The sequence below is a fragment of the Pseudomonas sp. F01002 genome, from assembly GCF_004402115.1.
Lineage (GTDB): Bacteria > Pseudomonadota > Gammaproteobacteria > Pseudomonadales > Pseudomonadaceae > Aquipseudomonas > Aquipseudomonas frigoris.
In genome coordinates, this window is sequence record NZ_SOPU01000079.1 from 1 (window position 1) to 57671 (window position 57671).

The 57671-nt window shown below is 59.8% G+C and carries 50 protein-coding genes (1 of these 50 running past the window's edge); 15 read left to right on the forward strand and 35 right to left on the reverse strand.

Annotated features, from left to right (window positions below; genetic code table 11):
• The 3 genes from tssI to E3W21_RS29390 form a co-directional block, all read left to right on the forward strand.
• The coding region (tssI, locus tag E3W21_RS29380; RefSeq protein WP_134423182.1) for a type VI secretion system tip protein TssI/VgrG at nt 1-1502 on the forward strand (1502 nt) is incomplete at its 5' end.
• Nucleotides 1499-2332 (forward strand): DUF4123 domain-containing protein, encoded by an 834-nt coding sequence (locus E3W21_RS29385; protein ID WP_134423184.1) that lies wholly within the window; start codon nt 1499-1501, stop codon nt 2330-2332. The genes tssI and E3W21_RS29385, both read left to right, overlap by 4 nt.
• A gap of 19 nt (nt 2333-2351) precedes the next feature.
• Nucleotides 2352-4859 carry a LysM domain-containing protein gene (locus E3W21_RS29390; RefSeq protein ID WP_134423186.1) on the forward strand — a complete coding sequence of 836 codons (2508 nt, stop codon included), beginning with the start codon at nt 2352-2354 and terminating at the stop codon, nt 4857-4859.
• A 49-nt stretch (nt 4860-4908) separates the two neighbouring features.
• On the opposite strand, the gene E3W21_RS29395 is transcribed toward E3W21_RS29390, so the two are convergent.
• The 8 genes from E3W21_RS29395 to E3W21_RS29425 all read right to left on the reverse strand — a co-directional run bounded on the left by E3W21_RS29395 (nt 4909) and on the right by E3W21_RS29425 (nt 13183).
• Nucleotides 4909-5901 (reverse strand): SUMF1/EgtB/PvdO family nonheme iron enzyme, encoded by a 993-nt coding sequence (locus tag E3W21_RS29395; protein ID WP_256661698.1) that lies wholly within the window; start codon nt 5899-5901, stop codon nt 4909-4911.
• Nucleotides 5902-6015: 114 nt separating this feature from the next.
• Nucleotides 6016-7008: an SUMF1/EgtB/PvdO family nonheme iron enzyme gene (locus E3W21_RS29400; protein ID WP_134423188.1), complete on the reverse strand. Its 993-nt coding sequence runs from the start codon at nt 7006-7008 to the stop codon at nt 6016-6018.
• A 755-nt stretch (nt 7009-7763) separates the two neighbouring features.
• A complete protein-coding gene (locus E3W21_RS29405) occupies nt 7764-8348 on the reverse strand; it encodes a hypothetical protein (RefSeq protein ID WP_129443280.1) in 585 nt (194 codons plus the stop codon).
• A gap of 87 nt (nt 8349-8435) precedes the next feature.
• On the reverse strand, nt 8436-8609 hold the full coding sequence (locus E3W21_RS31325; protein ID WP_165353279.1) for a hypothetical protein: 174 nt from the start codon (nt 8607-8609) through the stop codon (nt 8436-8438).
• A gap of 11 nt (nt 8610-8620) precedes the next feature.
• Nucleotides 8621-8863: a hypothetical protein gene (locus E3W21_RS29410; RefSeq protein WP_129443278.1), complete on the reverse strand. Its 243-nt coding sequence runs from the start codon at nt 8861-8863 to the stop codon at nt 8621-8623.
• Nucleotides 8864-8987: 124 nt separating this feature from the next.
• Nucleotides 8988-10052 carry a lipocalin-like domain-containing protein gene (locus E3W21_RS29415; protein WP_134423190.1) on the reverse strand — a complete coding sequence of 355 codons (1065 nt, stop codon included), beginning with the start codon at nt 10050-10052 and terminating at the stop codon, nt 8988-8990.
• Complete coding sequence (locus tag E3W21_RS29420) at nt 10042-12513, reverse strand: FtsX-like permease family protein (protein ID WP_134423272.1); 2472 nt, start codon at nt 12511-12513, stop codon at nt 10042-10044. The genes E3W21_RS29415 and E3W21_RS29420 overlap by 11 nt, the downstream gene beginning before the upstream one ends.
• 1 nt (nt 12514) lies before the next feature.
• Nucleotides 12515-13183: an ABC transporter ATP-binding protein gene (locus E3W21_RS29425; RefSeq protein WP_134423192.1), complete on the reverse strand. Its 669-nt coding sequence runs from the start codon at nt 13181-13183 to the stop codon at nt 12515-12517.
• A 164-nt stretch (nt 13184-13347) separates the two neighbouring features.
• On the opposite strand from E3W21_RS29425, the gene E3W21_RS29430 reads away from it, so the two are divergent.
• Complete coding sequence (locus E3W21_RS29430; RefSeq protein ID WP_134423194.1) at nt 13348-13641, forward strand: type II toxin-antitoxin system RelE/ParE family toxin; 294 nt, start codon at nt 13348-13350, stop codon at nt 13639-13641.
• 2 nt (nt 13642-13643) lie between these two features.
• Entirely contained in the window at nt 13644-13952 is a 309-nt protein-coding gene (locus E3W21_RS29435; RefSeq protein WP_008153842.1) for an addiction module antidote protein, read from the forward strand.
• Nucleotides 13953-13965: 13 nt separating this feature from the next.
• Here the strand turns inward: E3W21_RS29435 and E3W21_RS29440 are convergent, their stop codons facing one another.
• A complete protein-coding gene (locus E3W21_RS29440) occupies nt 13966-14778 on the reverse strand; it encodes a bifunctional 2-polyprenyl-6-hydroxyphenol methylase/3-demethylubiquinol 3-O-methyltransferase UbiG (RefSeq protein ID WP_134423196.1) in 813 nt (270 codons plus the stop codon).
• Nucleotides 14779-14957: 179 nt separating this feature from the next.
• On the opposite strand from E3W21_RS29440, the gene E3W21_RS29445 reads away from it, so the two are divergent.
• Nucleotides 14958-15344, forward strand: coding sequence for a hypothetical protein (locus E3W21_RS29445; RefSeq protein WP_134423198.1), 387 nt, complete (start codon nt 14958-14960; stop codon nt 15342-15344).
• Between the two features lie 3 nt (nt 15345-15347).
• Here E3W21_RS29445 and E3W21_RS29450 read toward each other — a convergent pair whose 3' ends face one another.
• From E3W21_RS29450 to E3W21_RS29470, 5 genes are all read right to left on the reverse strand, one after another.
• Complete coding sequence (locus E3W21_RS29450) at nt 15348-16778, reverse strand: sigma-54 dependent transcriptional regulator (RefSeq protein WP_134423200.1); 1431 nt, start codon at nt 16776-16778, stop codon at nt 15348-15350.
• Entirely contained in the window at nt 16747-18240 is a 1494-nt protein-coding gene (locus tag E3W21_RS29455) for an ATP-binding protein (RefSeq protein ID WP_134423202.1), read from the reverse strand. The genes E3W21_RS29450 and E3W21_RS29455 overlap by 32 nt, the downstream gene beginning before the upstream one ends.
• A 101-nt stretch (nt 18241-18341) precedes the next feature.
• The gene (locus E3W21_RS29460; RefSeq protein ID WP_371927174.1) at nt 18342-19352 is read right to left on the reverse strand and encodes an SCO family protein; all 1011 of its coding nucleotides are present in this window, start codon (nt 19350-19352) and stop codon (nt 18342-18344) included.
• Nucleotides 19353-19369: 17 nt separating this feature from the next.
• Nucleotides 19370-22183 carry a multicopper oxidase domain-containing protein gene (locus E3W21_RS29465; protein WP_134423206.1) on the reverse strand — a complete coding sequence of 938 codons (2814 nt, stop codon included), beginning with the start codon at nt 22181-22183 and terminating at the stop codon, nt 19370-19372.
• A gap of 186 nt (nt 22184-22369) precedes the next feature.
• Nucleotides 22370-23818: an ATP-binding protein gene (locus E3W21_RS29470; RefSeq protein WP_134423208.1), complete on the reverse strand. Its 1449-nt coding sequence runs from the start codon at nt 23816-23818 to the stop codon at nt 22370-22372.
• Between the two features lie 283 nt (nt 23819-24101).
• On the opposite strand from E3W21_RS29470, the gene E3W21_RS29475 reads away from it, so the two are divergent.
• Genes E3W21_RS29475 through E3W21_RS29490 form a run of 4 tightly spaced genes read left to right on the forward strand, consistent with a single transcriptional unit; the run spans nt 24102 to nt 29662 of the window.
• Nucleotides 24102-25448, forward strand: coding sequence for a hypothetical protein (locus E3W21_RS29475; RefSeq protein WP_134423210.1), 1347 nt, complete (start codon nt 24102-24104; stop codon nt 25446-25448).
• Nucleotides 25449-25483: 35 nt separating this feature from the next.
• Nucleotides 25484-27727, forward strand: coding sequence for an Ig-like domain-containing protein (locus E3W21_RS29480; RefSeq protein ID WP_134423212.1), 2244 nt, complete (start codon nt 25484-25486; stop codon nt 27725-27727).
• Nucleotides 27728-27787: 60 nt separating this feature from the next.
• Nucleotides 27788-28255 (forward strand): curlin, encoded by a 468-nt coding sequence (locus E3W21_RS29485; RefSeq protein WP_134423214.1) that lies wholly within the window; start codon nt 27788-27790, stop codon nt 28253-28255.
• Nucleotides 28256-28282: 27 nt separating this feature from the next.
• The gene (locus E3W21_RS29490; protein WP_134423216.1) at nt 28283-29662 is read left to right on the forward strand and encodes a curlin; all 1380 of its coding nucleotides are present in this window, start codon (nt 28283-28285) and stop codon (nt 29660-29662) included.
• Between the two features lie 66 nt (nt 29663-29728).
• Here E3W21_RS29490 and E3W21_RS29495 read toward each other — a convergent pair whose 3' ends face one another.
• Entirely contained in the window at nt 29729-30094 is a 366-nt protein-coding gene (locus tag E3W21_RS29495; RefSeq protein WP_129443248.1) for a DUF6124 family protein, read from the reverse strand.
• 559 nt (nt 30095-30653) lie between these two features.
• Here E3W21_RS29495 and E3W21_RS29500 point away from each other — a divergent pair.
• Nucleotides 30654-31979, forward strand: a complete 1326-nt coding sequence (locus tag E3W21_RS29500) for a hypothetical protein (RefSeq protein ID WP_129443246.1) — start codon at nt 30654-30656, stop codon at nt 31977-31979.
• Nucleotides 31979-32362: a hypothetical protein gene (locus E3W21_RS29505; protein ID WP_129443244.1), complete on the forward strand. Its 384-nt coding sequence runs from the start codon at nt 31979-31981 to the stop codon at nt 32360-32362. Before E3W21_RS29500 ends, E3W21_RS29505 begins: the two co-directional genes overlap by 1 nt.
• Nucleotides 32363-32691: 329 nt before the next feature.
• Here the strand turns inward: E3W21_RS29505 and E3W21_RS29510 are convergent, their stop codons facing one another.
• From E3W21_RS29510 to E3W21_RS29610, 20 genes are all read right to left on the reverse strand, one after another.
• Nucleotides 32692-33558: a CsgG/HfaB family protein gene (locus tag E3W21_RS29510; RefSeq protein WP_134423218.1), complete on the reverse strand. Its 867-nt coding sequence runs from the start codon at nt 33556-33558 to the stop codon at nt 32692-32694.
• A gap of 31 nt (nt 33559-33589) precedes the next feature.
• Nucleotides 33590-34009 (reverse strand): curli assembly protein CsgF, encoded by a 420-nt coding sequence (locus E3W21_RS29515; RefSeq protein ID WP_134423220.1) that lies wholly within the window; start codon nt 34007-34009, stop codon nt 33590-33592.
• Entirely contained in the window at nt 34006-34398 is a 393-nt protein-coding gene (gene csgE / locus E3W21_RS29520) for a curli production assembly/transport protein CsgE (RefSeq protein WP_134423222.1), read from the reverse strand. Before csgE ends, E3W21_RS29515 begins: the two co-directional genes overlap by 4 nt.
• A 4-nt stretch (nt 34399-34402) precedes the next feature.
• Entirely contained in the window at nt 34403-34939 is a 537-nt protein-coding gene (locus E3W21_RS29525) for a type II secretion system protein (protein ID WP_129443238.1), read from the reverse strand.
• A complete protein-coding gene (locus E3W21_RS29530) occupies nt 34914-35288 on the reverse strand; it encodes a type II secretion system protein (protein WP_129443236.1) in 375 nt (124 codons plus the stop codon). Before E3W21_RS29530 ends, E3W21_RS29525 begins: the two co-directional genes overlap by 26 nt.
• A gap of 4 nt (nt 35289-35292) precedes the next feature.
• Nucleotides 35293-35766 (reverse strand): type II secretion system protein, encoded by a 474-nt coding sequence (locus E3W21_RS29535; protein WP_056746580.1) that lies wholly within the window; start codon nt 35764-35766, stop codon nt 35293-35295.
• A gap of 2 nt (nt 35767-35768) precedes the next feature.
• Nucleotides 35769-37598: a secretin N-terminal domain-containing protein gene (locus E3W21_RS29540; protein WP_134423224.1), complete on the reverse strand. Its 1830-nt coding sequence runs from the start codon at nt 37596-37598 to the stop codon at nt 35769-35771.
• Complete coding sequence (locus tag E3W21_RS29545; RefSeq protein ID WP_134423226.1) at nt 37595-38116, reverse strand: hypothetical protein; 522 nt, start codon at nt 38114-38116, stop codon at nt 37595-37597. Before E3W21_RS29545 ends, E3W21_RS29540 begins: the two co-directional genes overlap by 4 nt.
• Nucleotides 38116-38664 carry a GspMb/PilO family protein gene (locus E3W21_RS29550; protein ID WP_134423228.1) on the reverse strand — a complete coding sequence of 183 codons (549 nt, stop codon included), beginning with the start codon at nt 38662-38664 and terminating at the stop codon, nt 38116-38118. The genes E3W21_RS29545 and E3W21_RS29550 overlap by 1 nt, the downstream gene beginning before the upstream one ends.
• A complete protein-coding gene (locus tag E3W21_RS29555) occupies nt 38651-39196 on the reverse strand; it encodes a PilN domain-containing protein (RefSeq protein ID WP_134423230.1) in 546 nt (181 codons plus the stop codon). The genes E3W21_RS29550 and E3W21_RS29555 overlap by 14 nt, the downstream gene beginning before the upstream one ends.
• 1 nt (nt 39197) lies before the next feature.
• A complete protein-coding gene (locus E3W21_RS29560; protein ID WP_134423232.1) occupies nt 39198-40001 on the reverse strand; it encodes a hypothetical protein in 804 nt (267 codons plus the stop codon).
• Nucleotides 39982-41688, reverse strand: a complete 1707-nt coding sequence (locus E3W21_RS29565) for a GspE/PulE family protein (RefSeq protein ID WP_134423234.1) — start codon at nt 41686-41688, stop codon at nt 39982-39984. The genes E3W21_RS29560 and E3W21_RS29565 overlap by 20 nt, the downstream gene beginning before the upstream one ends.
• An 84-nt stretch (nt 41689-41772) precedes the next feature.
• Nucleotides 41773-42306, reverse strand: coding sequence for a response regulator (locus E3W21_RS29570; protein ID WP_134423236.1), 534 nt, complete (start codon nt 42304-42306; stop codon nt 41773-41775).
• A gap of 223 nt (nt 42307-42529) precedes the next feature.
• Nucleotides 42530-43483: a peptidylprolyl isomerase gene (locus tag E3W21_RS29575; RefSeq protein ID WP_134423238.1), complete on the reverse strand. Its 954-nt coding sequence runs from the start codon at nt 43481-43483 to the stop codon at nt 42530-42532.
• Between the two features lie 15 nt (nt 43484-43498).
• On the reverse strand, nt 43499-45049 hold the full coding sequence (locus E3W21_RS29580; protein WP_134423240.1) for an ABC transporter substrate-binding protein: 1551 nt from the start codon (nt 45047-45049) through the stop codon (nt 43499-43501).
• A gap of 9 nt (nt 45050-45058) precedes the next feature.
• Complete coding sequence (locus tag E3W21_RS29585; protein WP_134423242.1) at nt 45059-45697, reverse strand: SCO family protein; 639 nt, start codon at nt 45695-45697, stop codon at nt 45059-45061.
• Nucleotides 45694-46350 (reverse strand): SCO family protein, encoded by a 657-nt coding sequence (locus E3W21_RS29590; RefSeq protein WP_134423244.1) that lies wholly within the window; start codon nt 46348-46350, stop codon nt 45694-45696. Before E3W21_RS29590 ends, E3W21_RS29585 begins: the two co-directional genes overlap by 4 nt.
• Nucleotides 46351-46362: 12 nt before the next feature.
• Complete coding sequence (locus E3W21_RS29595; protein ID WP_134423246.1) at nt 46363-48315, reverse strand: YncE family protein; 1953 nt, start codon at nt 48313-48315, stop codon at nt 46363-46365.
• Nucleotides 48316-48471: 156 nt separating this feature from the next.
• Nucleotides 48472-54288 (reverse strand): manganese-oxidizing multicopper oxidase MnxG, encoded by a 5817-nt coding sequence (gene mnxG / locus E3W21_RS29605; protein WP_134423248.1) that lies wholly within the window; start codon nt 54286-54288, stop codon nt 48472-48474.
• A gap of 296 nt (nt 54289-54584) precedes the next feature.
• Nucleotides 54585-55193, reverse strand: coding sequence for a lytic transglycosylase domain-containing protein (locus tag E3W21_RS29610; protein WP_134423250.1), 609 nt, complete (start codon nt 55191-55193; stop codon nt 54585-54587).
• Nucleotides 55194-55388: 195 nt separating this feature from the next.
• Here E3W21_RS29610 and gspG point away from each other — a divergent pair, with 195 nt between their 5' ends.
• The 3 genes from gspG to E3W21_RS31330 all read left to right on the forward strand — a co-directional run.
• Nucleotides 55389-55823: a type II secretion system major pseudopilin GspG gene (gspG, locus tag E3W21_RS29615; protein WP_129443206.1), complete on the forward strand. Its 435-nt coding sequence runs from the start codon at nt 55389-55391 to the stop codon at nt 55821-55823.
• 12 nt (nt 55824-55835) lie between these two features.
• On the forward strand, nt 55836-57023 hold the full coding sequence (locus E3W21_RS29620) for a type II secretion system F family protein (protein WP_129443204.1): 1188 nt from the start codon (nt 55836-55838) through the stop codon (nt 57021-57023).
• A gap of 146 nt (nt 57024-57169) precedes the next feature.
• Nucleotides 57170-57671, forward strand: partial view of a hypothetical protein gene (locus tag E3W21_RS31330; protein WP_256661699.1) — the 5' portion only. The gene runs 89 nt beyond the window's last position; the window shows 502 of its 591 coding nt (coding positions 1-502); it begins with the start codon at nt 57170-57172; its stop codon lies beyond the right edge, outside the window.

A 57671-nucleotide genomic window follows, 5' to 3' on the forward strand; every position in this document is an offset into this window, starting at 1 on the left:
CGCCCGTGGCCTACCAGCAAGACTCCGGCATGGTTGCCAACGACCCGGTGATCAAGCGCTTCGACCTGCGCCTGGAAACCCGCACCAGCCGCACCACCCGCCGCGACTACGACTTCGAAAAACCGCGCCTGACCCTGGAAAGCGAAAACCGTGGCGACGCCCTGCCCGACCTCGAAGACTACGACTACCCCGGTCGCTTCATCGACCGCGAACGCGGCAAGCACCTGGCCAAGCGCGCCCTCGAGCGTCACCGCAGTGACTTCCAGCTCGCCGAAGGCAAAAGCGATCAGCCGTTGCTGGTCAGCGGCCACTTCCTGGCCCTGACCCAACACCCAAAAGCCAAATGGAACGACCTGTGGCTGCTGACCGAAATCCTCCACGAAGGCAAACAGCCGCAAGTGCTGGAAGAGTCGGTCACCAGCAGCACCACCAACCTGAAAGACGATTTCCACCAGGGCTACCGCAACCGCTTCCAGGCCACCCCGTGGGACGTGCCGAACCGCCCACCGCTGACCCAGAAAAAACCGCGCATCCTCGGCAGCCAGAGCGCCGTGGTCACCGGGCCAAAAGGTGAAGAGATCCACTGCGACCAATACGGCCGCGTCAAAGTGCAATTTCACTGGGATCGCGAAGGCCAGGCCGACGACAAAACCAGCTGCTGGCTGCGCGTCTCCTCCGCCTGGGCTGGCGCCCACTACGGCGGCATCGCCATCCCGCGCATCGGCATGGAAGTGCTCGTCAGCTTCCTCGAAGGCGACCCCGACCAACCGCTGATCAGCGGCTGCCTGTACCACAAGGAAAACGTCGTCCCCTACGACCTGCCGGCGAACAAAACCCGCAGCACCTTCAAAACCCTCAGCTCCAAGGGTGGCGGCGGCTACAACGAACTGCGCATCGAAGACAAAAAAGGCCAGGAACAAATCTTCCTGCACGCCCAACGCGACTGGGACGAAAACGTCGAGCACGACCAGAAAATCCGCGTCGGCAACGAACGCCACGACACCGTCGAACAAAACAGCTACAGCGAATTCAAGGCCGAAGAACACCATACCGTCTACGCCGACCGCAAAGTCGAAACCCGCGCCAACGACCACCTCACCGTGGGTGTTAATCAGCACATCAAGGTCGGTACTGGGCAGTTCATTGAAGCGGGTCAGGAAATTCACCTGAGCAGCGGCATGAAAGTCGTGCTCGAAGCTGGTAGTGAACTGACGCTGATTGGTGGTGGGAGCTTCATCAAGATCGACGGCAGTGGCGTGACGCTGAGTGGGCCGGTGATCAACATGAATTCCGGCGGGAGTCCGGGAAATGGGACAGGTGCTGCGCCATTGATGCCGGGGGTATTGAAACAGGCGGATGCGGATAAGGCTGGCCAGGTTGTTGCGCCCTCCCTTGCATCGTATAAAGCGCAAGCAAAGACAGGGGTGCTACTGCCGACTCCTTCGTGCCACCTCGATGCCTCCGGCCATTGCCCCATTCACCAGCCGGGTAAAACAGCATGATGGACTCGATTCCTTCGCCGTTCGAGCAAGCTGCGTCACCGGGCACCATGTGCCTGATTCTGGATGGCAGCTTTGATGCGGATTTGCTGACGCGTCTGTTTCAAGGTGACGAACAATCTCGCCCTCGGTGTATTCCACTATTCCTCAACACGCCATATGCCGAACTTCAACCTGCTGGACCTTACGTTGTCGTGTGCCCTGCAAAAGGCGACTCGACGGCCTATGCCAGTGCCTTGCTGGAGCAGTCCGACGCCGGCTGCGTGGCCTGGCTGAGCAATGAGCAAGCCTTGGATAACGGGGTTGAACACTGGCAAAGCCTGCTCACTGTGCGCACCGACGACGCGCCGCAACAAATGATGCGGTTTTTCGATCCACGTTGGTTGGAGCCCCTGCTGCGCAGCCTCAATGAAACTGAGCGCGCCCAGTTTATCGGGCCATTCACCGGCATGGCCTGGCGTAACGAAATGGGCTGGCGGTATTACGCCAGGGCGCCCCAGAGTCCAGCGGCCGAACTGCAACCGCCCGCTTGGCTGTACCTGAGTCCGGAGCGCGAAGAATCGATTGAGCAAGGTCGATTGAAGGTCATTGCAGCACGCTTTGCCGAAGACTATCGCGAAGTGTTGCCCGCCGAAGACACCGTCGAGTTTGTACATCGTCAGTTGCTGGCCGGACAACAAGCAGGCTACCAACAGATGGCAGATCAGGAGCGCTGGCTACGCCTCGCCATAAGCCGTGGAGACTCCTTTTGGGCAAACACCCCGGATGCAGAACTTCTGGCTCGTAACGACGTGGCGCTGGGTGAAAAATTGACTCAGCTGGAAAGCCTCTGAATCACAAGGACGATGAGCAATGAGCAACACCTATACCGTCAAAAGCGGCGATACCCTCGGCAATATCGCCAGCGCCAACAAATGCTCCGTGGCGGAGCTGCGGGCACTTAACCCCAATATCACCGACCCCAACCACATCAAAGCCGGTTGGGTGTTGCAGTTACCAGCCGCTAAAGTGTTGCCGCCGCCCAAGCATGCGGACAACCAGAGCACCACCAGCGTCAAGGGCGAAGCCCAATGCAAGGACGAACTGGTGGACGTGGTGCATATCACCGGTGAAGACACTTTTTACGTTCTGACGGAAAAAGAGTCAAAAGCACTCAAAACGCAGACTGACCTTGTCAAGAAACTCATGGACGAGCTGCACCAGAACCTGGCCAAAGCCACCGAAACGAGCAAATGCACCAAAGCGTCAAATCCTCAGACCAGTTGCGCCTGCTCGCGCTGTGTCAAAGACGCCTGGAACGCCAAGGCCGAAGGTGCCGGCCTGGTGCAGCGATCAGAGCCACCGCCGGAAAAAGCGACCGCAAAGGCGGTTACGCGCAAAGAAGACTTGCAAGGTCAGTTGGCAACCGTGCAACAGGCACGTGACTGGTATCAGCGTTATACGCCGAAGGTATCGCTTGGGGGCAACTACCTGGAGAGCAACTGGAAACAGCTCCAAGCTAAAAAAGTACTCGAATTGAACGCCGAGATTGAATCCCTGCGAACCAAAATCGCAGCGCAAGGAAAGGCCGAAGCCGGCGACAGTTCCACCAGCGCCAACAGCGCTGCGCCTGACATCAAGCATGGCAAGGGAAAAACCTCCGAAAGCCAAAAGGGTCGGCAAGTAAAAACGGGCATTACCGTCATCGAAGTCATCTCGTTCAGCGACCCAAGCCGCCGGCATTACATACCGATGAGTTACCGGGAACAGCTTGACTGGAAAGTGAAGGTCAGCACGAAGGTAATGCAGGGCAAGCCGCTCGATAAAAACCTGGCTAAAGAACTGTTCAAGGACATTAAGTCCGCCGTCAATGAAAGCCGTAAAACCAGTCCCCTAGGCGGTCTGGAAGCCAAATTTACGACCTGGACGAGCAAGGACGACAATTTGCTTAATGCGCTGCATAAAGAATGCTCCTGGACTTCCAACCAGGCAGACTCGGCTAAATACGCCGTCTCCGCCGAAGCCCACGCCTTCCGTTTCGCCGCCACAGCCAGCGCCGGTATCAATAGCTGGGAACCCGGCAAGGGCAACATCGAAGTGGGCGTTAAGGCCAGCGCTGCAATCTCGCTGGCGGAAGGTTCGGTCGCACTCAAGAGCTTCTTCCCCGACCAGGGCGGGTATGTGGTGCGGATGCCTTACCGCAACGCCGAAGGCAAGGAAGTGGTCAGCGATATCGGCATCTTCCGTCTTGACGGCAAGGTAGAGCTGTCGTGTTTCGCCGGGGCGACGGCACAAGGTCAGGCAGGCGCCAAAGCGCAGTACAAACCCAAGGAAGTTGAAGCCTCTGGTGCGACGGCGTTGCTCAGTACGCCAAGCATGGCAGTGGATAAAAAACGCGGGGGTAGCCTTGGTGTGAAGGGCAACGCGTTTGCTGGCGTACAAAGCGGCGGCACAGTGACCGGGACATTGAAATGGCTTGATCCGGCCAAGCAAGGTGGCGGCAAAATTGTCGCGGGCCAGGCGAATGATAGTGGGAGCACCGACTGGGCGAGTCTGGTTGAGATTAAGGCTGAGGGGAATGTGGCGCTTGGTGTGGGGGCTGGGTTTGATTTTAGTATCGAAATTAACGCGGATCGCTTGGCAGTTAATTGCAAAGCGAGCTTGGTATTCGGTCCTGGCGCTGGCGGGGGTTTTGGCACAGCAGTGGATTTGGAACAGGTAGGTAATCTGGCGTTTGTGTTTTGCAGTGCGCTGTCTAAAGCTGACTTTCACTATCAACTGGCGGTAACTCAGGATGCCTTCAACTACATGGCCAGGGGGTTATACCAAATTGCAACCCATCCTGGAGAAGTAGCGGGAAAAGCATTTGCGGATGGATTTCGGAACATGGGGCTTTGGTGGAAACAGCGCGAGGCTACAAAACAGGAAGCTGAAAATCTTGCAAAGTATCTACTCAGCCACCAAGCCATCAACGTGAATGGAAAGAAAATCCCCCTCAAAATACTGCCACCAGAAACTATTGGCCCCATGCTGTATTTATTAACTGAAAGTTTTGTCGAAAGCTGGGCCGAAGACCAGGAAAAAGCCGTCGTCTTGCTGCTGTCACATTTACGCAGTTGGCGGCATTTTTTCGAAGTATTGGAACATTGTTCGAAGAGCGGTAGTAAAGTCAAAGCCATGGACAGTTTGGATCGTATCAACGCAATGCTAGACGGGAGCGAGCAACGAGAGTTCAACCGATTTATCGGCACCTTAGCAATCAATGGAGAGTCATCAGTGCAGTCTGAGGGTATGCTGGCTTGGACTCCAGGCTTGCCGTGGCGCAAAGAAGGTGTGTTAGTCGCAGCGCGGCGCAGCAATCTATTTGATGGCTTGACTTAAATATACAATTAATTATAAGGGCGCCATCGGCGCCCTAACATCTAATACGCTATAGATTTTTATCTGACTGAATAGCACAGCGAAAGCTCGTACCAGGATAATAAGCATCCTGTATTGGCTTATCGGGCCATCGCCTTACAATTGAAGCAGCTAGCAATGGACCCTCGGGATAATACGAGCCGCGTTTAACTTTATCTGTCCCTGTTTTCGGACCTTGCGGATTTTCCAACGGCGAGTGCTGATAATAATCTTTAGAATACCAATCGTTAACCCAATCCGTAGCATTACCGGACATATTGTAAATACCCAAGGGATTAGGGGTGAATCGGCCAACTGCAAAAGTCTCACCTTCACCTTCTACCGGAAAGTTCTTCCCAAAACTCAGGCTTCCGGTATCGGTAGGAAATAGCACATGTTGCCCGCGGCTACGGGCGGCATATTCCCACTGAGCTTCTGTAGGCAAATCTACCGGATAGCCACTCAGCAGCCCAATCCATTGACAGTAATCTTTCGCCTCCTGCCAGCTCTTTGTGGGCGCCGGTAAATTCGGGGCATACATACTTTTCAAATCTGCTCTGTCGCGGAATTTAGTATCAAACAATGGCTTATTTTGCACGGTAAAAAACAGATCGAAATCACCCAAAATAGTTTGAAACTTCGACAGGTAGTAGCTGCTCAGTTTTACCGGATGCACGAAATCGTCATTACCGTCCATACTGATATTACAAAGCTGCTCAGGATCCTGCCCACAAGGCCAGGTACACACATCCTTTTCGTCGTACTCACAAATCCAGCCGAAATCACCCATATCAAACTGACCACCCTCGACAAACACCATATTTTCGATGGACTGCAGGACGGTGTTGAGCACCTTGCCACGCAGTTCGCTGGGAAGATCAGGGTACTTCTTCGCGATAGTGGTTGCGATGGACGCGACTTTCTCTGGGGTAAGGCTCTTGCTGTTTGGCAAAGGGCCGGATTCCGCCTCGCAGCCGACCAAAAACATCATGGCTGGCAAGGCAAGTACGAGCTGACGTAGCACTGGCAATATCCTTATAAAATGCGACAAAGACCGAACATTAACATCCCACGCCTGCACAACAAAGCCAGACTACTGATTTTCCCCGCTGTACCTCGGAGTTTTCGGATCAGTGAGCTATAGCGGCCTATCCGACTGAATCGCACAACGGAAGCTGTTACCTTGATAGTGACCACCTTGATCTGGCTCTTCAGCCCAACGTCGGACTATAGGAGCGGCGAACAAAGACGCCTCAGAATAATTTGATCCCCTTTTTATTCTCTTAGTACCAGTGTCTGGTCCTTGCGGATTTTCTAAGGGTGAGTGCTGATAATAATCTTTGCCATACCAATCGTTGACCCAGTCAGTAGCATTGCCTGACATACCGTAAAGACCCAAAGGGTTAGGAGGGAAACGTTTCACAGGAAACGTGGCTGTTTCAGACTCCATTGGAAAATTTTCCCCGTAACTGAGACTCCCAGTATCGGTTGGAAACAACACATGCTCGCCTCGACTGCGGGCGGCATACTCCCACTGCGCCTCAGAGGGTAGGTCCACGGGATAACCACTTAGTTGGCCAATCCATTGACAGTAATCTTTGGCCTCCTGCCAGCTTTGTGTGGGAGCAGGTAATACTGGATTAAAAAGTATATCTTTTAGATCTTCTCTATCTCGATATTTAGCATCAAACAGAGGCTTTCCGTTCGCAACAAAAAACAAATCGAAATCACCCAACGCAACCTGAAATTTCGACAGGTAATAACTGCTCAGCTTTACCGGATGCACAAAATCATCATCACCACCCGAACTGATATTACAAAGCTCCTCCGGATCCTGACCACAAGGCCAGGTGCACACATCCTTTTCGTCATACTCACAAATCCACCCGAAGTCGCCCATATCAAACTGACCGCCTTCGACAAACACCATATTGTCGATCGACTGCACCACGGTGTTGAGCACCTTGCCACGCAGTTCGCTGGAAAAGTTCGGGTATTTATTCTTGATCGTGGCCGCGATCGCCGCGACTTTTTCTGGCGCGAGTTTCTGGCTGTGCGGCAAGGGTTCGGATTCTGCCTGGCAGCCGAGCAGAATCAATGCTGGCAGGGCAAATACAAGCTGACGTAACACAAGCGATTTCCTTATCAACTACAACCATGCCAGAACCTTATCACTCCCCGCCTGCACCACAAAGCCCGATACCGAGCCTATCACTGAAGCCCCGGCAACCGGTTTTGACAGATCGGACACAATCAAGGCATGCAAATGCCGCTTTGTGGCTATGTTGGTTCAGGAGATTCACCATGAAAATGTTTCCACCCGAGTATCCCGATCCCCTCCAATTCAGCAAAGCAACCCAACGCGCCGTCAGTGCAATCCACAACATCCAACCCCGCCGGCCTCGTCTTCACCCTCCTCCCGGCCATCGACACTGAAACCTGTTAAACCACGCCTGCGAAAACCTCTGCATCACTCAACGAACTGACCACAGATCTCAATTCCGCGACAGTCGCAATTTGCTGCGATGCGGCCAGGCAGCGATTGCAGGCACCGGTTTAATCCAGGCAATAAAAATGGGCGACTACCACGGTCTCCCATTTTTTATGTCTGAAGCTTTTAAACTGCTCTCCAGAGAAGGTGTTCGCCCAGTGTAATGGCCTGGCAATCCATGCACCGGTAAAGAGCCCTGACACTGGGCGAACGGGAAGTATTTTAATTGAAGTTTTCGAATATGTCCGCGTATATGAACATGAAATTTATCGAAACAACTTTCGATTAAATGTCGGCCCAAATACTATTTTACAGACTAGCAAACTCACCAGTTAGACCATTAAAACTGATTGTTCTTATACAAAAATTGTACAAGCAACCTATAGAGCTAATACTCAACTTCCGTGCTTGCTGTTCACTTTCAATATATCGGTATAGGTGACAACGACACTCTGCCCAACTTTCAGATCTTTCAATTCCGCTTGAACTTCGGGTCTTACGACGTCAACGGTCTTGGACTGGCCGGCGGGGTTTTCGAAGGTGACCTGGTTTTTCTTCACGTCGATTTTGGTGATTTTCAGTTGGACCTGCACCTGACGGTAGGCTTCGCCGCCCGGGTTGTCGCTGCCGGGAGCTGCGCGGACTTCGCCAGCGCGTTCGACGGTGCCTGGCAGGCCTTTGTCGACGTCGGTGTCGAGGTAGGCGGCGACAGCGCTAGTAACCTTGACATCGACTTGGTCGCCGACTTTCAGTTTGCCGAGGTTTTTGGCCTTGTCGGTCAATTGCACATGGACCTGACGACCTTCCGGCCCCTCCAGGACGACCTGGTGATTGGCAGCATCGACCGAGACAACTTTGGTGGTGACCTGATCCGCCTCCACAACGGCAGACAGCGGGATGTCCGCCGCCATGGCGCTAAGGCTGGCGGCAGACAGCAGGGTCGCAAGGGTGATGGCTTTGGTCAGTGCGTGAAGTTTCATAAGCGGTACATTCCCTGTGATTTGGAGGCAGCAACGAGCGCTGAACCACCGTCCAGCGCCCTCTGCGCAGATGAGCATAGACGCTGATCAGGGAGTTTTTGCGGTTTCTTGTGCGGTGGATTCACCACTGTCTGTGCCCTTGCCGCTTTCCTTGCGTCGGGTTGGATCGGTCGGGCGCAGGGCGTCGTTGTCGCGCTCGACTTCACCCGGTGGTCGGGGCTCGTCGGGGTTTTCCAAAGTGTCAGGCGGTTTGGGATTCATGGAAATTCTCCTCAGGCTTCGGGATCGTCAACCTCCTGGGCGACGTTTACGGCAGGCGAGTCTTTATGAGATTGATAGGCCTTGGCCTTCAAGGCCTGCCATTGTTCCAGATCGATGGCGCCCTGCCCCAGCAAATCATCGGCCACCCGCAGCAGTTCGGCGTAATGGGCATCAGGGGACTGTTGCCAGTAGGCCTTGTCTTCGAACAGGCGCTGCCATGAGGCAAGGTCAGGTGGTTTTAGGTCGTCGCTCATGTGTGGGCTCCTGCGGGGGTTCTCACGGTAGAGGGTTGGGCGTCGCGAGGAGTTCCGGGGGGATTTCGGGGGATCAAGATCAACGTCAAAGGATCGCAGGCTTCGCCAGCTCCTACAGGGGGCCTCAATACCCGGTCATTTCCAGATAACCCTGCCCACCATGGCTGCCACTCAATTGCACCGGCCCTTCCCAATAGGGAATGCGCAAAGCCATCCACGCATTGGGATTGAGCGCGCTGATCGTGATGTCGAGGTGTTTCTCGGGGATTTTGATCGACCAGCGCACCGGCATCGAACGACCGGCGACGTTGGCGGTGTCTTGTGGTGTGAGGTTGATGTCGGCTGCGTGCAGTAACTGCGTCTGGCCTTGAGCGTCGATCCAGGTGCCGGTGAGGTAAGGCGCGCCGTCCTTCTGCCGCATGCGGTAGAGCATCACCTGCTCGCCGCTGTCCAGGTGCAGGGAAAACCAGTCCCAGCCTGTCTGGTTGGCGGTCAGGGGTTGGCTGCTCCACTCGCGGTCGAGCCAGGCCGGGCCGCTGACTTGATACGTTTTGCCGTCGATTTCCAGCGTGCCGCGGGCCTGAAAAAAAGGCTGACTGTAGTAGTACGACGCCTGCCCTTGTTCAGATTTCTGACTGAAGCCTTTGTCGCCCTGAAGCACCAAAGGGCGTGTGGAGGTCAGCCGCAGTTGATAGCCAAAATCCTTGTCCCGGGCGCTGAGTTGAAGATCCGCCAACGGGTCGGAACCCTGACTGCTGAAACGCCAATCATCGATCCACGCGTTGAACGGTGCGAGACTCACGCCAGCCTGACCAACACCACCACGGGCATAGCGCTCGGCGGCGTGATGCACTGTCGCCGACGTCACGGCCGCGTGGCCAAGCCAGATGATTTGATTACCCCAGCCAGCGACCTCGGGCGTCGCTTTCAAGGCGCTGCGAAACAACGTCCACTGCACGCCGAACTCGCGTCCCTGATCGTCCTTTAGGTTGGCGGTGACGTACCACCATTCGATGCGAAAACCGTCATGAGGACCGTGATCCGCCGGAAAGCTGAACACCCGACCGGGCACCACCGGGGTGAACGCGGCAGCCTGATGACCCAGCCCCGCGAAGCCTTTCTCAACAGGCGCCGAGTTATCGCACCCGCTCAATAACGCCAATAGCAACAGGCCGACCTTAATCTTCATGAGCAAACGTCCTCAGCAGATCCGCCGGTTGCGTGCGATACAGCGAATACAGCGGCCACGCCGACGCCAGTAAAGTCGCCAGCAGCGCCAGCCCCATCAACTGCAACAGCTGCATCGGAAACACCCGCAGCGGCAAGCGCCAGCCGAAGGCCTGGACGTTGATCACCGTGTCCAGGCACCACGCCAGCGCGATCCCCAACGGCAACGCAAGCACCAGGGTCAGCACCGCCAGCAACCAGGTCTGCCCGAGATTGAGCAACATCAGTTGCCGGCGAGTCACGCCGAGCGCCCACAGGGGCGCGAGTTGCCCGAGTCGGCTCTGACTTTGGGTCAACAGGCTGATGAACAGCGCCACGCCCGCCACACAGAGGGTCAGGCTATTGAGCGCGGCGGTTGCGGCAAAGGTGCGTTCGAAGACTTGCGTGGACCAACCCTTGAGCCGGGCCTGGTCGACGATGCGGCTGTCCTCCAGCGTGAAGCGGGTTTGCAGCGCGGTCTGGAAGGCAGGGATCAACGTCGGGTCGATGCGCAGGTTGAAACGGCTGGGTGTCAGCTGCGGCCAGCCGCGCAGCAGATGGTTGACGTTGACCAGCATGTGGCCCTTGGGATTGCCATAGTCGGCGTAGATGCCGACGATCCGTGGCGACCATGTGCCATTGGGTGTGGGAATCGTCAGGTGATCGCCAAGGCGCACCTTCAGCCGACGGGCCAGTTGCTCGCTGAGCATCAGCGCATCGTCCTTGGCGAGTCGGTCCCAAGGGTTGTCGCCCAAGGCTTCCAGCAGCGGCCAATGCTGGCGATACGTCGGGTGATCGATCACGCCGAAGACGTCCGCCGGCCAGCCTTGCAACTGGATCGACACTTGCCAGTTGGGCAGCACTGCCGTGAGTCCGGGTTGCTGCTTGAGCCAGGTTTGCAGCTCTCTGGCCTGGGCCGGATTTCGCGGATTAACGTACAGTTCGGCGGTCAGGCGTTGTTCGAGCCAATCGCTGAAGGTCTGACGAAAACCGGCCGTCATGCTGCCCGCTCCAATGTTCGCCGCCAGTGCCAACAACAGCGCCATCAGCGCCAGGCTCAGGGCCGGCAGTTGCTGACGACAGTCGGCGAGAAACCATTGGCCGAGTACCGAGCGACTGCGATGCAGCACCAGGATCAACACCCAGTTGAGCACCACCGGCAACGCCAGCGCAGCGCCGATCAACAATGCCGCCATCAGCACGAAGCCACTGCTCAGGCTGTCGCCAAAGATCAACGCCAGCAGTGCGATTACCGCGGCGATCACGGCAACCCAACCCTGACGCCGCAACCAGCGCGCGTGAGCCTGATGCCAGGCTTGCGGGTCGGCCAGGGCCAGCAAAGGCAGGCGCGCGGCCCGCAACAAACTGTTGGCCCCCGCCAACAACGCGCCCAACAGACTCAGGCCGACGCCGCTGAGCCACCACCACGGACTGAGGCTCAACTGCCCCGCCACTTCGGCGCCGTACAACCCCCGCAGACTCGCGGCGACATCCGGCAACAGCACGCTGGCCAGCAGGTAGCCGCTGGCGACGCCGACCAGTCCGCCGATCAACGCCAGACCACCCAGTTCAACCGCCAGACAGGCAATCAGCATCCGTGCGCTAACCCCGCAGGCGCGCAGGGTTCTGAGTAAGCCGCGGCGTTGTTCCAGCGCCAGGCCGATCGCGGCGTGGACGATGAACAGGCCGACCACAAATGACAGAAAACCCAGCGCATCGAGGTTCAAGTGAAAGCTTTCGGTGAGGCGCGACAAATTGTTCTCTTCGCCGCTGGTCTTGAGCTGCAGTTGACCCTTGAATTGATCAGGCAGAGGCGCAGTGAAACCCTTCGGCAGCAGCAGGCGCGACAGCTGATCCGGCAGGCCGAGAATCTGCTGGGCGAAGCCGATGTCCACCAACAACACACCGGGGGCCATATCGGGTTGGGCATGCAGCGGCGGCAATGCCTGACCACTCAAAGTCCGCGGGCCTTCGCCCTCATGCAGACCCAGTGCCTGCAACGTCTGTGGCGAAATCCAGGTACTGCCCGGAGGGCTGAAAAACTCAACAACCTGCTCAATCGGCAACGCCTGCCCAGCCACTGAGGAACCGGCAGGCAGCGACACCGGCTCGATCCCCATCAGCTGCAAGCGCTGGTCGTCATGACCCTTGAGCGTCACCCGACCTTGCAGGACCGGCGACACCGGCCAACCCGCACGGCGCAGGTCGACAAACACGTGTTGGGAGAAGGTTGCGCCACTGGGTGAACTGAGGCTGGCCTGGGGTTCGCCGCCGATCAACTGACTGGCCCGGGCATAGCTTTCACGCGCCTGGCTGTTCAGCGCCTGCACGCCGGTCAGCAGGCTGGTGGCGAGCCAGAGCCCGGTCAGCACACTGAAAAACTGCACCGGATGCTGCCGCCAATGACTGATCAGCGCCCGCAACGTCTCGCGAAAGACCCGCACCTCAGCGCTCGTCCGCGCCAGCCAGACGGCCACCGTGGAGCACCACTTTTTCGGCCAGCCGCGCGGCAACCCGTGGGCTGTGGGTGACCATCAACAAGGTGGTGGGACTGTCGTCGAGCAACTCCAGCAACAACTTCAAGACCTCATCGCTGGTGGCTTCATCGAGACTGCCGGTGGGTTCGTCGGCCAGCAGCAGTTTTGGCTGCGACGCCAAGGCACGGCCCAGCGCGACCCGTTGCTGTTGGCCGCCGGACAGCTGTTCCGGATAACGCCGCAGCAAATCACCCAAGCCCAGACGTTGCACCAGATGCGCCTGCCAGCGCGGATCATGGCGCCCCGCCAATCGCGCCTGGAATGCCAGATTGTCCTCCACGCGCAAACTGCCGATCAGGTTGAACTGCTGAAACACCAGGCCGATTTCGGTCCGCCGCCAGTTCGCCAGTTGCCCTTCGTTCATCTGCTCCAGCCGATGTTCGCCGCTGCGGATGCTGCCGCGATCGACCTTGTCCAGCCCGGCAATCAGGTGCAGCAAAGTGCTCTTGCCACTGCCCGACTCACCCATCAACGCCAGGCTGCTGCCGGGTTTCAAGGTGAGGTCGACACCTTGCAGAACCGGCAGTGGGCCCTGGGGAGTGGCGTAGCTTTTGAAGACGCCTTGGACCGAAAGCATGGGGAAAACCGTTCGATGTGCGTGGAGCAAGGATAGCGGACGGCAGCAGCACCGCGAATTAACCCCCACGGATACCCCATAGCCCACACACTTCAGGGAAAAAACATACATAACAAAGGAATTGCCTGACTGCTCACTCGTATCCATATGGATACATTTGAGTAATGAATTATCTTATTCAACAAACTGTGATCTTCGCGACATGGCATGCCTCAGTTCGTGACTTGCGGGCGAAGTTAGCCATCGCTCGTCGCATTGACCGTGCCTCTGCGGGTAATCTGGGCGATGTCAAACCGGTGGGTGATGGTGTTTCCGAAATGCGGATGGACGTCGGTGCAGGCTATTGGGTCTACTTCACTATGCGAAATAGCGTCGTCATTGTGCTATTGGCGGGTGGTAACAAATCTTCGCAAACCGCCGACATCAGGCGGGCGAAAAAATTGGCAAAGGAGGTTTAAACATGAGCCAGACTTTGACTACTTTCGATATGGCGGCTCTGCTGGACAGTGACGAGGCCATCAGCGAGTACCTTTCGCAAGTGCTCGCAGACGGCGACAACGAAGAATTTCTTCGCGCTATCGGCTATGTGGTGAAAGCGCGTGGAATGACACAGATAGCCAAGGATTCGGGTATGGGCCGCGAAAGCCTGTACAAGGCCTTCGCACCAGGTGCAAAACCACGTTTCGATACGGTATTAAAGGTCATTCACGCCCTTGGCATTGATCTCTGCGCGCAGCCGGGTCATTCGGTCAATCACTCAACGCTCTAAGAGACTCTTCTGATTAGACTGCTCGCTTGCGCGCCACCCACGTAAAACACAACGGCAACTGCGCCGTTTGCTGCTCATACCGATCATAGAGTTCCTCGCGGTTGGAATGCGGGTACTCCTTGAAGTGGCTGATCTGCAATCCGGCGTCGATGGCGCCGGTGAAAATGGCGCCCAGGGTGTGGACGAACCAGTAGGACGGAGCCGCCTGCTGGTCGACTTTGCCTTCGTAGACGATCGGCTGGTCCTGCACGAAAGGTTCGCTGCGAAAGTACGAGCTGTCCGGCCGATACGGATCGGCGGACTCGGGGTCGAACATTTCGAGGAAGGGATGGGTTTCGTACACCACCAGGCTGCCACCGGGCTTGAGGGTTTGCGCGACGTGGCGGAAGAATTCGTCGATGTCCGGCATCCAGTTCAACACGCCGATGGTGATCAGGGCCACGTCGAAGCGGCCATGAAGTTCAGGCGGCAAGTGATGGATGTCTGCCTCGATGAACTCAGGCGCATGGGGCGAGCGTGACGCCAGTTCCCGCGCCTGATCGAGAAAGGCCTCGGACTGGTCGACGCCCACGACGTGGCGGGCACCCAGCGCAAACAACGAAAGGCTTTCGCGGCCGTTGTTGCAGCCCAGTTGCACCACGTCTTTGCCGTCGACACCCACTTGTTCCAGCAAACCTCGGAGGGTGTCGTCCATGCAGCAAAAATCCCTATTCCCAACAGCCGTCAAACGGGCCCGCCATTCGGGATTGTCTTTGTGGTGTCGGGCGGAGTCATTCCAGGCATCGCGGTTGCTGGCGATGGCTTTTTCTTTTGTCGGCATTTCCATTGCGCGCTCCAGACTGGGGTCTTGATTGACCGGCACGAGTCTAGATCAGCGTTTTGAAAAACCCCATTGAGTCTTTGTTCAAATCTTGTAATCCGGGCATCGCGAACGCGCGCTCGTACGGGAGCTATAGTTAATGACCTTGGGGAATTGCGGGAAAAACCGATTTCGCAGGTGCTGCCATGAAAACAACCGATCTGAGGCTACTGCTCGCCCTCTGCCTGATCACCACAACCGGTGCTCACGCGGACGACAGCCTGACACCCACTACCGATTACAGCAGTGAGTTCAACTATTACGGGGCCGACCAACCCTTCGCTCACCCCGTGCCACCCTCACTGAGCACGGTGCCGCCCGGCTCGTACATCCCGACAGCGCCTCAGGACTTCATCCCCATTTCGAGTCAGCATGAGTTCTACGACTCAAGATTGCCGACGGTAGCGGATGCCACGGTTCGAGTGTTCATCCGCTCCTACGATCAGCAACGCGGTGTCTACGTGAACGAAGAAGTCCTCGACCCTACGTGCCTGCTCGAGTGCCTCAGCCGTCAGGGGCCATTGATGCAATAAGGTCTACCATTGGCGTTTTTCCGGGCGCGCGAGGCCAAGTTTTTCGATTCGGTAGCGCAGCATGTCGCGGCTCAGGCCCAGCAGTCGTGCGGACTTAGTGACGTTCCAGTCGGTCTTGTCGAGCATCTTGCGCACCATGTCGCGCTCCACTTCCGGCAGGTTCATGGACTCGGTGCCGTTGTAAACCGGACGCGGTTCGCAGTATTGCGGCTCTTGCTGGAACAACAGCGGCTCATCCACCAGGCTCAGGCACACGTTCAATTGATGGGCGGCGATGGTTTCGCTCTGGGCCAGCAACACAGTTTGCTCAAGCATGTTGCGCAACTCGCGCACGTTGCCCGGCCAGCTGTAGCTGAGCAGCAATTCCTCGGCCTGATCGCTGAAATGCAGGTTCGGTTTGCCATAGCGTTTGCCGTGGATCGCCAGGAAGTGTCGAGCCAGCAGCAGGATGTCCGCGCCACGGGCATACAGGCGCGGCACCTTGATCGAGATGATCCGCAAACGGAAGAACAGGTCGCGGCGGAACTTGCCCTGCTGGACCATTTGTTCAAGGTTGCAGTTGGTGGCGCTGATCACCCGCAAATCGACTTTGCGCTCCTTCACCGAGCCGACCCGGCGGATCGTCCGGTCCTCCAGCAGCTTCAGCAGTTTGGCTTGCAGCAACAAGTCCATCTCGCCGACTTCATCGAGAAACAGCGTCCCGCCATCGGCCGCTTCCACCAGCCCGACGCGGCGGTCCTTGGCGTCGGTGAAGGCGCCTTTCTCGTGGCCGAACAGTTCCGACTCCACCAGGTTGGAAGGAATCGAGGCGCAGTTGAATTCAATGAACGGACCTTTGCTGCGCGGGCCGTCGAAGTGCAACGCACGGGCCACCAGTTCCTTGCCGGTGCCGGTCTCGCCTTCCACCAACACCGGTGGCAGATCGGTATTGGCCATGCGCCGCTCGGCGTCGATTAACTGGCCAATGGTGCTTTTCAGGTACTGCATCGGTGCCGATTCGCCGATCAATGCCTGCACCCCTGACTTCTGCGCTTCGCGTTCCTGATAGAACGACAGTGTGCGTTCCATTCGGTCGGTGGCCAGGGCCTTGTCCAGCAGCAGTTTGAGTTCCGGCATGGCCACCGGTTTAGTGACGTAGTGGAAAGCGCCCTCTTTCATTGCCACCACGGCGTCGTCGACGTTGCCGTAGCCGGTCATCATGATCACTTTCAGATCCGGCGCGCTGATGCGCAGCTTCTGGATCAGGTCGTGACCGCTCATGCCCGGCAGCGAGTTATCGGTCAGCACCACGTCCGGGACGAAAGTGCCCAATTGCTCTAACGCGTCCTCAGCCGAGTGGCAGACCGTCACCTCGAAGTCCTTGCGCTCCAGGTAGGTCTGAATATTCTCGGCGAGGAGTTCATCATCCTCGACCAGCAGAATGCTGTGCTCCATAGTCCCCTCCCGTTGCCACTTTAAAATTGAGACAAACGCGGGTTCCTTCCTGCTCTCGGCTGGTCAATTCGACCGAGCCTTCGAAACGCTCCATTATTCTTTTGACCAGGGCCAGGCCCACGCCCAACCCTCCTTGTTTGGTGGTGAAAAACGGCTTGAAGGCCATTTGTTGTTGCTGTGTGGTCATGCCCTTGCCGGTATCGCTCAGGGTCATGCGCACGAGTCCGGGCTGCGGCGTTTCGATATCGATACTCAGCACGCCGCCCTTGGGCATGGCTTCCAGGGCATTGGCAAACAGGCTATTAAGAATTTGCGTGAGCAACACCTGTTGGCTGATGACCGGCGGACAACTCTGAGGGGTGAAACGCACGTCGATGCCGGAGCGTTTAATCAGCGCGTCAAACGCACTCAACGTGTCGTCGATGACCAGCACCATGTCTACCGTTTCGTAGTCGTCGTTCACGGGTCGCAATGACACCAGCAACTCCCGAACCCAGCGCGACATGCGGTCGACCTGACTGATGATGTCACCGATGTTCTTCTGCGCGTTCTGGCTGGCGATGTCCTGAGCCAGTTCGGCGCTGGAACGAATGTTGGCCAACGGATTGCGCAAGCTGTGGGCCACCGCCGAGGACATTTCCCCAAGCGCGACGAAGGTCTCGTTGCTGATCAGTTGTTTCTGCTGGCTTTGCAGCAGCATGGCCGCGCGCTGCACAATCCAGAACAGCCCGAGGTAGATGGCCAGACCGCCAAGTACAGTTGCCAGCCAGATCAGCTTGAAGCCACGCTGGATGCGTTCCACCAGGTCCGCGGGTTCCTTGTAGATCTCCACCATGGCGATCACTTTGCTCTTGTCGGCGTTGAACATCGGGATGTAGGTCTCGATGAACAGAAATTCAGGCTCACGCAGCAGTTGCTGCTCGGGACGTTCCTCATCGATTTCGTGGTAGCTGGTGGACACCGGTTCCTTCATTTCGAAGGACTCGTCCAGTTCCTCATCACCTTCGACGCGCATGCCAATCATTTGTGCATTGGTCGACCAGACCACGGTGCGATCCAGGGCGTACACCACCGCCAACAGCGTGTCCGGCAGGTGTTCGACATGATCGAGAAACTCCATGCGGGCAGCGGCACGGGCCGCCGGATCTACGTCGGGATAGGCAATGTCATCGCGCGGATCGAGCATTTCGCCCATGGTTCTTTTCAGGGTGATGCCGGCATGGCGAATTTCCGCATCACCAATGGCCTGAATGAACTGCGCAGTCAGCATGGAATCACGCTCGATGCTCTCATCGACGACGAAACGCGTGGACACATAGCCCAATCCCAGCGCCACGGCGGCGATGATGAAAAAGCTGCCCAGGGAAAACCAGCGCAGCAAGTTGAACTGTCCTCGCCAGTCCTTGCTTTCTGCTTCCGACATAGCCGACGCAGGTATTTTTTGTTGTTCTGGTATCTGCATAGGACCTTCCCGGATGCCTTGCATAGCCTTTTCAGCCGTGTTTCGGATCAGTGTAGGTGGCATTGATCGAGACAGACGGCCCCAATGACAGGATTAAGCCGCTATTGCGTTTGCGCGGCCTGTAGCGGTTGCTGTCGTTCGGTTTCCTCCTGCAAAAAACCCACGATGGACTGCGCCGCGTTCTCATCCAGCCGCAGGTTGGGCATGGGAATTTTGTCGAAACGTTCAAACAGTTCCAGCGCGATCGGGTCTTTTTCCGCCAGCATGCGGTCCGGCTCGCGAATCCAGCGACTCAGCCAGGCCGGATCACGCAGGCGAGTGACGCCGATCAGGTCCGGGCCGATGCTGCGCATGCCGATGCCCTGCCCGTCCATCGGCCCCAGGCTGTGGCACGACGCACAACGGGTGCGAAACAGTTCTTCGCCGTTGCTCGGCGGACGAATCTCGGGCGCATCCGCGTAGTTTTCTTCAACGCTGGGCTGCTTCCAGTTCTGCAGTGTGTTGGCCAACTGATCGGCCAGAATCCACGGGTTTTCGAAAGGTGAAGCTTTCATCCAGCGGCCCGTGGTCTGGTTGCCGACGATCAGGCTGAGGTTGTGGTCCTTGCTGCGTCCGTTGTCGACGCCTTCGATAAACAGCCCGAGTTTTTTTCGCAGATCGGTGACGTCGGCAAACTCCCCGGTGAGAAACTTCCAGCCCGGCCCGACCTTGAAGCGTTGTGCGTAGGCCTTGAGCACATCGGGTGTATCGCTTAAGGGGTCGATGCTGATGGAGTAGAAAAAAATGTCCTGGCCGACCCGATCCCCCAGCAACTTCTGCACCTGACGCAGGCGCGCGGTTTCCAGCGGGCAGGAGTCGCTGCACGAAGTGAAGATGAAATTGATCACCACCACCTTGTCCTTGATCAAATCATCGAAGAAACGCACCTGCCGACCGTCCTGATCGGTCAGCAAGGTATTGGGGAAGTAATCACCGCCCCAGGGCGTCGCCGACTCCGTCGGCGACAGTGCTCCTTCATGAGCCACCAGCACCCGACTGGCCAGCAGGCAAGTGACCAACATCAACATCAGGTGCATGCCCAGGGCGCGGGAGCGCGGCGTATGCATTTTCATGTCGGCTCCCTCGCGGTTCATGGTTGGGCCACCTCTTTGGGGCCGGGGCCGGAGCCGTCGCCAGTGCGGAAGGTTGGCAGCGCGGCGGAGTTCACGTAGCGCACACCATCCCAACTTGGCAGCGGTGTCGGCATCAGCTGGAATTGCCCCGGTTTTTCAATGTCCCAGCGCAGCAACATGGAGTTGTCCTCATGCTGCGTGTTGTGACAGTGCTCCATGTACGTCCCGGCGAATTCGCGGAAGCTGATCGCTATTTCGACGCTGTCCAAGCCATCCTTTTCCGAGCCGATGCGGTACACGTCCTTGCGTGCCCATTTTTCCCATTCCGGTGGCACCTTGCCGCCGCGGCTGAGGATGATCCCCTCCTCGAAGTGCACATGCACCGGGTGGCTCCAGCCCTCGCCGCCGAGCTTGATGTTCCACACTTCCAGGGTGCCGAAACCGGCGACACCGGCATCGGTGGGGCCACTGGCCAGCTGGGTCGCGGTGTTCAAGCGACGTGGGTCCATGGAGAAACCGAAACCGCCATCCGTCTTGACCGTCCACGGTGCTTCATCGGTACCGTCGGAACGGCCGAAGGTGAAGGTGCGGTGACGGGCTTTGGCCAGCAGCGCCTTGTCGGCGGTGTTGTCGCGGTGAATCTTCAGCGGGATCATCACCAAGCCTTCGGCTTTGCCCGGTTTGGCCGGTTCGTACGCTGCCGGATCCATGGCCAGGTCCTGGCCGGTGTAGGCCTTGACGTTGAGTTGCAACACCTTGCCTACCGCCGGATCACCGTCCTCCCACTTCGGCCCCTTGCTGGTTTGCTTGAGGATCGCCCGGTATTTCTCGGACAGCACGTCAGCCAGGGAGACGGGTTCTTTCGGGCCCTTGCCGTCTTCGTGCACCAGCAGGTTGACGAAGAACAGCTTGTCGCCCGGTTTGATCCCGTTTTTCGAGAAGTTGACGATGATGTCGAAACGTTCGGCAATGCCCAGGGTTGGCAGGATCGCGTTGTGGTTCTGTTTATCGCCGTCGGCATCCAGGTCCATGCTGCCGTCGAACGGCACGCTGTGTTCCATGATGTTGCCGTCGTTGGCAATCATGTGGAACGGCACGCGGGCATACGACACTCCCGACCCGGCAGGCCCTTGGAACTCCCCGCTGGTGCCCTTGATCTCGCGCACGAGCGCCAGTTTGAAGAAGCGCGACACGGAGCCATTGAGCATGCGGAACCGATAGCTGCGGGCGCGCACATCCAGGGTCGGTTTCCACTGCCAGTTGACCAGCACCTGATCCCCGAGGAAGCCGTTGGTATTGAACGGGTTGAACCACAGTTGACCGTTTTTATCCCACGCCTTGTCGGCAAACAGCAGGTTGACGTCATAGTCGCGGTTACCCCAAGGCAAGGCGCTGCCACTGGGAAAACGCAGGTTGACGCCGTCATTCACCGATTCATTGCCGCGGTCCAGGGCGCTGTAGTAGTTCATCATTGCCGCGTTGCCCTTGTAGACGTTCTGCGCGGTGAAATCGAGCATGTGGTCGTGAAACCAGTGGGTGCTCATGGTTTCGCGCCAGTCGCCGCGAATTTTGATGGTGCCGTTTTCGCAGGTCTTGCGGCTGGGGATGAGGTCGTTGGTCCACAGGGTTTCGCCCGGCGAGCACGGAAAGGCTGCACGCGGGTCTTCAGCCTTGGTGTTGATGCTGTCGTAGCCGGCCAACTGGATCGGCCAGCGATAGTCGTAAAATTGCCCCGGGAAGAAAAACGCATTGGCATAACCGTCACTTTCAGCCGGTGTGTGGCCGTTGTGTTCGTGGGTGGTGATGGTGTGCAAACCGAACCCCATGTTCGCCGACGGGTCGATCGGCAAGCCGTTGTAATGGCGCATCAACACGGGTTGACCGTAACGCACCATCAGCAATTTTGGCGGCAAGGTGCCGTCGAAGGTCCAGACCGAGTTGTGGTTCTGCACCGGCATTTTCGGGTGGAAACGCGCATCGACGCCCTTGGCGGTGCCATCGGTCGCCGGTACGCCAGCCACGTTGTGATAGAGGCCGCCTGGGCCAAACTCGCCCACGGCATAGCGGTGCATCTGACGACTATCACGCCCACCGGTATTCAACCGTGCGCCGGTTTGCACGGTCTTGTAGGCCATTTGCGGGTAAAACTCGTTCCAGCGCTGGTGCGACCAGCCTTTTCCTGGCGGACGGCCTTCAGCCGACGAGCCGATGCGGCGGTTGAGGAAAAACTCAATCTGCTTCTGCCAAGGATTGCGGTCGACCACGTTGGAATACTGGCTGGGGAACGGAGTCAAGCCTGGTTGACGCAGAAAGGCGTCGAGTGCCGCACTCGGTGGCGCACTGCGGGCCGCACTGGTGGGGTCCTGCTGTGGCAACGGTCCGATGGCTGCCGGTGGAAAACCCAACGGCGCCGCCGGTGTGGTGGGGTCGAGTTTTTCCGGGCCGAATTCTTCGAACAGCACCAACTGCTGAGTAAACGGCTGAGCGCCATACAGTGGACTTGGCTTGCCGTTGGTGGGGTAGTTGAAACTGGTTTGCACCACCGGCGGCAGAATGTTTTCCACCCGCGTGGTGTCTTTGCTGCCTTTGACGCCACCGGGTAAATCGAAGGAATCCTTGTTGGCCTCGGGCATGGTCAAAATGGCATTCAACGCCGCGGCTTTGTCAGCCGGTTCATCGTAGTAAGCCGAGGGGTCGGAAGGTTCTGGCTGTCGCTCGTCGTCGATGGGGCTGGCGCGAAGAGTCGCTGTGCCCAGCGTCATTGTCAGAAGAACGCTCAGAGGCGTCAGGAGGCCAAACCGTTTGAAGGGGTACCGCGCTTTTCTGTCCATCACCAGCCGCCTCGAAGTCGTGAAGGGGGTAATGGGGGTTTTGCAAGGACCTCGCCAGATCTGTAACCGTTATTTACAAAAGTATTAATACTTAACAAAACAATGGCTTATCAACATCAATGTGCCATAACCGGGGAAAACGACTGGGGAATGACACCCGCTAATGGGGAAAGTTCACACCCGTTTTCAGGGGACCAATCTGAACGACAGACGGACACTCGTGCCCTCGCCTTCACGGCTTTCCAGGGCCACCGCACCGCCAAACCGCTCCATGATCCGCTTGACCAGCACCAGCCCGACACCCAGCCCACCTTGTTTGGTGGTGAAAAACGGCCGGAAGGCCATGCTGCGCTGTTCTTCGTTCATGCCTTTGCCGGTGTCGCTCACCACCACGCTGAGGCCACGGGAATCGGTCGGCTCCAATGTGATGATTAACGTGCCGCTCTTGTCCATGGCTTCCAGTGCATTGGCCAGCAAACTGTTGAGGATCTGCGTCAACTGCACCTGCTGGCTAAGGACCATGGGCGTCAGCTTCGGGTCGAACACCACATGGACCGAGGCTTTGGTGATTTGATGCTCGAAGGCCATCAGGCTGTCATGCAGCGCCGCCACCAGATTGACAGGCTCGGCGTCATCGTTGAGCGGACGCAAGGATTGCAGCAGCTCCCTCACCCACTTCGACATGCGATCCACTTGGCCGATGATGTCGTTGATGTTCTTGTGGGCCGGGCCGCTGTCGAATTCCAGCGCCAGTTCGGCGCTTGAACGGATGGTCGCCAGCGGATTACGCAAACTGTGGGCGACCGCCGACGACATTTCGCCCAGGACGACCAAGGTTTCGTTGGTGATCAGTTGCTTTTGTTGCGCCGCCAGCAAAATGGCCGCTCGGCGCACGATCCAGTAGAGCCCCAGGTAAATCAGCCCGCCTCCCAGCGCAGTGGCCAGCCAGATCAGCACCAGACCGCGCTCCATGCGGCTGATCAGGTCCTTGGGTTCCTTGTAGATCTCGACCATCGCCGTGACGTTCTTACCGTCGGCATCGAACAACGGAATGTAGTTCTCGATGAAGATGTATTCCGGGGGCGCCACAAACTTCTGTTCCATGCGGCTCTTGTTCACATCGTGATAACTGGCCGACACCGGAATTTTGGAAGCAAAGGCTTGATCGAGGTCTTCGTCGGCATGGATCGTAGTGCCCATTAACGCCGTGTTGGTCGACCAGATCACCCTGCGGTCGGGGGCATAGATATTGGCCAGGATCACGTCCGGCAAGTGCTCGATATGGTCAAGGAATTCGCCCCGGGCAATGGCGCGGGCCAGCGGGTCGACGTCGGAAAAGTCCTTGTCTTTGCGCGGATCGAGCAGCTCGCCCATGGTCCGCACGTTGGGAATCGATACGTGGTGCACCTCGACCGAGGCAATCGCCTGAATGAACTGGGACGTCAACAACGCATCGCGTTGCACGCTTTCGGTAATCACGAACCGGGTGGACACCGACCCCAACGCCACCGCCACCGTGCCAATCACCGCCATGCTGATGAGCGAAAACCAGCGCAATAAATTGAACGGCTGCTTGCGCGAGCTCAGGCAAACATCACCCTCCTCGGCCTGAAGTGTTTGAGTAGGCATGTCCATGGACGTGTTCCCGACGATTCCCCTATAGGGTTATAGCCCACTCATGGCCGTTTGCCCGACGTTGGGTCTCGTCCCCCCACTTACTCCTTATCCCCATCTCCCCCCAATCCTGGGGACAGAGGCCCGCTCCCAAAAATCGCGCTCCGATGCCGTTTGTGAGTGACACGCCCGTGACTCGGGCCTCTACCGGCCGTTTTCGACGGTTGGTATGGAAGTTGCCGAAGCCCTCTCAACTGACCCGTCTCCATGGGGCAGGCATTTCGATATATAGAGGGCTTAACTCATGCACCCTTTACTGTCCAAAACCGCGGCCGCCCTGGTCGTTAGCGCACTGGCCCAAGGCGTCGCCCAGGCGGCGCTGTTTGCCGTCGACCCAGGCCCCTACGTGCAAGCCAACGGCTCGTTCGCTGCCTGGTATCAGGACACTCACGGTCGAACCCTCGATCTTTGCCTGTCCAAGGCTGTCAGCTCGCGAGTGCCCAGCGCACCGGGCGCTCCGACGTACATGTGCAACTTACTGCCGGCACCCGGGATCTTCGACGACACGCAACCGCTCGTCTTCCCGACCAACTTCCCTGATGAGGCGTTCTGGTTCACCGGCGACGGCACCATCGTCGACGCAGCCCGAGGTATCGACCTGACCTACGTCAGCGCCGTTGAAGCCGCCTTCAGTGGTGGCGACCCGGTCGAAGGTGACCAGATCAGCTTCGCCCGCATCCGCCTGCGTGTCGATGTACCGACCGCGGGCACCTACGTCATTACCCACCCCTACGGCGTCGATGTCTTCAACGTCGACACCCCCGGGCGTCGGGCGATCAACATGACCCGGGATATCGGCATCGGCGTGCCGAAAACCTACGACGGTGCCCTTAAGGGCGATGTCGGGCCGTTCCTGCGCAGCGTCAATGGCCCTTACACCGAGACCAATCCGGTCACCGGTTCAGCCGAGCAATTCGTTGGCGACCCGAACCTGGTGGAAGCCTTCACCGGCAGCCCTTTCAATACCAACTACATCCGCATTGAAGGCCCCAACGGGCTGGATTTGCGCACGACGGTGATGGCCATCTCCGGCAAGTTGGCGACAATGGCACGGCCGACGCCATTGATCACCCAGCGCAGCACCTACTCGCGTAAAGCCGGCGCCAGCGCTCCGGTGGCCCAGCAAGACCTGTTCGTCCTGGCCCCGCCGCCACCGGCCAAAGTGACTCTGGACAGCAACAACCCGGTGTTGAACCTTACCGAGGCCAACACCACCGGCAACTGGTATGCGCAATCTTCGACCAACCCCAGCTTGCCGAGCACGTTGCAAGTGACCGCCGACAACCACCTGGCCATCGCTAGCAGCACACCGACCACCTTACCCATGCCCCTGACGGACCTGGTGGTGATTTCACGTGCCGAATACAGCCTCAGCACCGGGCAAATAACGGTCGTGGCCTCGACCAGCGACGAAACTTCGCCACCGGTGCTCACTGCCACCTCTGGCACAGGTGTCACCATTGGCGCCCTCAGTGGCGATGGCGCAGTGAAATCCCTGGCCACCGGCATCTCGCCGATACCACCGGCCAAGGTTCGAGTGACGTCATCCAATGGCGGCAGCGACACCGAAGAAGTGGTCATCGTGCAATGAACGCTCACATGCCCAGTTCCTCATCAGGAGGCATCATGAACAATTGGCCACGCCTGGCGCTCAACGCCCTGGGACTGACTCTATCGCTGTCCGGCAGTGCTTTCGCGCAACTCGCTGCCGTCGACCCCGGTCCTTATACCTTTGCCTCGGGGAAATTCCCGATCTGGTATCAGGACAACAATCTGCTGTCGATGGAACTGTGCCAATCCCGAGCCGCCAGTTCGCGGGTACCGGCTGCCACGCCACCGGCCTACATGTGCACCCTGCTGCCGACACCGGGCATTTTCGACGACACCCTGCCGATGGTGTTCCCGGATAACTGGCCAGACGAAGCCTTCTGGTTCCTCGCCGGGACCACCATTCCCAACAATGCCGCTGGCTATGGAATGGACGCCTACGTGGCCGGGATAGAAGCAGCTTTTACCGGCGGGAATCCGCAAGACGGCGATCAAATCAGCTTTGCGCGGATTCGTATGCGGATCAATGTGCCCGTCGCCGGGACCTACACCATTACTCACCCTTATGGCGTGGAAACGGTCAACGTCACCACCCCCGGTCGTCGCGCAATCAACATCACCAGAGACATCGGCGTCGGTGCGCCGGGAGTTTTCAACGGGGCATTGAGCGGTGCTATCGGGCCATTCCTGCGCAGCGTCAACGGCCCCTATACCGAAGTGAACCCGGACACCGGCGCAATCGAAACCTTCGTCGGCGACCCGAACCTCACCGAACAAGTCACCGGCAGCCCCAACAACACCAACTTTGTGCGCATCCAGGGCCCGGCCGGCACGATCGAAAGCAACCTGTTCACACTGTCCGGCAAAGTTCTCGACAATCGCGCGCAAACCCATGTCGACCTTAGCCGTGCAACCTACCGTCGCATCGCCTCGGGCACCGGTACCAGCACCCGGGTCGAAATCTTTGGCAAAGCGGACAACAGCTCTACATTGTGCTTTCGCGAAACCCTCGCCCTTGTGCCAGGCCCACCGCCTACGCCATGCCTGACCAATATGGTGGGTGACGGCACCGGATTGTACTTCGGCCAACGCCTGCTCAGCGGCCCCGTGCCTCCGGTCGTGGTGCTCACCGCCACCAACCCGGCCGGCACCACCCGCCCTACGGCGGTCTCGAGCAAGCTCGTTGACCTGGTGAAAATCCAGACGGCTCGCTACAACTGGAGCAATCACAGCCTGCTGATCGAGGCCACGTCCACTGACGAAGTGACGGTGCCAGACATGGTCGCGCAGGGTTACGGACGTCTGTCGAAAACAGGCACCCTGCAAAAAATCACCATCGCCGACCTGACCCAGCCACCCGCCACCGTCACGGTAAAATCCGCCGCGGGCGGCAGCGATACCGAGCCCGTCGTGGTTGTCGGTACCGCACCGGATACCGGCGAGAACCAGGCGCCACTGTCTGTGGCCGACACCGGCAGCACCAGCTTCGGCGTGCCCATCACCCTCAACCTGCTGGCCAACGACAGCGACCCGGACGGCAACACGCCACTGAGCATCACCGCGCTGACCCAACCGGCCGCCGGCCAGGGCACCGTGGCGTTGAGCGGCACGACTGCAGTGGTCTACACCCCGCCCGCCGTGGTCACTGTGCCGTTAACCACGACCTTCACCTACAAGGCTCAAGACATCAAAGGCCTGGCTTCGACTACCCCAGCGACCGTGACCATCACCGTGGCGCCTAACCGGCCACCGGTGGCAGTCGCCGACGCCGTCGCGACCCTGGGCGTGGCGATACCGATCAACGTGTTGGCCAACGACACCGATCCGGAAGGCAACGTGCCTTTGGCGGTCGCCAGCCTGACCCAACCTGCGGCCGGTCGTGGCACCGTCAGCAGCAACGGCACGGTGATCACCTACACCCCACCGGCCACGGTCACGACGGCCTTCACCACGACCTTCACCTACATCGCCCGGGACAGCTTCGGCGCCCTGTCGACACCGGCCACGGTCACCGTGCAAGTCTCGCCAAGGCCTGCTGCGGAAACCTTTACGGTGACCACGGCAACGGTGTCGGCTCGCTCCAACAACCGCTTCACCTGGGACTTTGCAGGCACCTCATCGGTGACCACCGGCAACACCATCACCATCAAGGTCTCCACCCCGACCGGGCTGGCAACCCTGGGCACCACCACGGTACCGGCGACCGGTCGCTGGAGGCTGACAGTGAACAACACCACGGCGGTGATTCCATCGGCGAACCCGACAGCCACCATCACCTCGTCCCAAGGCACCGTGCGCACGGTCTCGGTGATCTCGAACTGAGCCCTCGCCCCACCCGCCGATTCGGTGGGGGGGGCCGGCCTCTTCCCAAAGGACGCAACCATGAAAACCTCAACCGCGGCCCTGCTCTGCCTGCTTCTGCTTCTGCTTTGCAGCAGTGCGGGCGCGCGCGCCGACGATTTGATGGAGAACGACGACCTGGCCCCCGGCGCCGACCTCGGCGAGTTACCACCACCGATTGGCCAGCAGGCACTGATCGATCAGAACGGCCAGGCCAACGTTGCGCTGCTGCAACAGAACGGTCAGTCGCTGCTCGGCACCATCGTCCAGTCGGGCAGTAATCAGGAAGCCTACATCCTGCAACAAGGCAGCGACCTGATGGCAATGATCACCCAGCAAGGCAGTGGCAACGCCGCCTCAATCACGCAAAACGGCAGCCACAACCGCGCGCAGATTTCCCAGAACGGCAACAACAACGACGCCAGCATCGACCAGGCCGGCACGGGGCTTTCAAGCGCCGTGACCCAATCCGGAAACGGCATGAGCGTTTCGGTCAAACAATACCGCTAAAGCACTGCACCACATGGAGGTTTCATCATGTTCAAACTGACGCCCCTCACCGCCACCATCCTGGTCCTACTCAGTGCCCAGGCGATGGCCGACGACAGCGTTTCCACCCAGGACCAGGTCGGTACCGCCAACATCGCCGACGTGAAACAGACCGCGGCCCCGTTCAGTACCGCCACCCAGCAGCAACTCGGCGAGGGCAACGATGCCGCAGCGGTGCAAGACAACGCCACCGGCACCATCACCCAGGATCAACTCGGCGACTACAACGCCGGTTACGCCGAGCAACTGTTCGAAAACGGCAGCACCATCACCCAGCAACAGGTCGGCAGCTCCAACACCAGCCATGCCAGCCAGTCGATCGGCATGGGCGGCAACGAAGCGCTGCAACAACAGCAAGGCAGCGGCAACTTCTCGTTCATTTATCAGGACAGTCAGGAAGGCACCCAAGGTCAAACCTTCCAGTTTGGTGACAGCAACGAGGCCAATATCGAACAGATCCAACTGGGCACTGCCAACAACGCATTGATCATCCAGTACGGCACCGCCAACTACGCCACCGCCGAACAAATCGCCCACATGGGTGGCCAGATCAATCTCAACCAGGCGGGCGAAGGTAACTACGCCTACGGCGACCAGCGCGATGGCATCGGCGGCACCGTGACCATCAACCAGTTCGGCGACTTCAACGGCGCCGAAGTCTGGCAGGGCGGGCAAACCGCCAGCGAGGCCACCGTCAACCAGTACGGGCAAACCAACGAAACCATGGTCGACCAAAGCTTCGGCGAAAACAACGTCGCCCAGGTGCTGCAAGTCGGCGACCTCAACGCGATTTATGCCGACCAGTTCGAGTCCGTCGGCTCGACCCTGGCGCTGTACCAACAAGGCACCGGCAACGTGCACTTCACCTATCAAAGCGGCGACAGCCAAGTGCTGAACGCTACCTCCGTGGGCACTGAAAACAAGGTCTACGCCAGCAACTGGAAAGGCCCGCAACTGGGCGGCCAGTTCGGCAGCAACCAACGTGCAACCGTCAACCAGAACGGCACCAACAACACCGCCAGCTTCAAACAGGACGGCATCGGCCACGTGATGACCACCAACCAGACCGGCTACGGCAACAAAACCACCATCAAACAGGCCGAAAACTACAACGAGCTGTACTTCGACCAGAACGGCAGCGACAACATCCTCATCGCCGACCAGCGCGGCACCACCAACCTGGCCCAGGGCAGCAGCACCGGCATCGGCAACACCACCAACTTCGACCAGTCCGGCACCATGAACGTGGCCTACGTCACTCAGGGCGGCACAGGCAACATTGCCAGCGTCACTCAGAGTGGCATGACCCAGACTGCGACCGTGCAGCAGCTGGGTGCTGACAACAAGGCGACTGTGCTGCAGCAATAATCACAAGGCGTAAAAAAACCGCGACCCTGGGTGGGGGGGCGCGGTTTTTTTGTCTGTGCCGATCAGCTACGTGGGTGAGTCTTGCGGATCGATGTTATCCAGCGCCCGATTCACCGCCAGGTCGGCCAGCATGATGACCTGCTGAATGCCCAACAACATGCTGCGTTGCGGCCCCTCCACAAACACTGCGAAATCAGTAGCCATGACACTGGCGGAAGCCAACGACTCACAGGCGTGGGCCAACAGGCTTTCGGTATCGATGTCCGGCGCGATGACGAACATCGTCCTGACCTTGCGTTCGGGTGTGTCTTTGTGGGGATTGAGGTAATGGTCGAGGGCGCGGTCGGCGGCTTCGTGGAGTTTTTTTGAATCGGGTGACGCGTAGGGGGAAACGGTGTCGGTTTCTGGGGGATTGGGTGTGGGTTTGAACATGGGGAAGCTCCGTTATACCTGATGGAACCACCAGTACCTGTCGCTAAACAAGTAAGGGTGGCGGCCGTACGCGGGTTAGCGAACCGAGAGGTATAAGACCCGGCAGACCCGAGGGTCTCCCGCGCACAGCCACCATATCGAATGCGGACATAACATCGCCTGCAATAAAGACGGGTGCATTGTTGCACTTATACCAGGTCGGGTCGCTAAACCCGATCGCTGAATTGGCAGCGATGGGTAAACGATAAAGACCAGGGCCAAAGCGCAAAAGCCGGCGGATTCTGGCGTAGTCGTAGGCAACGGCGCAAGGGTCTGTAGCTTTCAGGAAGTAACGTTAAACACTATTAAACACACTCCTCAAATCAGCACATATTCCCTGTGGGAGCGTGGCTTGCCCGCGATTGGCCCTGTCATTCAGCCAGTAATCCACTGACAAACCACCCTCCCCCAAACACCGAGAAAAATTCGGACTTCCCCTACAAGCCAAACAGAATCCCCCGGCATCCACCCCAGAGCCTGATCGCCAAAGTGCCCCGTTTCCAAGGACTGGGCGACAAGCGTGACCAAACTCATCCCCCAACACCAACTCGCTGGCCAGCGCGGCCAGGTACTCGACAGCCATCAAGCCATCGACGCCCTTCGCCAAGCCCTGAACTACCCGTACGACTTACAAGGCTTCGACGACCTGCTGAATGCCGTGGGCGCCAACCACTCCAACTACATGCAGACCGCCCACCAGCAAAAACTGATTCAGGCCGTGAGCAACGGCGATTGGGTGATGGTCACGCCTCGCGTCAATCTGGATAACAGTGGCGGTTCATGGAATGGATTCAAGACACAACCCGAACCACCCCCGGCGCAACATCTGGTCGAAGATCACGCCTTCACGCAGCCCAAACCGGCGGAGTCGGGATTTTATATAGTTGAAAAGCCCATGAGTCTTGAGTCGCTGGAACGCTCGCTGTACGAGAGCTCGCCAAGCGATGCGTTACGTCGCGAATTTCGTTCGCTCAATCGCCATCTCGGCGAAAGGGTGAAACCGGGGCAAATGGTGATCTTCAGCGATTCACGGCACTACATGTGCCGGCGTGAAGAGGCGCAGATGATGATCGCTGCGGAAAAGGTTAACGAAGTGCTCAAGGATCTGAGTGATGAGGAAGCTTCGTTTATGGTTGAGCACCATGAGGTTATAGAGCCGTTTCTGGAAGTGTCGGCGGGATCGCTGGGTGTGGCGTCGTTCATGATTGGGCAGCATCTGGAGGGCTTGAAAAATGCCCTCAAAGAACTGGAGGAACTGCATCAGCAACAATATCGCCAGTACCGCAATCTGCATTCGCCAGAGTTTTTTTCCAAGCGTAAACGACTTATGGCGAAGCTTGATGCCAGCCTTGGGTCACTCGTACGCAAAGGCACCGGCATTGCGGATCACCCGAAACTCAAGCGAGCCTTGGGGTTATCAACTCGCAGAACGATTCATCGTTGGGACAAGGCTGGGGCACCAACACAGTTGCCTGGGTACGCAACGAACATTGAGGGTGTCTCACGAGCAGCAAAATATATGAAAGCCGGTGGTTATGTCGGGATTGGTCTGCAGTTAGGCGCATCCAGTTTAAAAATTCATGAGGTATGCACTACTGGTCGCGAGGATGAATGCAAGCAAATGAAATTTGTTGAGGGCGCAAAAATGGTGGGCGGTACAGCCGGAGCTGTCGCCGGGGGTGCAGCAGGCTCGAAAATAGGCACCGCTGTGTGTGCAAAAGTAAAAGGGCTCGGAAAACTCGTTTGTGTACTCGTTGCCGGCGCGGTAGGCGCCACCGGAACCGGAACGCTGATGACCGACGGCAGCGAACTGATTGGGCAAGAACTCTATGAGCATTCTGAATAATGGAACTCACTAGAACAACACTCGCCTGGGTCTGGGGAGCGCTTATCCTGCTGAGCCTTTTCGACGTAGCTATCATTTTTTATGCTGCTCACACAAAACTCGAAGCGCTGGAAAAGCATTTCAAGCAACTGGATTCCATATGCGTCAACCGCCTCACGTGGGGCACGGGGCATCATGGAAGAATTTTTCGTCTGGCCGCAATCAGCGCTTTAATCTCGTCTAAAAAAATTCAGCGCCAGGAACCCTTATCAGTTGAAGAAGTGAAACGGTTGCCTAAAAGGCTCAAGCGCTGGGCAGCGTATCCATTTCATATTGCCTATTTCGTTACAGGGGCGGTGGTGGTTCTTTGGCTATATGGGAAATACACCGGCCTACTCAAATGAAGAACCAGCAGCTAATTCTACGACCCAATACGAGTCCCTGAGATTTACTGCCTGTTCATGCTTCGGTTTGGTAGCGCTTTGGGCGCTGGGGAAGGCCACCGGGCTACTGGCCGTACACCCTGTGTGAGATTGGTCGGCTATCAGGCCGCCATCGCAGCGATGCGGCGACCCGACAAGCCAGCTCCCACAACGGTTCCAGGTATATCCGCAAGAACAGGTCGGCTTTCAGGCCGCCTAGGTCGAGATCAAAAGATCGCAGCCTTCGTCAGCTCCTACAGAGGGATGGGGTACATCAACAACAGCCAGGTCGGCCCGAAGGCCGCCTCGGCTCACTCTTCCTCACCTTCAGGCACAACCTTGTTCTGAGTCAAATAGCGGTCAAGCGTCGCATTGTTATCAGGCGAAGAACTATCCCCCGCCACCTGCCACAACCGCCGCTCAATCCCCTGCGCCAGCAAATGCCCAACGGCCGACTCGATCGCCGACAACACACACAACTGCGCTGGCTCGTTCGTGGTGTACCCGACCTCAGCCTCCAGCAATTTCTTGAACTCGATAAACTTGAACACCCCCGCACTGCGCCCGACAGAGTAAATCGTCTTGCTGGTCATCACATTGGCCAACACCTGCCCACTGCGCACATCGACAGCACGAAGATTCACCGACACCTGATCCACCCGATACTCCCGGGAAATATCAATCCCCAGATACCGCGCCCCTTCCCCGCCGCTGCGCACGTTGGTGTCATAGGCAATAATCCCGCCCTCAAGCATCAAATTGGCCGCCTGCAACGGTGGCAACTCACCCTGGATATTCACCGGCGTATTCGGCTTTTTCTGCGAGGCGCGAATGATCTTGCGCTCGGTCAACAGGTTCTGCAGCCCCTCACGTTCCAGCACCACAAACCAGCCACTGGCCTGCAACGCATCCATCAACATGCTCGCCGCGCCCTGGGTCACGCTGGTGGAAAACGAACTGGCCGGAGTCGGTTTGTACTGCCCGGTCTGATCCCGGAAGCCATACACCACCGCCATCAACCGCCCCTTGGGTCGTGGCATGTTCAGCAAGTCGTAATAGGTCGACGCCCGAGGTGTCAGGGTCGGTGATTCAGTGTCCTGCTCGGCCCCCATCGGCTCGCGCAAACTGCACCCTTGTAATGCCGCCAACATCAGCCCCAGCGCTATTATTTTTTTCATGTCCTTGACTCCCCATCGATCCAAGTCCCCGTCAAGGGGCCAGGCCATTCACCTGGATTTCGGAAACTTCACCGGTCGCTCGATCGGTCACTTCAATAGTCAGTGCACCGGAGTCGTCGATGACGTTCACAACAAAAGCGTCGGTGGTCAGGCTCCCGGCATTGCCCGCGGAGATGTTGTCCATCAACTGCCCTAGCAGCCGTGATTGCAGCTGACTGGTGAAGCGCTCCAGGGCCGACGTGCCGGCCGCGCTGGTACGGTTCTTCAAGTCAGGGTCTTCGTAATCGTTCTGCGCCTGGGCGTTGTTGAGCAACCAGGTCCCGTTCAACGGGTTGCCGCCAAACGACGGGTTGACCGGCGTGTAGACCAGCTCCGTGGCCTGGACCAGCCCGCAGCTGCCCAACCCTAATAACCACATGCCCGTGCGTTTAGAGAAAGCTCCAGTGTTCATAGTTCGTCCCTCTCAAGGTCGGTGGTGTCCTGCAACAAGGTTTCCAGCTTGCGCTGGACGATCTGCACGCGGACCAGATCGGCAGCCTCATAGGCCTCGTCCTTCAACTCCACGGTGTTCGGCGGCAGGAAGCGCCGATAAACCAATCGTTGCTGATATTCCACGGTCACCAGGCTGCCCCAGCGTGCCGAAGGTCGTTCACGCACGACCAGGTTGAAGTCCATCGGACTGGTGGCACGCAGGCGTTCACTGAACGAGTAGTAAAAGTCGTGGCCGATGTGCGAGATCGTGTCGTCGACGATAAAACCCATCATTTCGTCTTCTTCGCCAGCCGACACGAAGGACGTCATCAGCATCAGGACCAGGGCCGCTAGCCAGTGTCTGTTCATGGCATCAGCGCCCCAACGCCTGAGGCGTTTGGGATTGGCCTTTGGGCGCGGACGCGCCATCGAGGAAGGCCTTCTCGGCCACGAACTGCCAGTCCTTGTAGCTCGCCATGCCGGTGAAGTCCGACCATTGAGTGGGAAAATCCGCCTGCTTGAGCGGCGTGTCCGTGGAGGGGCTGCTGAGGCCGGTGATGCGTCCGTCAAAACCGCGCAGCAACGTCCATTCGCCGCCACCAATCGGGTCCGGGTAGAGGTTGCGCAAGTGGTGTTTGGGCGACGGAAAACGCTCGTCCTGCATCAGGTCCGCCAGCTCTTTGGGGTACTGGGCCAGGCCAGGCGAACTGCGGTAATAACTGCGCAAGGCCTGGGCGTATTGAGTGCCGACCCAGAGCAACTGCCGTTCACGATCACGGCGCGACGCGGTGGACCACAACTGGCCAGCGCTGGCCAGGCCCATGCCCATCAACATGATCAGAAACAGCACGCCCAGGTAAGTGAAACCGGCCTCGTTCGAGGGCTTACCACTCGGAATAAAGGCTGCCATCACGCGCCCTCCCTGTGGCCCCGCTTTTGATATCGGCGACTCCGCCCGGGACGCCGTCAGGCGGCGCCACCAGCACCCAGAGGTCTTTGCGTTCAGCGATCGGGTCCATCGGCGGGTTGCGCAGGTAACGCTGTTCGACCAGCTGTTCGATGGAGTCGGGATAACGCCCGGTGTCGCCGTAGTAATGGTCCAGTGCTTCGCGCATGGCCGACAGGCTCTGGCGCAGCGTGGTCTCTTTCGAGGCCTCGAGGCTGTTGAAATAGCGTGGCAAGGCGATGGTCATCAGGGTGGCGATGATTGCCATGACCACCATCAGTTCCAGCAGGGTAAAACCCTTTTCCCGACGCATAATCTCACCACTCCCGGTAGGCGATGCCGTTGAGCCCCTTGCCGCGCGCCTTGGAGTAGACGTCAAAAACGTCTTCGCCTTCGCGCGGGTTTTGAGCCGTGCTGTCGTAGGAGCGCACGCCCCAGCCGCCTTCGTCGTTACGCTTGACCGGCGCCAGCGGATCATGAGGCACGCGCCGTAAAAAGAAGAACTTGGCACCCTTGGCGCTGCGCACATCGCGCACACCGTCCACCAGCACTTGCAGGTTCGGCGGGTAGCCGCTGCTGTTCAGGGATTTCTCGATGTAGCCAGCGTCGAACGCACGTTTGTAGGCGTCGATGGCATCGCGAATCTGATACAGCGCCGTGCGCAGTTCCTGCTCCTTGCCCCGGCGCACCACGGTCTCGGTCAGCGGCGCGGCCATGCCAGCCAGCAGGCCGATCAAGGCCAGCGTCACCACGACTTCGATCAGGGTAAAACCGCGTTGCGAGGCGTTCATGATCAAGGCTTCTCGACGACAACGCGGGTAGATGCAACCGGAGCACCGAGGCTCTCTGTGGGACTCGTCGAGTCCATCCCACGGTCTGGTGCCTGGATGTGCATGCTGGTTTCAGTGCCGGTGGTGAACTCCATGTCCGACGGGCTCTGGTACGGCAGGTTGCGCACGATCCGCGGCGTGATCGACAGCACCAATTCCGACTTGCCGACCGTGTCCTTGTTGCTGCCAAACAAGCGGCCAAGACCTGGAATGTCGCCAAGGCCGGGGATCTTGTTGCCGGTGGCGCCATGGTCGTCGCGCATCAGGCCGGCGAGGATCTGGGTTTCGCCGTCATGCAGACGCAGGGTGGTCTGGGCGTTGCGGGTGTCGACCTGAACCGGAATCGTGCCCTGGCGGGTCGGCTCCAGTGGCGTGGCGTTACTCACTTCCAGGGCGATTTTGATCGCCACTTCGTTGTTCAGGTGCACGGTCGGCTGTACTTCAAGTTTAAGACCGACATCGAGGTAGGTGACGCTTTCGGTGATCACCGGGCCTTGAGTCGAAGGCACCGAGGTGGCGCTGATGATCGGTACGCGCTGACCAATGTGGATGCGTGCCTGTTCGCGGTTGCTGACGCGAATCACCGGGCTGGCGAGGGTGTTGATGTCGTTGTCCTGGGCGTTGATCTTGGCCTGCGGCGACGGCGAGATGGAGATCCGGCTGGAGTTGATGCCTTTGAGTTGGTCAAGCAGGGTCACGGCCGAGCCATCACTGTTGACCACGCCGAAGGTGTTCGGCCATTGCAGGCCAAGGTCGAGAATCCGCTGGGTGGCGACTTCCATCACCTCCACTTCCAGCACCACTTCAGGGTTGGACTGGTCCTGGGATTGCAGCAATTTTTCGGCCATGCGCACCGCGTCTTCGGTGTCGCGCATGGTCAGTGTGTTGAGGCGTTCGTCGACGAACACATCGCGGGTCTTGAGCATGGTTTTGATCATGTTCAGCGCGGTGTTGGCATCGATGCTGGTCAGGTAGAAGGTGCGCATCACCAGCTCTTGGTAATCCTTGAGCTTCTGCGGTGAGTCCGGGTAGATCAGCAGGGTGTTTTCGTTTACCACTTTCTGGTGCAGCTGGTTCTGTTGCAGCAGCAGTTCCACGGCGTCTTCGATGCGCACGTCACGCACGAAGATGGTGGCTTTCATGTCCGGGCGCAGGTCCTTGTCGAAGATGAAGTTCAAACCGGCGACCTGCGACAGCACTTCGAAGATGGTTTTCAGGTTGGCTTCGCGAAATTCCAGGGTCACCGGCCGATCGAGACGGGTCCGCAGTTGTGGATACGGGACCACGTTGCGGCTTTGTACCAGTCGGACATTGCTTTGCAACTCCAGGGCCCCTTCATTTTTCGGGTCCAGTTCGAGGATTTGTTTCACCTGGCGGTCGGCGCCGTAGATATCGCCGCGACGCAGGTCGCCACGGGCCAGTTCGAGTTTTTCATCCAGGCTGCGCATGTGATCGAGCTGGCGCAGCGAGTCCTGGGCACGGCGGTTGTTCGGTTCGATGGTCAACACCCGGCCGAAAGCCTGGCGGGCAGACGCGAAATCACGCTGGGCGCGATCCATGTCACCCTGGGTCAACAGCGCCGTCACTGCACGGGCACGGCCACTGTTCAGGGCCAGGTGCAGCTCGGTGTTGCGAGGGTTTTCCTTCAGCCCTTCCTCGATGCGGGCCAAGCCCGCTTCGTACTGTCCCGACTCCATCAGGTCGGTCGCCTCTTGCTTGGCAACCTGCGCCGAACTGCACGCGGCCAGTCCTGCACACAGGCAAAGGTTTATCAGCAAACGGGATCTGTTCATTGCGCGCTCCCCACAGACAAAGTCTGAGACAAATGCAAAGGCAGGTAGACAAAGCTGAGTTCCACTTCGGAAATCCCTTCGATCCGCCAGGTTTCGTCGATCACATCCCCCTTGCGTACGACGTATATTTTTTCGCCGTTCTGCAAAAACACTTGCAGGTCGGCACGGTCATTCAGCTTGCCAATGAACTGGAAAGGCATCGGTGGTGCCGTGGGGACTTGCACCTCCGGGGTCAGGTTGACGGGTTGCTCGGTGACGGTGGCGAGCTGCGGCGCAGCCGTCCAGCTGCGGGCGGCGAACAGGTCGCCAGCCGGGCTCAGGTCCTTGATCGCTGCCGATGTTTTGCCGGCGGATGTTGCGGGCAGCACTCCACGGGTTTTGCTGTTGGTCGGGGTGGCCACGGCGGCCACCGAAGCATCGCCCTCCTCGGACGACGACGTGAAGTATTCAGGCAACCAGGTCAGCGCCGCCGCCACGCCGAAGAACGCCACCCAACCCACTACGCGTTTGGTATTCATCATGACCTCGACAGGTAAAGGGTCATGCGGATCCGCCCGGTCAGGTCGGTGTCGGCGATTTTTTTACGCTGGAACTCCACGTCCTCCACCACCACCGCCGGTAACTGGCCGAGCAAGGCGTGCAGGAAGCGCCGCAGTTGCGGGTAGCTGCCGCGCACCGGCAGCAGAATCTGATAACGGGCCAGGTGCGTCTTGGGGTCGATGCCCAGGGAATATTCGCCACGGGCCAGGGTGATGTGCTCCTGAGCTGCCAGTGCGTAAATCTTGTCGATGGCCACGGTGGCCTGCGGCTGGGACGGCAACTTGCTGCGGAAGTCGTCGAGCTGACGTTGCGGCACCACCGGAGCGGCAACACTGCCGTCTTCGACTTTGGCCAGGTACTCGCCGGCTTCGCGCGTCTGCTGGCTCAGTGTTTGCAGCGACCGCCAGTCCGGCATCAGGCCCACCAGGCCATACACCAGCGCCAACAGCAACATCGCCAGCCCTGCCAGGCCGGGAATACCCAAGCCTTGCAGGTATTCGTGGACGATCAATCTAGGGATTTGCATCGCCGATCTCCCAGCTAGCCGACAGGTTGAATTGCACCGGGTGTTCCGGCACGTTCGCGACGATTTCGTGGCTGAGCAGCGACACATCGGACAGCTCGTCGCTGGCTTCGAGGCTGCGGTGGAAGTCGAGCATGGCTTCCAGATCCCGCGCTTCGGCGCTGATTCGCACCTGGCCTTTGCGGGCATCCGGGGTCAGGGTCAATAACGCAATGTCGTCCCGGGGCATGGCTTCGAGCATGGCGAACAGACGCTCCCATGGCCGGCGCAATTGCTGGGACACCTTGCGCATCTCGGCCAGGTTGTGCGCCTGCTCGCGGGTTTCGGCCGGGGTCAGGCTGACCTTGCCGCCCGTGTCGCCGGTGAGTACGCGCTGAGTGGTTTGCAAGTGGCCTTGCTGTTGCGCGGCCTGTTCACTGAGGTGCTGCTGAACCAAGAAGCAACCCAGCGTCAGCACCACGCCACCGACCAGCAGGCTCCAGCCCAAAGGGCCCGAGCGGCGGCGCGGCTGAAAGTCGAGCATCAAGGCGCGCATGTCAGGCCACCGCCCGGGACATGACGTACAAACAATCGCGTACGGATGCCCGGCCTTCTTCGAGGGTGCGCAGGTGCACACCGGGTACGTCAGGGTGCGAGTCAATGCGTGCCGGCGCGTGCAGGTAAACATTCAGCGGTCGCTCGCTGGTGGAGGCCTGCAATTGGCTTTCACGACCGATCAACGCGGTCAGCGCGACGTCGCTGTCGCTGCTGCCGACCGAACGCACCGCCGCCCAGCGCCCTTCCCGGGCCAGCAGCAACACACTGCGCACTGGCTCGGCGACCACGAACAGGAAGTCGCCGGCGTCGAAGCTTTTATCGAAATGATTGAACGCCGCCATCAGGTACGGCTGCACCGAACGCAGGCGCAGGCCACGACCCGTGACCAGCGTGCGCAGATGCGTCAGCAAGTCCTGCGGCAGCGCGGTGGCGACCCGGTCATAACCCGCCGGCTCAGCGGACAACACCATGCTCCAGGGTTGCGGCGGTACGCCGTAAAGGTCTTCGAAACACAGTTGGGCAAACCCGAGCAATTCGGCAGGGCTGCTGATCTGTTCGCTCCAGGGCACCAGACAGAAGCGGCTGAAGTGCCCGGAGATCACCACACTCAATTCGGCACCAGCACGGGTGTGTTCGCCCAGCAGACGGTCGAGGGTTTCCAGCGCCACGGCCCAGGCATGGAAACCTTCGTCGATAAAGCCGACGCTGCCCAGCCACAGGGTTTCACTGCCACGGCGCTGACCCAGACCGACACCACTGGCGCCGAGCACGGCGACAAAACGATCACGAGATAAAAGTGACACGATTGATCTCCTCCAGCGTGGTCCGCCCCTCTGCAACCAGCTCCAGTGCCGACTCGCGCAACAGGCGCAAGCCACGGCTGCAAGCCAGGGCTTTGATTTTCGAAATGGGTTGGCGCTCGACGATCATCTGCCGCAGCTCGTCGTCGAGGTGCAGCAGTTCGGCAATCGCCGTACGCCCGCGGTAACCGGTGCCCCGGCAATGACCGCAGCCCTTGCCGTGGACGAAGTGGTAGTGATCGACCTGTTGCGGGTCGAGGCCGGAGAGGCGCAATTCTTCATCAGTTGGGTAAGCCGGCGCGCTGCAACTGGAGCAGACCAGTCGGATCAAACGCTGGGCCAGCACCGCATTGAGTGCCGACACCAGGCTGTAAGGGTCGATTTCCATCTGGGTGAACCGGCCGATCACGTCGAACACGTTGTTGGCGTGAATGGTGGTGAACACCAGGTGCCCAGTGAGCGCCGATTGCACGGCGATCTGCGCGGTGTCGGGGTCGCGGATTTCACCGACCATGATCTTGTCCGGGTCATGGCGCAGGATCGAGCGCAAACCACGGGCGAAGGTCAGGCCTTTCTTTTCGTTGACCGGGATTTGCAGCACGCCCGGCAGTTGGTATTCCACCGGGTCTTCAATGGTGATGATCTTTTCCACGCCGTGGTTGATCTCGCTGATCATCGCGTACAGCGTGGTGGTTTTGCCGCTACCGGTGGGGCCGGTCACCAGCACCATGCCGTAAGGTTCGGCCGCCAGCCGACGCAGATGGCGCAGGGTTTCTTCTTCGAAGCCCAGGGCTTGCAACTGCACGCCGCAGACCTTGTCGGCCAGGTCCTGTTTGTCGAGGACCCGCAGCACCGCGTCTTCGCCGAAGATGCTCGGCATGATCGACACCCGAAAGTCGATCTGCCGGCCGCTGATGCCGATCTTGAAGCGACCGTCCTGGGGCACGCGTTTTTCACCGATGTCCAGTTCGGCCATGACCTTGACCCGGGAAATCACTTGCTCGGCGAATTCGCTGCCCTGGATTTTGCTGATGTTGTTCAGCACGCCATCGATCCGGTACTTGATCACCAGGCCGCTGCCGGTGGTGCCCAGATGGATATCGCTGGCGTGCATTTTCAGCGCGTCGTAGAGGGTCGAGTTGACCAGTTTGACGACGACGCTGGCGTCCTCGCTGATGCTGGTCAGGGACAGGCTTTGCAGGGTATCGATTTCGACATTGGCGTCGGCCTGGGCGTTGAGCGACTCCACGGCGTGGAAGCTCTCTTCGTGGCGTGCCAGGTAGGCTTTCAGGTCGTCGGCATGCACCAGGTACAGCGGCGCACCGTGCAGGCAGTCGTCGATCCAGGCCAGGCGTGAGGTATCGAAGGGGTCGGCAAACACACCGATGACCGCATCGTCGTGACGCAGCAGGATGAATTCGCGTTTGAGGCATTGGGCCAGGGTGACCCGGTCGAACACCGGAGTGGCTTTGAACAGGCTGTCGGTGTCGAGCACCGGATAATGCAGGGTCGCGCCGAGGCTCTGGATGAAGGGCATGGGGGCCAGTTCGCACAACACCCCGAGGGCTTCCAGTACCCGTTCGCCGGAACTGGCGGCCAGGGAGCGTGCCTGGGCCAGTTGCTCACTGGAAAAGCGAGACGGTACACAGTCCAACAGCACCGGTTCGACGGCAAGGAATAGACGGTCCATGGCATGCTCTCCAACGCCGGGGGCTTTGAGCCCTGTCGACGCGGCAGGCCATTGCGGCGGATGCCGGAACGTCTTGTCGCGCCACTACTCCCCGGTGAGCAATTGTTCGTCGCCTGGTGCCTTGGAGGTCGATATGTTTCGTCGACGATCTGCCAGCACCCAACTGCCGTCGTACAACTGCAGCGGGAAACTCTCGGTCCTGCTCTGGCGTCGTTCGACAAAACCTTGCGAATTACTCATGCCTGCTTTGGGTTCGCGCTCCATCCCCAGAAGGTCGCAGACTGCTCGGGCCAACTCCGCCAATGGAAACGGTTTGAACAGGATATGGCTGACTCCCAGTTGCCGGGCCCGCTCACAGACTTCAGCGGTTGGGTGCCCGGTAATCAGCACAAAATGACACTTCCTGTTCTGGCGGACAGCATCGAGCACCTCAAAGCCTTCCATGTCGGGCAAGCGGTAATCGAACACCATCACATCGGGTGCAAACTGTTCGGCTTCACCGATACCTGTCACACCGTCATGTGCAATCCGGACGTCGAGCTCTTGCGCCTGAAGGTAATCCTTGAGGTTTTCGGCAAGGAGCTGTTCGTCTTCGACAACCAGTACTTTGTTTAACAAGGTCGACTCCTTGAAACCGCAGGTCCGATGTTCCAGCCCTGGGAGTACGCGCCTTCACTGAGGCTAACGCACACTTCATGCCAGGCTGAGCGCCGGTTTTTTTACCGTTGCACGTCGTTGATTTTCATGAAAAAACCATTTCGTCCAGGAACCCTGTCCCCCAAAGGCGGGGGAAGCGCTCGGAGGTGTCTTGAAGCTTTTCCCCATTATTGGGGGGGAACCTTCAATCATCGTCAATCCGTTCAATTCGATTGCTCGATCGCAGCTGCGCCAGAACCTGTAGACGAGCATGAGCCTGTTGCTGTCGGGCAAGGTAAGCCCGGACCATTTCAAGCCCTTGCACCTCTGAGACATCGGTCGCCTCCAAGTGGTTCTGCAAGTAGATCAAATGCCAGCCCAGCGGTGTACGCACCGGTGTACTGACAGCCCCCGGTGCCAGGGCAAAAGCCGCTGCTTCGAATTCAGGCATCATCCGTCCACGAGGGAAATAGCCCAGATCACCGCCCTCGCTCGCAGAAGCATCTTCGGAACCGGCCCGGGCCACGCTGGCAAAATCCTCACCCGCACTGATTTTCACCCGCATCTCCTCTAAGCGTAGCCGGGCAGCTTCAACTGCGGCGGCATCCGCGCCTTGAGGCACTTTGATCAGGATGTGCCGTGCCTGGATTTGCTCCGGCCGGCTCATCTCGACGCGATGCTCTTCATAGAACGCACGGACCTGTTTTTCGTCAGGCCCGGCGACCTGGGTGAGGTCGGCAAACACTTGCTGGGCCGCGAGCTCACGGCGGGTGTACTCGGTGTAACCGACTTCGTCAAAACCGGCGACTTCCAGGCGCCGGGCGAACACGTCGGCACCACCCATGGCCTGCCGGGTCTGATCGACCTGGCGTTGCACCACCGCGTCACTGACCACCACCCCGCGCTTGACGGCTTCTTGCCACAGCAATTCTTTGTCAATCAAGGCTGTCAGTGCCGCCTGACGTAATTGCTTGTAGGCCTTTGGGTTGCGGATGCTGCCCACCGCCCGGCCCTGATCCTCCAGGTATTCGGCGAAATAACGCTCCAGGCGAAACGCGGAAATTACCTCGCCATTGACCCGCGCGGCGGCCGGGCCATTGCTGCAGAACGCCACGGGAACCCACAGCGTGAGCAGGAGCAACAGAGTCTTGAGCGGCATGATCGAGACCTCCAGTCAGGGTGTAGCGGCAATGGGTTTATAGGGCGCGACCAGATAAAAGCGCTGGCCGGGCAAGTCCACGGTGACGATATGCGCGCCACGCAAACCGAGCCGGCGGCCGGGACCGAAGCTGATCAGCGGGGTCAGCCCGGTATCGAAGTCATGCAGGCCTTCCAGCGCACTGATGAGTTTCTCGCGGCTGGCGTCGCGCCCGGCCTGTTTCATGCCTTCGCTGAACAGCAACATCGAACTGAACGCGCCGACTTGCAGCATCGCGTGCTGACCGCCGAGCCCCTGGCGTTCGCGCAGTTGGGTCAGGGCCAGGCGTCCGGCCAGCGTCCAGTCACTGGGCACAAACGGATAAGCCAGAAACACCCGCCGGGAAAAATTCCTGGGCACCTGCAACAGATCACCCGCCACCTGGTTCGACGCAGCGAACAGATAAGGCACCTGCCCCGCCGCCTGCAAGCGCTCGGCGAGGCGACTGAAACCGCCGCCGCTGCCCAGGTAAAACACCGAACGCGAGCCCAGTGGCAGTTCGTCTTGCGCCGAGTCGTAGGCTTTCAGACTGACCTTTTGCCAGTCGTGATCCTGCAAGTACTGGCCGAGGCTCTGCGCCGCCAACCGTTGACTGGGCTCGTCCGGGTAAGTGATCAGCGTCGGTCCCTGGATTACCCGCAAATTGTCGGTGGCGTAATCGGCCAGGGCGATCAGTTGCTCGCGCAACCCCGGCAGCGGTTCGAAAATCTGCCGACTGGCCTGCGCCGTGCCCAGCAATGACAGCGGTCCGATCAGCGGAATGCCGGCCCGTTCCAGGCGCGCGGCCAGGTCCGAGTCCAGTGCCGGCGCCAGCGGCGCGATCAGGGCGAACACCTGTTCCTGCTCGATCAATTGATCCAGCGCCTGCTCGGCACTGGCGCTGTCCGGGCCCGGATCGACGATGGTCAGGCGCAACTGCCGGCCATGAATCCCGCCCGCTTCGTTGATTCGCGCCACGCTGCCCCGGAGCACCGCCGCCACCGTGGCGCCCTCCTCGCTCAACGGCCCCTGGCTTGGCAACAAGGTGCCCAGGTGCAGACTGTCGGGGGTCAGGCCGGGGTCGCGGTCCTCGGCCACGCGTTTGAGGTAGGCCGTGAGGTTGCGCTGATCATTCATCGACAGGACGAAGCGCGGCATCGCCGGGTCGAGCCGATTGTTGCCCGGATCACGCCCTTCCTGGATGGCCCGCGCCAACGTGCCTTCGGTATACGCCGGGTAATTACGGCCATTGATTTGCTGCTGGCCGTAAGTGCTGGTGAGCCGCGACCAGCTGAGATCCGGCGGTCGCACCCCGCCTTCGGGCCGCCCGAGGCCATCGGCGCCGTGGCAGTTGGCGCACGGCAGGCTGGTGGCGGGCAACAGTATGTCCGCCGCCCCGACCCGCGCCATGATCGGCTCGCCACTCGCGGACACACCCTCGCGATACAGCCGTTTGCCGGCGCTTTCGTTAGGGCTCAGCGGCAACGCATCAGCGGCGAAATGCAGGCCGCCAAGCAGTAGCAAGCCGAGAGCGAGTGAAGTTCTCATGGCGCGGGCTCAACGACCGGCCACGGGCATTGTCAGCAACTGCAAGCGCTGGGCAATGGCGGCGGCCGGGGCATCGGGACGGATTTTGCTCCAGCGTTTGTTGGCCACGTCACCCACGATCAGTTGTGTTGAATGCTGTTCGGGGGTCGGCACGATCTGGCCGATGCGCCCCAATACAAGGTCCATCTGTGCCTTGTCGCCGGTAAGAAAAAGCCAGTGGGGGCCATCGACGCCCTCCTTCAAGGTGTAAGCCTTGAGTACCGCTGGCGTGTCACGCAGCGGATCACTGGTAAGGGAGATAAAAGTGATGCCGCCCGCCTTGTCGCCCAGCAACTCACGCACTTCCTTGAGCTTGCGGGTGATCAGCGGACAGGCATCGTTGCAACGGGTGAAAATCACATTGAGCAGCACCACGCGGTTCTGCGGCGCGTCGCTGTAGAACCGCAGGATCTCGCCGTTCTGGTCCTGCAACGGCGTGTCGGTGAACCAGGTTTTCGCATCGCGCGTGCCAGTGCCCGTAACCAAGCCGGGCGGTGCGGCAACGACGGCCACCGCCGGTGCCGGCTCTTCGTGCCCTTCGTGGGCGAACGCCAGCGAACTGAACAGGCAAAAGCAAACCATCAGGGTGATCCAGTCGAGGGCTCTCATGGCTGCTGCTCCATCGCGATGGCCGTGTGCTTGGCGTGGACGTTGCGCTGACCGCTGAGTTTCTCCACTTCACGGGCCAACACCGTCGGGTCGGTGAAGCCGTAATAGCGGGTCCAGTGGCGGCTGTTGCCGTCACCCACCAGAATCAGTGGCTGATGGTTTTTGAAGTCCCCGCTGAAGGTGCCCAGTCCCTTGAGGGTTTCGTTGATCGACTGCGAGCTGCCGGTCAGCCAGCTCCAGCCCGGGCCGTGCTGGAAGTGGCGGGCGTAGTCGCTCAGGCGTTTGGTGTCATCGCGCTGCGGGTCGATGCTGATCGACACCATTTGCACCTCGCCGCCGACCCGGGCACCCAGCTGTTTTTGCACCTTGCCCATGATCGACGACACCACTGGGCAAATCGTGGTGCAACTGGTGTAGATGAAGCTCATGACCACAATCTTGTTGGTCACCAGGTCTTTTTCCAGGCGCACCGCTTTGCCGTTCTGGTCCACCAGCGCCACGTCGGCGAACTTGACCTGGGCGCTTTCCGAACGGGCGCTTTTGGCCGGCATTTCGTGACCGGCGTGTTCATCCGCCGAGTGGGCCAGGGCCTGGCCGATACCGGCGGCCAGCAGACAGAACGTCAGCAGTCCACGGTGTGCGAATCGGTTCATGTCGAAACTCCTTTAGTGGGCATCGCCGGGCAGGACCCGAACGCTGGCAAAAGTCTTGTCATCGAAACTCGCGCCCAGCGAGGCCGCGCGTACGTGCAGGTACCAGGCGCCGTTCTGGTCGAGGGTCACCGGGGCTTCATAAACGCCATCGCCCACTTCCAGCGCGGCGACTTGCTGGACCCGGGACGTCGGGGCCCGGAAGTAGCGCACCTGAACGTCCTTGACCCCGCTGCGCTGTGCCTTCTGCTTGCCCTGAACGATGCGAAAACGCACCACGTAAGGACTGCCGAGGGCGGCCGTGGACGTGTCGAGCATGAATTCCACCTTCGGCACCCCCGGGTGCCGGGTGAGGTTTTTATCCGGCTCAACCAAAGCCGTGAAGCAATGGATGATGTTCGGCTGGTTCAGCAGGAAGGCCACGTCGAAACGTCCGGCGGCGGGCAGTTTGATCCGGGCGCTGTACAGCCCCGGCTCGACTTCGCGCAGGCTGCGGTCGATGACCATCGCCGCCCGCGCCACTTGCCCACGATTGGGGTAGCCGGACATCGGCGCGTTCATGCCTTCGGCGTAGAAGTAGGTGGTGTTGTCCACCGGGTTGACCACAAACACCGCGTTGTCGTCCCGCGACACCGCCAGGCTCGACGCCAGCGGCAGGTCACCGGCCAGCCGTGGCGCCTGAGGCCCCGCTTCGAAGCCCTGGCTGATCGGCGTGCGGCCTTCACCCAAGGACGACAGATTGATCATCGTGACCTTGGCCGAGGCCAGTCCGCGAATGTAGGCGTAGGCCTTGGTGAACACCACTTGATAGGGCTCGGCGGATACGTCCAGTTCATGGATCAACGAGTCGGTGGCCGCATCGATAACCGAGGCCTGATTCTCCAGGGTGTTGAGCACGATGCCGAAACGACCGTCAGCGCTAAAACCCATCGGGCCCAGGCCCTGTTTCATCTTGATCACCCGCCGGACTGCGAGGCTGGTCGTGTCGACCACGGTCACCGTGCCGTCCTTGCCATCGGCGACATACACCGCCTGGGACAGCGGCGAGTACGCCACGGACAACGGGTGCGAGCCGGTCTTGAGTTGCTTGCTGATGGTCAGGCTGGCGATGTCGATGAGGCTCACCGTCCCGTCATCGCGGTTGGTGACGAAAGCAAAACGACTGTCCTTGCTGAAAGCGATTTCGTGATGCCCGGCACCGGTGGCCAGGTGTTTGAGCGTCTTGAGGCTGCGCGTGCCGATCACTGTCACCCCGGACGCCTCGGGCGATTTCGCGTTGTTGCCGACCCACAGCAGACGCTCATCCGGTTGCAATGCCAGTCGTACCGGGTTGCTGCCGGCAGCCACCGAGTCGATCAACTTGAATTGCTCGCTGTCGATCACCGCAATCTCATCGGCGGTCGGCATCGAGACGAACACCCGCTTGTTGTCACGGGGCGTGACCCAATCCATCGGCGGTTGCTTGATGTCGATCCGCACCATCGTGCTGGTGATGCCGCCCACCGACACCGACGGATCGACCACCGAAATGCTGGCATCGCGGTTCATCACCAGCAGGAAGTAGCTGTTCAGATCGAGCAACGGTCGCGCGCCGATGCTCGATTTCAGAAACACCCCGACCCGGGATTTGCAGCTGTGTTCGCGGCCCTGGGCCTGGTCGGCGGCGACGGTTTCCGGATCGAGCCAGGCACCGGGGGCGACACCCGACAGTGGCTGACCCGAAGCGCTGTCGGTGACCCGAAAGCGCACGTCGGCGAACTCGCCCTCGCGCAGCACGCCATCCTGCGCCAGCGGCCGCACCTCGAGCGCCACCGACACCCCGTCACGCTCAAGCGTGTTTTTGCTCCAGGTCTTCGGCAGTGCCACGTCGTTGAGCATAATCGGCTGCGACGCGCGCCATACCCCCAGCCCGATCAGCGCCAACCCTACAACCAGCGCCCAAGTGGCCACTATGATGGTCCTGTTCATATCGTTTCTCCCCTTTCTAATCTGAGCCTGCCGTAACGCGCCCCTGTGGGAGCGAGCTTGCTCGCGATAGCGGTCTGACAGTCGACATCAATGTTGAATGTGCTGGCCTCATCGCGAGCGAGCTCGCTCCCATAGGTATTGCGTTATTTCCCTGCCCTACGGAACCGGAGCCGGTTCAGGTTCGTTGGTCACCCGCAGCAATCCCCAAAGCCCGGCGGTGTTGCCGTAAGCGCCGTAGTCACGGAACAGGTAGTCGCCCGGTATCGCATTGCTGCCCCCGGCGCTCGGGTGCATGAAGCTGAAGTGCGCCGCCGGCAAGATGCTTTCGTGGGCGCCGATGTACATCGACATCGGGTTGAAACCGAACCGCACCGAACCCACCCCAGGTGAACTCATTGGATAGCCACCGGTATCGCTCTTCTCCGACTGGAACGGGTTGACCGACCAGACGTGACCGTCCAGCTGGAAGGTCGAGCCACGGCTGCCACCCGTCGGCATCAGGATGTGGGTGCGGAACGGTTGCCCCGGTTTCACATACAGCACCGGCGTTTGCGGATCGCCCCCCACCAGCGCATTGCTGAAGGCCATGTGCGCATTAGGCACGTCGCCGTAACCTGAGCCGCCTGCGTGCCCGAACGGCGCATCCGGTGGCAGACCGAAGCGGAACCACATCGGCTCGGTCTTGTAGTTGATGGCCATGCTCGAGTTGTCTTGCGGATCGGTCGGTACACCGGCCTCCGAGGCAATACCTTCCACCGGACGACCATTGGCCCAGCGCATGTTCAACGCCTTCTGCCAGACCATCGCAAAATCGCGGTAGGTGGTTTGCCCCGGTGCGGTGACCGTCGCCGATACTTTGCGTGCATCGTCAATCCAGGTGGCGCCGATCGGCAGGATGCTCATCGCACCGCCAAGGCCTTTTTGCGGCTGCTTGATGACGTCCGCCGGGGTGAAATTCAGCCCGCCGAATTCCACCGCCGTGGCGTTGATGTTGTCGACACTGCGGCCCAGTTGCGTGACCGGTTTGCCTTCACGCTCCAGGTGCCCGGCGTAGTACTGATAGGTCCGCGTCGGGTACGCCCCAACATTGCCAACACGCGGCGGCACGGTCTGGGTCGGGTTGGTGCCGACGTTTGTCCCGTCGGATTTGGTGATGTCGTACGCCAGCAGTTGTGCGCGCAGGCCCACCGTGCTGGACGGCCGCATCAGGTTATTGCTGAAGGTGGTCGAGCCCTCGCCATCGTTGCGGTCACGCTTGACCATGCCCATTACCGAAGCCGTCTGAGTCAGATCCGGCATCACCATGGGCAGACGGTTTTCCAGCGTGATGTTGATGCAGTCACCGGCCGCCACACGCAGCACCAGCGGTTCGACAGGCACACCGGGTTTGAGCTTGCCGGTGATCGGATCGAGGTCGCCCTTGCGCACATAAAGGATCGCCGTCGGGTCATGCAATGGCCCGCTTTGCCCGCCGATGGTGAAGGTCCCCTCCACAGGGTCGGTCACCGTGACCTGAGGAATGCTCACTGCCCGCGAGTTGTACACCAGGGTGCCGCCCGCCGGCTTCAACGCCCCGCCGACGTGTTGCCCGATACCGGCCGGATCGGCCATCGACAGGTTCAGCGGATTGCCCAGGATGTCGTTGGCCAGCGCCGCGACCACTTCATAGTTGCGTTGTGGCGTCGGCCGGGTGCCGATGCCGTTAGGGTTGGCGCCGTACCGTGGGCAGATGCCATCGAATGCCACGGTGTTGCGCATACCGGCCGGTTTCGCGTTGTTCGGCAGCGCGAACAGGTCGCTGCGCTGGGCCGTGTAGTTGCGCATCACGCCCCAGATCCCGCTCCAGTAACCTTCCAGGGAGGCGTCCATCGAGTACAGGTAATCCCCGGTGGTCGCGGCCGCGCTGGAGATCATCGACACCGGCGCATTGAAGCCCATCTGCTCGGAGATCCCGAGCATCTGCGACGAGCGCCAGCCGGAGTTGGAGCTGTTGCCATAACCGGAACCGCTTTGCAGCCACTTCACGCCGTGCAGGGTCACGTTGTGCTCTTCTTCGTGACCACCGGCATGCACCCGCAACCGGACGTTGTCCCCGGTGTAGGTGCGCAGCATCGGAGTGAACGGGTCACCCGGTTCGGCGCCGCCACGGTTGATGTGTGGCGGGAACAGCGTGGTTCCGCCGGTTGGGCCGGTGGCTGCAGTCACCAGGTTCGGCGCCAGGTTCATCGCCGGGATGGCGCGGTCGGTACGGCTTTGCATGGCGTACGCCAGGTCGCCGCCGAGGCCGTCGGCCTGCATACCACGCTTGCCGTCCGGGCCGACCTTGTTCGGGTCGTACACCCGCAGGGCCAGCGGTTCGTTGCGGTAATTGACCACGAACATGCCAGGGTCATCGACCGAGATAGCTTGTGGGCATGGCCGGCTTGGGCAACCGGGCATCAGTCCACCGCGGGCTTCGACCACCTGTTCAAGCAGGGTCTCGGCTTCTTTTCGCACCGGTGGGTTGATCGCGTAGCGGAAGCTGTCAGCCGTGGCCGGGAAGGCTTGCGGATTAGGCACGCCGTTAGGACCGGCGCCCACGTACACACCGGCTTCATAGGCGTGCTGGAAGTCGCTGTATTCGAGGAAGAACTCACGGAAGCTGTCGTTCTTGCCGTCGCCGTCCAGGTCACCGGTGGACACCACCGCTTGCCACGAAGTGGGTCCGCCGTCCTGCCGCGCGCCGCTGTACAACGGCTCGCCGGTTTCGGCGTGGAACCAGGTCGAACCGGCCGGTTCTGCCAACACGGTGGCGTACAGACCGATCTGTTGGTGAGTCGATGGGCCAAGGTGGTCGTGGGTGAAAATGGTTCCCAGGCCACGGTCGACGCCTTTGGCGTTCACCACCGGATCGACAAACCAGCGCTGCATCACCGTGCGCGCGCCGACCCAGTCGGCCCGGCCGTATTGGCCGAAGAACGGGTGAGCCTTCGCTTTCGGGCAGGTCGGCGTGCCGTCACGAGGATCGGTGCCTTGGCACTGGTTGAACTCGCGAATGGCGTGGATGCGTTCTTGCACTGCACCGGGGGAAAGTACGCCGTCTTCGTAGTTCCAGCCGTTGGCCGAACCGTCAGCAGCCGTCAGGTCCCATTTCGGCAGGTGAATGTGCTGGCCGATCACGTCGGTTGGCGTGCGCACCTGATAGTCGTCAATTTCATAGGTGGCCGGCACCAGGTTGGTTTGCTGGTACTGCACGCAGTCGAAGGTGTTCATGCGCATCACCAGAGGCTCTGGCGGCCGCTGCTTGTTGATCACCGGCCAGGCGTCTTCCCACAGCGCGAGAATGCGCGCTTGCGGGAAGTGGTAACCGACTTTGTTGTAGACCGCATCGAACTGAATGTTCGCGGCTTTATAGACCCGTGGACGGTCGGCGGTGAACGTCGAGGAACCGCTGAAGGACATGCCATCAACCCGCTCACCGCTGTTGAACTCGCCGGTGCTGGCGCTACTGGTCAGGCGTTTTTGCCGGTCATCCATGCACGGTTCGTAATACGGTGCGCCCGCGATCGGCAAGGCGCCGTTGGTGCGGAAGCTGCGCGCCACGATTTGATTACCGGGCAGCACAGCGAAGCTTGGGTGGTCTTTTCTGGCGTGGAACGCCATGGCCGCCTGTTCGATTTCGGTGCCTTCTTCCGGCATGTAAATGGGCTTGGCGCGTGTCACTTCCTTGGAGAAATCCAGAGACGTGGTAATGGTGTGTGCCCGGCCACCGGAGGAGAAACCGTCCAGAGAATGGCGCCCCAGGCCGCCGTCCCAGCCACCGGACTGAGCCGGGTCGAGATTGGCCCACAAGGCGTTGCCGCTGGTTTTCAAGGCCTGCGCCTTGGCAGCGTCGAGCATGTCCAGCGGTGGGGTCGGTGGGCGTTGGCCGACCGAGCTTTCCATGCCGCCGATCCAGAACGGATACCCAGGGTTTTTCAGGCTGCCGTCGGCATTGCGGTTGGCTTCACTGCGATCCACCAGGGCCAGGGAACCGATGGCGTGAGCGCCGCCGTTACCGCCATGATGCTCGCCGTCATCATCACCTTCGCCGTCATCGCCACCGGCCACTAGGGTTTCGCCGATTTTCGGCACGACCGCGACTTTGCCCGGCATCGGTGCCATGGCTTTGCCTGGCAGCGGTACGACCGCTGGAATCGGCGTACCGGCAACGATCTCACCGTCGGGCAAGGCCCGGGCGCCAGCGGCCGGTTTACCGCTGCGCAGTGCATAAGGTTCGCTGTGATAACCGTCGGCGCCCTGCTGGGACACCTCGAGTTTGATGCCCTCTTCGAATACGTCATGCACCCGCCACATGCTCCACATGCCTTGGGCAAAGTGCGGGTAGAAGTGGCAGTGATAGATCGCATCGCCCGCGACCCGGTTGCGGTTGCCCGAGCCCCCGTTGGCGATTTCGTAGGTGTAACCGGCGCCCGGACCGATGCCTTGGGCGTCCACATAGTCGGAGTTGTCGTCGTTGGGGTTGAACAACCACTGATGCCCGTGCAGGTGGAAGATGTGCTGTTCGTGGCCGTTGTGGGTGTTGCGGAATTTGATGAAGTCGCCGATGTAGCTGTGGTTGACGTTGGACGGCTCGGACGGGTACAGCGCCATGGTCGCCTTGACCCCGATCTGATCGGCGCTCGGCGTTTCACCGGGACGAATATTTTCCAGGCCGGCGTTGGCCGGCACGTCCACCAGCATGGCCACATCGCCGACGGTGTGGGAGCTGAGGAAGAATTCTTCATAGGCGCAGGACAGGCAATCGTGCATCGGCCCGACGCCCAAACGGTTGGCGACCACTTCGGCGCCCATGCCTCCGGAGCCATAGTTGATCATGAACGAGTCGCGAGTCGGCTCCAGCACGTGGGCCATCACCGGGTCCGCCCAGTAAGCGGGGAACGCCTGGGTCGCGGCAGTTTCATCCTGGAACTGCGAGGCGAAATCGCGGAACGGTTCCAGACGATTCGGGATCGCCGGGTTGCGTTTTCCAATGGCTTCCAGCGGATAGGTCGACGGCGGGAAGCTGCCGTCGGCGTTGCTGCCCATCACGATCGCGTCGCTTTCGCTGGAAATGATTTCATTGCCGTCGACCATGTTGATGATCGGCGTGCCGGCCTTGCCTTCACGGATCCACGGCTCGCGTTGTGGATAGCGCGCCTGGTAATCAACGATGGGTTGTCCGGTCGGGGTGCGGCCGACGCTGGCCAGGCGCATCTCTTCTTCGGTCACGGTGTTGCGATAGGTGCGACCGCCCTTGGGCACCACTACCACTTGGCCGAACAGTCCGTTGGCCACGTTGCCCGCATCCCCTTCACCCCCGAAGGTCGCGCCGCGGCTGCTGGCGGCAAACGCCCCTTCGCGCTCGGCGTACAGAGTGTAGGAACGGGTAGCGCCGGGGGCAATCAAGGTATTGGCGTTGCGCCCGGTATAGGACGCAATGTCGTCGATGCTGTTGACCGCTTGCATGCCATTGACCTGGAAGCCGACGTGGCGGTCGGCGACCTGTTCATCGACCTTGAATTGGTCTACGTTGCCGATGGCGACTTCGCCCTCAATCTCACCCTCATCCCCGTTTTCATGGCTGCCGGGGTTGGCCTGGTAGGCGAGCAAGTTCTGCAAGTTGATGGTCAGGCAGTCACCGGCAGCGACGCGCAGTACCAGTGGACGCGGACGCTTGTCGGGCCGCAGCGAGACTTTGCCCGGCACTGCCGCCCCGCCCTGGGCCAGGGACATCTCGCGGTCATCGACCACATCGCGGCGCAGGGCGAACATCATGCCGTTGACGTTCTGCGCGCCGAGGCGGTTGAACATCAGCGGCTGATCCAAGGCCACGACGTTGGCCACCAGATTACGCTCGCAGCGCACGGCCGCTTCGACCAGCTCGATGCCCAGCATCGATGCCACCAACAGCAGCAGATTTAACAAGGACGGAGCGTAGGGTATGCCGGTCATGATCACGGGCCTCGCTGTGGTACTCATTAGGAATAAATCTCGACAAATCCCCTTGAGCAATCCGCATGCCATAAATAATTTAGTTATTTTTCAAACGGTTACATAAACGACTTAACAACTCGGGGGATATTCCCCATCTATTCCCCCCACTTTTCGGGCTGAAGAAACTCCCCCCAAAACGCAAATTTCGTAACAACCGTCGAAGTCGGCGTTCGGCTCTGTAGCAGCTGTCGAGCTTGCGAGGCTGCGTTCGGCGGTACGGATCGGGTTGCCCCACATATGGGGGAAACCCCCAATCAGAGCGGCGCATCCGCGGCCAGGCCCTGCAAGCGTCGGTATTGGCGCAAGACACTGGGCACGTAACGCTGGGTTTCGGCGAACGGCGGGATCACCCCGCCACGGCTGAGCACCGCTTGCGGCCCGGCGTTGTAGGCCGCCACGGCGAGGCTAATGTCGTTATCGAACAGGGTCATCAGGTGCTTCAGGTACTTGGCGCCACCCTGGATGTTGGCTTTCGGGTCGTAGACATTCTTCACCCCCAACTCCCGGGCGGTGTCAGGCATCAATTGCATCAACCCTCCAGCCCCCTTGGGTGACCGGGCACCGGAGTCGTAGGCGGACTCGGCCTGAATCACGGCATGCAACAGCGCCGCCGGTAACTGATTGGCCGTGGCAGCCGCCGAAACCAGTTCGGCATAGGGCTGCCGGGCAATCATCTGGGGTTGCTGATCCATGCTGACCCGGGTGGATTCTGGCTCGTGAATCACCCGTTCATAGGTGCGGCCGGGATGGTGGACATTGGACAGAACGTAGCTGCCCTTGGCGTCCACGGAAACGAACACATCGGCCTGTACGACGCCGGTCAGAACCAGCAGACCGAGCAGTCCTGTGGTGAGTGTTTTCATTTTTCTGCCTCCCCTGCCCGGCCCCGAAAAATGGGGCTAATGCCCCAATGGCCGGTAGTAAACCAGCCATATGCAAGCACTGCGCCGGATGCGCAAAGGCCCGTAATTCAGGGGTTGCAGAAGGATCTCCGGGCATGTGCATGGCAATTGCATAAGCCTTCATAGCGACCCTTCTGCCGACTGTGTGAGGTCATCATGAATCAGCGTTTGCGTTCCGCCCCGCGTGCTCAAAGCGGGTTCACCCTGCTCGAACTGTTGGTGGTGTTGGTGGTGCTGGGGCTGTTGGCTGGCATCGTCGCGCCGAAATATTTCGCCCAACTGGGCCGCTCCGAAGTGAAGGTTGCCAAGGCGCAAATAGAAGGCCTGGGCAAGGCACTGGACCTGTACCGTCTGGAGGTCGGTCATTACCCGTCGACCGAACAGGGTTTGCAGGCGCTGGTCACCGCGCCCAGCGATGAAACCAAATGGACCGGCCCTTACTTGCAGAAAAAACTCCCGCAGGATCCGTGGGGCCGTAACTACAGCTATCGCTGCCCCGGCGAAAACGGCGAATACGACTTGCTGTCCATGGGCAAGGACGGACAACCCGGCGGCGAAGGCGAAAACGCCGAAGTCACCAGCTGGCAATGACGGGAGGCGATCATGCGTTTTCATCTCAAAGCCGTTGGCAAGGCCGGCGTCGTCTCGATGACCGTCGAGGCGCTCGGCCACAGCGAAGCCCGGTGCATCGTCGAAGACCAGGGCTATCGGGTGATCAGCCTGTACGCCGAGCGTCACTGGCGTGCGCTGCGGGTTCGACAGCGCGAGACCTTCAACCTGGTGCTGTTCAGCCAGGAACTGACGACGCTGCTCAATGCGGGCCTGCCGTTGATCGATGCGCTGGAAAGCCTGGCGGAAAAAGAGAACGCGCCCCAGGCCCGCAAGACCTTGAGCGAACTGGTGCGCCTGCTTTATGAAGGCAAATCGTTCTCCCAGGCACTGGCCCAATTGTCGGCGGTTTTCCCTCCGCTCTACGTAGCGTTGGTGCAGTCCAGCGAGAAGACCGGCGCCGTGGGCGATGCCTTGGGCCGCTATGTCAGCTATCGCCAGCGCATGGACGAGGTTCGGCAAAAAATCGTCAGCGCTTCGATCTACCCCCTGCTGTTGCTGGTGGTGGGGGGTGGCGTGGTGTTGTTTCTGATGGGCTACGTGGTGCCGCGCTTCAGCCTGGTGTTCGAAGGGCTGGGCTCGAACCTGCCGTGGCTGTCGCAGATCCTGATGAGCAGCGGGATGTTCCTGCACACCCATCAGGGCGAATTCTTCGGCGCATTGCTGGCGATCATCGTCGCCCTCACTTTCCTCCAGCGCCAACCGGCCTTTCGTCGAGGCCTGGACCGTGTGATTGAAAAACTCCCGGCGGTCCATCAACGCATTTTCATGTACGAACTGGCGCGCTTCTACCGCTCGCTGGGGATTCTGCTGCAAGGCGGGATTCCCCTCGTCACCGCCATGGGCATGGTTCGCGGCCTGCTCACCGTCGCCTCCCGCGCGCGTCTGGACCAGGCCTGCGAACGGGTGCGCGAGGGTCAGTCGCTATCGACCGCGCTGGAACTCAATCACCTCGTGACACCGGTGTCCCTGCGCTTACTGCGTGCTGGCGAGCAGTCCGGCAACCTCGGGCAAATGATGGAGCGCAGCGCCGACTTCTACGACGAAGAAATCAGCCGCTGGATCGAATGGTTCGTGCGGTTGTTCGAACCCTTGCTCATGACCTTCATCGGCCTGCTGATCGGGGTGATCGTGATCCTGATGTACATCCCGATTTTCGAGCTGGCCTCGAGTATTCACTGACCCCTGGAACAGGGTCGAGCTGGACGTTTCAGAACTCATCGACGTGACAACTGAATAAAACCGTACGGTGAGGTGTTTACCCACTGAATCAGGCAGCAAGTTGCATTCATCAACGTTCCAAGCTGAATAAGAAGACGGAGAACGATATGCACATGAAAAAGCTTTTGCTCGCAGTGGCTATTGGCGCAGTTCTGTCGGCATCCACCGTTCTGATACCGGATAGCCTGTCCGGTATGTCGAGTGCTCAAGCCAAAGACGGAGGCAGTGGCGGTAGTGGAGGCGGCGGTGGCGGTGGCGGTGGCGGCAATGGTGGTGGTGGCGGCGGTAATGGTGGCGGCGGTGGAAGTGGTGGCGGCGGCAATGGTGGCGGCGGTGGAAGTGGTGGCGGCGGCAATGGTGGCGGTGGCGGCGGTAATGGTGGCGGCGGTGGCGGCGGCAATGGCGGTGGTCACGGCGGAAGCGGAAGTGGCGGCAACAGTGGCAGCGGTCACAGTGGCAGCGACCATGGCTCGGGTCATTCCGGCGATTCAGCCTCATCGTCCTCCGGGCGTAGCGGCACTCATGCCGAAGCGGGGGATGATCATGGCGTGCATCGCTCCGGTGAAATCGGCGATGACCACGGCGTGCATCGCTCCGGTGAAATTGGCG

Coding starts and splice junctions, on each gene's coding strand:
- E3W21_RS29385 (WP_134423184.1), top strand. CDS start 1,499: ATGATGGACTCGATTCCTTCGCCGTTCGAGCAAGCTGCGTCACCGGGC.
- E3W21_RS29390 (WP_134423186.1), top strand. CDS start 2,352: ATGAGCAACACCTATACCGTCAAAAGCGGCGATACCCTCGGCAATATC.
- E3W21_RS29405 (WP_129443280.1), bottom strand. CDS start 8,348: ATGAAACTTCACGCACTGACCAAAGCCATCACCCTTGCGACCCTGCTG.
- E3W21_RS31325 (WP_165353279.1), bottom strand. CDS start 8,609: ATGAATCCCAAACCGCCTGACACTTTGGAAAACCCCGACGAGCCCCGA.
- E3W21_RS29410 (WP_129443278.1), bottom strand. CDS start 8,863: ATGAGCGACGACCTAAAACCACCTGACCTTGCCTCATGGCAGCGCCTG.
- E3W21_RS29415 (WP_134423190.1), bottom strand. CDS start 10,052: ATGAAGATTAAGGTCGGCCTGTTGCTATTGGCGTTATTGAGCGGGTGC.
- E3W21_RS29425 (WP_134423192.1), bottom strand. CDS start 13,183: ATGCTTTCGGTCCAAGGCGTCTTCAAAAGCTACGCCACTCCCCAGGGC.
- E3W21_RS29430 (WP_134423194.1), top strand. CDS start 13,348: ATGAATTATCTTATTCAACAAACTGTGATCTTCGCGACATGGCATGCC.
- E3W21_RS29435 (WP_008153842.1), top strand. CDS start 13,644: ATGAGCCAGACTTTGACTACTTTCGATATGGCGGCTCTGCTGGACAGT.
- E3W21_RS29440 (WP_134423196.1), bottom strand. CDS start 14,778: ATGGAAATGCCGACAAAAGAAAAAGCCATCGCCAGCAACCGCGATGCC.
- E3W21_RS29445 (WP_134423198.1), top strand. CDS start 14,958: ATGAAAACAACCGATCTGAGGCTACTGCTCGCCCTCTGCCTGATCACC.
- E3W21_RS29450 (WP_134423200.1), bottom strand. CDS start 16,778: ATGGAGCACAGCATTCTGCTGGTCGAGGATGATGAACTCCTCGCCGAG.
- E3W21_RS29455 (WP_134423202.1), bottom strand. CDS start 18,240: ATGCAGATACCAGAACAACAAAAAATACCTGCGTCGGCTATGTCGGAA.
- E3W21_RS29460 (WP_371927174.1), bottom strand. CDS start 19,352: ATGAAAATGCATACGCCGCGCTCCCGCGCCCTGGGCATGCACCTGATG.
- E3W21_RS29465 (WP_134423206.1), bottom strand. CDS start 22,183: ATGGACAGAAAAGCGCGGTACCCCTTCAAACGGTTTGGCCTCCTGACG.
- E3W21_RS29470 (WP_134423208.1), bottom strand. CDS start 23,818: ATGGACATGCCTACTCAAACACTTCAGGCCGAGGAGGGTGATGTTTGC.
- E3W21_RS29475 (WP_134423210.1), top strand. CDS start 24,102: ATGCACCCTTTACTGTCCAAAACCGCGGCCGCCCTGGTCGTTAGCGCA.
- E3W21_RS29480 (WP_134423212.1), top strand. CDS start 25,484: ATGAACAATTGGCCACGCCTGGCGCTCAACGCCCTGGGACTGACTCTA.
- E3W21_RS29485 (WP_134423214.1), top strand. CDS start 27,788: ATGAAAACCTCAACCGCGGCCCTGCTCTGCCTGCTTCTGCTTCTGCTT.
- E3W21_RS29490 (WP_134423216.1), top strand. CDS start 28,283: ATGTTCAAACTGACGCCCCTCACCGCCACCATCCTGGTCCTACTCAGT.
- E3W21_RS29495 (WP_129443248.1), bottom strand. CDS start 30,094: ATGTTCAAACCCACACCCAATCCCCCAGAAACCGACACCGTTTCCCCC.
- E3W21_RS29505 (WP_129443244.1), top strand. CDS start 31,979: ATGGAACTCACTAGAACAACACTCGCCTGGGTCTGGGGAGCGCTTATC.
- E3W21_RS29510 (WP_134423218.1), bottom strand. CDS start 33,558: ATGAAAAAAATAATAGCGCTGGGGCTGATGTTGGCGGCATTACAAGGG.
- E3W21_RS29515 (WP_134423220.1), bottom strand. CDS start 34,009: ATGAACACTGGAGCTTTCTCTAAACGCACGGGCATGTGGTTATTAGGG.
- csgE (WP_134423222.1), bottom strand. CDS start 34,398: ATGAACAGACACTGGCTAGCGGCCCTGGTCCTGATGCTGATGACGTCC.
- E3W21_RS29525 (WP_129443238.1), bottom strand. CDS start 34,939: ATGGCAGCCTTTATTCCGAGTGGTAAGCCCTCGAACGAGGCCGGTTTC.
- E3W21_RS29530 (WP_129443236.1), bottom strand. CDS start 35,288: ATGCGTCGGGAAAAGGGTTTTACCCTGCTGGAACTGATGGTGGTCATG.
- E3W21_RS29535 (WP_056746580.1), bottom strand. CDS start 35,766: ATGAACGCCTCGCAACGCGGTTTTACCCTGATCGAAGTCGTGGTGACG.
- E3W21_RS29540 (WP_134423224.1), bottom strand. CDS start 37,598: ATGAACAGATCCCGTTTGCTGATAAACCTTTGCCTGTGTGCAGGACTG.
- E3W21_RS29545 (WP_134423226.1), bottom strand. CDS start 38,116: ATGAATACCAAACGCGTAGTGGGTTGGGTGGCGTTCTTCGGCGTGGCG.
- E3W21_RS29550 (WP_134423228.1), bottom strand. CDS start 38,664: ATGCAAATCCCTAGATTGATCGTCCACGAATACCTGCAAGGCTTGGGT.
- E3W21_RS29555 (WP_134423230.1), bottom strand. CDS start 39,196: ATGCGCGCCTTGATGCTCGACTTTCAGCCGCGCCGCCGCTCGGGCCCT.
- E3W21_RS29565 (WP_134423234.1), bottom strand. CDS start 41,688: ATGGACCGTCTATTCCTTGCCGTCGAACCGGTGCTGTTGGACTGTGTA.
- E3W21_RS29575 (WP_134423238.1), bottom strand. CDS start 43,483: ATGCCGCTCAAGACTCTGTTGCTCCTGCTCACGCTGTGGGTTCCCGTG.
- E3W21_RS29580 (WP_134423240.1), bottom strand. CDS start 45,049: ATGAGAACTTCACTCGCTCTCGGCTTGCTACTGCTTGGCGGCCTGCAT.
- E3W21_RS29585 (WP_134423242.1), bottom strand. CDS start 45,697: ATGAGAGCCCTCGACTGGATCACCCTGATGGTTTGCTTTTGCCTGTTC.
- E3W21_RS29590 (WP_134423244.1), bottom strand. CDS start 46,350: ATGAACCGATTCGCACACCGTGGACTGCTGACGTTCTGTCTGCTGGCC.
- E3W21_RS29595 (WP_134423246.1), bottom strand. CDS start 48,315: ATGAACAGGACCATCATAGTGGCCACTTGGGCGCTGGTTGTAGGGTTG.
- mnxG (WP_134423248.1), bottom strand. CDS start 54,288: ATGACCGGCATACCCTACGCTCCGTCCTTGTTAAATCTGCTGCTGTTG.
- E3W21_RS29610 (WP_134423250.1), bottom strand. CDS start 55,193: ATGAAAACACTCACCACAGGACTGCTCGGTCTGCTGGTTCTGACCGGC.
- gspG (WP_129443206.1), top strand. CDS start 55,389: ATGAATCAGCGTTTGCGTTCCGCCCCGCGTGCTCAAAGCGGGTTCACC.
- E3W21_RS29620 (WP_129443204.1), top strand. CDS start 55,836: ATGCGTTTTCATCTCAAAGCCGTTGGCAAGGCCGGCGTCGTCTCGATG.